We start from the raw sequence: 57671 nt of genomic DNA, 5'->3' as shown, positions 1-57671 counted from the left end.
AGCTTCTGCCTATGCGAATCGATTTTCAAAAAAGCCTTATCAGCCGCAATTAGAGGATCGTGAGGTCATCGATGGCATTTTATAAAAGACGAACCGTTAGTACGAAGTGATCAATTGGATCCTGGCGACTAACGGTTTTGTTTGCATAAAAAAAGGATTTATCCAGCTTTTATCGAAATAATGCAAGGACTACCTTAGAGAGAGGAGAGCGTGATAAATATGAGCAAAACGTTTATTATAGAGGCTGTTATGTTAGCTGTTCACGGACAATTGATGCTGCCCGGACAGCCCGTTACTTATATAATCCCTTATACCAGTATTCAGGAGCTGTATGAGCTGCAGTCCGGAAGCGAACCCATTATGCTGGAGGAAGAAGACGATGGATTTGTCAAACAAATGATTGGCGAACTGATTGCATTCTTTGAAGAAGCTTTTAACAAGAAAAAAATAGAAAAAGCGCTTTCCATGCCATGGAGAAAAAGCCCGCCGCTTCCTATCAATGAAAATGTGACTTTACTCGTTGTGTTTGCCATTGATAACGAAGCCTATGGAGAACAATTTGACCCCATCGAAACGGAATTAATTCTTACTTCGATCAAGGAGCAGGGAGCGCTTCTAACTGATCAATTAGATTTCATTGAGAGAATCATCCAAGCGGAGATTCCTGTTCAAGCGTTCGATGTAGCAGATTTTGAATTCGCGGTTGAAGATGACAATCAGGTATAGAAGGAGTTGACAGCGATTAATATGAGTTCCAAAGAAAAAGAGGAGCAGTTGGCTGCACTGCCTGCCCATTGGTTCCCAGGTCAAGTGTGGACGATGCGCACAGGCGAAGGTGGAATGAATAATACAACTCGATTTGTTGACGTTGATGGTATTTCCTATGTCCTTAGATTGTATGAGACGCATAGGGACATGGATAAAATTAGGTATGAGCATCGTATTTTGTTGGCCTTAGCAGATCGCAAAAGTCAACTTTCTTATCGATTGCCGGTTCCTATCGAACTGCCGGAAGGGGGGACAATTGTTCAATTAGAAGAGGGAACAGGAAAATTGGCTGCTTTATTTACCTATACGGATGGTTACAATCCGACATGGTCACATCCACAGCAATTAGTCAATTTCGGAAAAGCTGTCGGACAATTGTCTTCTGCTCTTGCTGCGATTTCAGTTGAGCTGGCACCTGTCTATCCTCCTTACTATGAAATCGAGCATATTCATCCCCGTTGTTCACCGGAAGCTGTTCGGGCGTTCTGCCTGCAGCCGCCGGATATATTTGTACCGCAAAATAAAGAGCTTTCCTACATATATGAACGATTTGCCGCATTCTATCAGGCCATTCCCGCACTTCGTCAATTGCCGCATCAGCTTGTTCATGGTGATATTAACGGCTCCAATATGTTAGTTGACGAGGAAGGGAAGATCGCTGCCGTCCTGGATTTTGAGTTTGTGACCCTTGATGTGCGCGTTATGGAATTAGCGGTCTGTTTGTCTGATTTGATTGACCCAAGCCTGCCTGGTTTGGAGTTAAAACGCAATTGCGCGGCTTTCTATGAAGGATATCAATCATTTATCCAACTGGAAGAGGAAGAAATTCGGTTGCTGCCGCTGCTGATAGAGCTGCGAAGATTAGATGTTTTTATCCATTTTCTAGGCAGATATGTGGATGGGGTAGATGCACAAGGCGTGCTGATCGATATCATTCAAAATACGTTTGGCAAAACGAAATGGCTGCAGGAAAATGGCTCTGAACTAGTTCGTTCTTTGCAACCCAAGTAGGGGTGACTAACCTGAAGGTAAGTAAGACACGTTTTTTTCAGTTCTTTTTTTGTTGAGCTAGTTAGCCTATACTAGGACATAAGAACCTTATGAAATAAGTTTCTGAACAAATTCGATGATGCTTACGAGGTAAGCGATCTACGAAAACTCTAAGGAGGACAAACATGGTCTATCAAGCTAGCTCAACACGTTATGCAGAAATGAAATATAATCGTTCGGGGAAATCGGGACTTAAGCTTCCGGCTATCTCCTTAGGCCTATGGCACAATTTTGGCGGCTTGGATGTTCAAGAGAACGGCAAGGCAATGCTGCTTCGCTCTTTTGACTTAGGGATCACACACTTTGATTTGGCAAATAACTACGGTCCACCTCCAGGATCGGCTGAGGAACTGTTCGGTAAAGTATTGAAAAGTGATTTGGGTGCATATCGGGATGAATTGATCATCTCGACCAAAGCTGGCTATCACATGTGGGAAGGGCCGTACGGAGAGTGGGGCTCCAAGAAAAACTTGATCTCCAGCTTGGACCAAAGCTTGAAGCGCATGGGTCTGGAGTATGTTGATATTTTCTATTCCCACAGACCAGATCCGAATACACCATTCGAGGAAACGATGGGCGCATTGGATCAAATCGTTCGTCAAGGCAAGGCTCTCTACGTCGGCCTGTCGAATTACACAGCTGAACAAACGAAAGAAGCGGCAACGATTCTGAAAGGTCTGGGTACGCCGCTGTTAATTCATCAACCATCTTACAGCATGTTGAATCGTTGGATCGAGAATGGGCTGCAAGACGTGCTGGATGAGTTCGGTACTGGCAGCATTGCTTTCTGTCCGCTGGCTCAAGGCTTGTTGACTAACAAGTATGTGAGTGGTGTGCCAAGCGATTCACGTGCGGGCGGGAAAAGCCAATTCCTGAACTCGAAAGATATTACGGAAGAGAAGTTGACGCAAATTACACAATTGAATGAGCTGGCTAGCAGCCGCGGCCAAAGCTTAGCACAGATGGCTCTCGCTTGGGTTCTGCGCGGTGAGCGCGTCACTTCAGCTTTAATCGGTGCAAGCCGTGTTTCTCAAATCGAGGAAAACGTCGCAGCTTTGAAAAATCTTGCGTTCGCTCCGGAAGAGTTAGCCAAAATCGAAGAAATCCTGAAGTAGTCTTCAGGATTCTGCTCTTCGGTCAATCGCTTCGGACATCGTTCTATCTGTCAGATGCGCATAGATTTGTGTTGTTTCAGGTGAAGCGTGCCCCAGCTGTTCTTGTGTTTTGTACAAGTCGTTCTGTAAATAATAGTCTGTGGCGAAAGAATGCCGCAGTTTATGCACGGACAAGAACGGCTTGCCAAAACGTTTGGCATATTTGATCACTAGTTCTTGTATAGCGCGTTTCGTCATGCGCTCGCCTTCTTTTTTGCCATTTGCGATGGCAAGGAAGAGGGCTTTTTCTTTTTTTAGCGGTTTGTACTGCGTGTGTCGAATAGCCATATAGTCCGTTAAAGCTTGGATGGCTTCATTGCGAAAATAGACGGGCGTTTTGAACGTATCATCGTTCTTTCCTTTTCGATAGACGTAGGTCAATTTCTTTTTAAGATCAAAATCGTCCACGTTCATATTAAAAACTTCCGAAACACGGAGTCCTGAATTCAAAATAAGCGTAATGATGCAGGCATCTCGGATTTTGTTCAGTTCATAAGAGTATAGCGCCTGTTTATTGCTAGCTACATCATGCTCGTAGCCATGTTTGACATAATCGATAAACTCGGCGATTTCTTCTTCTTGCAGCAGCTTGCCCTCCAGCTTAGCCGCGCTGTCTTTAGGCCTATGAGATCGTTTGATTTCGACCTTGGCCATGACATTTCGCTTTAGAAGCGGGTAGAAGTTCTCGTCTTCAGCAATTTGACTTAAATAATGAAATAACGATCTTAAGGCGGAAAGCTTGCGATTAATGGTCGTTTTCACATTTGCCTGAACTCTGCGTGTAGCCAGGAACATCCGGAAGTTGTCCACGCTATCCATATGTAATTTCTCCAAGTCCTCCAAGGGAACTTGATTCATTGAAGAGGCTGAACTCAAACCTTCGGCCAAGAGCCAAGACAGGAAAATTTCATAGTCCCTAACATATTCCAATAAGGATGATGGGGATAGATCTGGCAGTTTATAATTAATAAATTTCTCAATATACCAAGGCATGGAAGGGATTCTTTTCTCAAGTTCCTGACGATCTTTTACTTTAATAATATTCATGGATGTCATCACCTCACAAGCTTCTTCATGATGTAAGTATAGCAGTGGGCAAGGCAAATTGGTAGAAGAGGGATGATTTCCGACGGATTTCTTAAGCTATTGATAAAATCACCTAGATATGTATTTTATGATTAGCAGGAAAATTCTAGGACTTATTGAATTGTTGATGTAAGCAATCAATGACGGAGATGGAAATTGTATGGGAGAACAGGAAGGGGATTAAATTTATTGAATGTAGATGAATTTATACAAACATACACATTAAGTAAAGCTGATTTTATTATGTTCAAGTGGAATCGTAAACATGGGAAAGATTTGATTGATGAAAACCTGCACACTAGAAGAGAAATTATTAAATACATAGAATCCGTTAATTTTCAAAACGTACCTGGTGAACTCCTAAGAGACCTTCTAATTGCAGAGGCATATTATTCCAAAGAATCGTGGGGGATTTACCGACACTATCATCGCTTGGCTGAGAATCTTATCAGACAAACAGGAGCAACTTACCTAGATGACTATTTAATATCTGCTTTTTTGAGCTTCGATACGTATTGTTCAACTTTAGTCGCAGACCTATCTGGTGTAGAGATTGATGATTATATTAATGAGATAAATGTAAGAAAAGCAAATGCGACCACAAATGATCAAAGTATGTTGAAGACATATGAAAAGGGAATAGAGTTATTTTTAAGTTATAAAGTCAATCAAAATAGAGAAAATGAATTTGATCGAGAAATAATTATTCCTTCTCAATTAAAGGGATTCAAGAAATTTTTGGGTTTTATTAAAAAAGCTTTTTCAAGAAAAGCGTAATCACTGAAACTGATGATAAATTTAGTGCGATGTAAATCGTACATACTAAGGATGAGATAGATTTGATTAGATGGTTTAAGAAAAAATTGAATTTGGATGAACAGTACCGAAATCTTAAAAATATAAATATTTCACTCATTAATGATGTAAGTCTGCAGCAGATAACCGATTATTCTGGAAACAGAAAATATAAGGATACGCCCTATTTATTATTATTAATAGATATGGGTTCTGAAATTCAGATTCCATCTGGAGAAGTTATATATCCAAGTCATGATATATGGTATCTGGATAGAGAATGTATTGAAGATCACGGAGACTACTGTAAAATTGTTAAAAGAGTAGCAGAGTTAATGAAAGGGGAGGTGGAAATAAACCACATTACTGATTATGTGGACATTGAGAGCGAAATTTGTTGGATTTCTTTTGAAATTAACGGAAAGCATCTAAAATTCGAATTAATAGTCGATGATGATTGGTTAGATTTAAATATTTTCAAGTTATTTTCTGAGTTGTTAGAGGAATTCGAGAGTAAACGCAGGTTTTATTATTCCGACCTCGGACAAGGCATTTTAGTTGGAGCTTATAGAAAAGAGCAATGGATGTCATTAAATCAGCTCATAAATATATTTCTCCCTACATAATTGAAGTGTCTAAAAAGGAACTGAAAGAAACATATAGCAATAAGAATAAAATCAGGCTGATAAACCAAAATTAATCGAGTGAGGAAAATTCAACTGGGGGTATTTCAATGCCACAACAGGAGCAAGAAAATGAGGAACAGCCGCAACAAACGATGGATCAAATCAAAGAGGTAGCGCTGAAAGCAGAGCAAGCGGCGGAACAAACGCTTCAGGCAGCGCAGCAACTCCATTCGCAAGCTACACAGGCAGCTCTTTCTGAGACGGAGCAACAGATTGAAGATTTGCAAGGACAAATCAAGCAAGCTCAGCAAAAATCCGACGAATTGAAACAGGAACTGGAATCATCCGATCAGCAGTCCGATCAGCAATCTAATTAAATGACGAGGATTTTCCCAGAAGCCTACGCGGAAGCGGCAGGCTTTTTTGGGATAAAGCGTACTATGTCAATAAGCTTGCCCGTTATATTTTGGCGTCCACCGCAGCTTTCTTTGCTTCGGCTGTTTTTGGTCTCAAAGTGCATCTAATGAACTGTATGATGCTTATAGAGCGGAAAATGGCTACTTCGGAGATTTAATGAACGGAGTTGGCGCTAACGAGCAATTTATTGGCGGAATCGTGATCATTTATTTGAAATAGAGCATCTGGCATTCATTAGATTTTCAGAATGAGCGATTTGGGTCGAATAAAGGGTATTGAGTTCGTTAAGGGGATTGGGGCTGCAACAAGGTCCATTGACTGGCTGATCTAGCCTGCGGCTAGGTTTTCTCATTGGCGTCCACTGAAGCTTTCTTTGCTACGGCGGTGGTCTCAAAGTGCGTCTAATGAACTGTATGTTGCTTATAGAGCGGAAAATGGCTACTTTGGAGATTTAATGAACGGAGTTGGCGCTATCGAGCAATTTATTGGCGAAATCGTGATCATTTATTTGAAATAGAGCATCTGGCATTCATTAGATTTTCAGAATGGAGCGATTTGGGTCGAATAAAGGGTGTTGAGTTCGTTAAGGTGCTGGGGTTGCAACAAGGTTCATTGACTGGCTGATCTAGCCTGCGGCTAGGTTTTCTCATTGGCGTCCACCGCAGCTTTCTTTGCTTCGGCGGTTTTTGGTCTCAAAGTGCGTCTAATGAACTGTATGGTGCTTATAGAGCGGAAAATGGCTACTTTGGAGATTTAATGAACGGAGTTGGCGCTAACGAGCAATTTATTGGCGGAATCGTGATCATTTATTTGAAATAGAGCATCTGGCATTCATTAGATTTTTAGAATGAACGATTTGGGTCGGATAAAGGGTGTTGAGTTCGTTAGGGGGATTGGGGCTGCAACAAGGTCCATTGACTGGCTGATCTAGCCTGCGGCTAGGTTTTCTCATTGGCGTCCACCGCAGCTTTCTTTGCTTCGGCGGTTTTTGGTCTCAAAGTACATCTAATGAACTGTATGATGCTTATAGAGCGGAAAATGGCTACTTTGGAGATTTAATGAACGGAGTTGGCGCTATCGAGCAATTTATTGGCGGAATCGTGATCATTTATTTGAAATAGAGCATCTGGCATTCATTAGATTTTCAGAATGAGCGATTTGGGTCGAATAAAGGGTGTTGAGTTCGTTAAGGGGCTGGGGTTGCAACAAGGTTCATTGACTGGGTGATCTAGTCTGAGAATGCAATATGTTCGAATGCACCTGTTTGCAAAGAGATCAGCTTTCAGATGCCTGCATTCATCTTCCATGAAAGGGATAACAGGAGTGGAAGTGGCACATGATAATGGGGTGGCAACCAATCCGTACAAACAAAGGAGCCGATGAATTTGTCAAGACGCAGACGCGGTCAACAAATGAATATGCAAGCTCAAAATGTGAATACCATGTGGAGTGGTCAACCGCTGTCAAACAACTCAATGCCTCCTCAAGCAACTCAGGGAAATTATGGTCAACCGATGTCAACCTATCAAGGCGGAATGCCTGTTGCAGGTTCATCTGGCAATCAGAATGCCCCTTATGGATCGCGTAACACGGGCATTAATCATGCCGATGCACGCAATGTCGGGTTCCAGGGCGGATACACAGGTTATGGTCAAAATGGTCAGCCAACTCAATATGGCACTTTCATGCGGGATGGCACTCAATATGGGGCAGGTCCTCATACCATTGATCCCAATAAGGCGATTATACAAGCTGTTCATTATGGAGACGGCGGCATCAGCGCGGTACAGTTTCAGGATGGGCGGGTGGTTGGTATTGACGAAGCCATTTCGATGACAGAAGCTGGCTACATTGAAGATGTGAATACCGGTAGAAATCGGCAAGGGGAGAAGACTTTAAGATCTTATCCAGATGGCGATCCGAGCAATAATTTATCGAATTTACCTCGTTTCTAGATTGAAAAAGCAGTTTGCCGACAGGCAAACTGCTTTTGTACGTAAGGACTCGCTCACAACCAAAAAGCTGACGCAATGAACACCGTCAGCTGAGACTACCAGATGACTGGTAGAATAGTAAACTATGAATGCGATTACAAATTATTTTTTCAAACTAGCCAAATACTTGAGGACAACGCCAAGAGCGCCAACGTAATAAGTGATTAACAAGATCCAGCCTGTTGGATCCAGCGACGTCATATTTGCCAGCAAAAATAAAGGAAATACATAAAATAATAAATCTTGCAGATAAGCCAGGATCAAGGAACTGGAGAATGTGCCTGCTTTGAGTGAGTGATACAAGCCAACAAGGAAGCTAAGTCCCATTAAGCCGAGGACTACCCACATGGAGTAGAGCATTAAACCTGTAAGTTCAAGTGTCATTTCGTTTCACCTCCCCGTAGGAAGATTTACTACTGCTTTATCATATGCCACAGCATGACAAGTCGTACTAGGGTGAAATGCTCTTTTTATGAATATTTAAATTTGTTTCCATATCATTTATTATGTAAACAAATTTAAAGCTGCATTTTATTGCGATAAATAAGAGGCGCATCGCCAACGTATTTTTTAAATAAACGAGAGAAGTAAAACACATCTTTATATCCAAGAGCATCTGCAATTTCTTTAACAGAATTGTTGGTTCTCACCAAAATGTTCTTGGCTTCCGCAATTTTAAGACGATGGATATAGGCATTAAGCGGATAGCCGGTGTATTCACTAACGACTCTGCGAAGGGTAGAAACGGAAATATGGTGACGCTTTGCAATACTTTTGGCATCAAAAGCTTGATATAAAGAATCGCCGAGATCATCCATAAGGCCAATAATTTGCTGCGTTTTTGTTGTTTCTGCGGTCATTTGATTTTTCAATATAAATTCAAAAAGTAAAGTTTCCAGCAGTAATGCAGCGCGATCGATGTTATTCGCCAAACCGCTTTCCATCAGCATGAAGATGCGCTCAATGCGGTTGAATGCAGTGGCATCATCAGATCCGACTTGCTTCGCTAGATCGACATTAGTAAGCCAACTAGATAGCCATTCATCAACACGACTGCCTTCAAATGTAAAATAATACTCGTCCCAATAGCCATTCGCATCAGGACCATAATTATAGATAGCGCCAGGACGCAAAAAGAATAGGCTTCCGCTCTCAACGCGTTGAACAGCACCGTTATTCACTTGATAGGAGCCTTTTCCACCTGCGAGATACATAAACGCCCATTTATCGAAAGTGGCTTTAGTGCGAAACGAGATCCGCCCTGGAAGATGTCCAACGTTAAGGATGATTAAAGATCGCATTTGCAGCTTGCTGGGATCGATAGGAAGCGAGATCATTCTAAGTGGGTAAGGACTGATCAAATAGTCCATGACTTTTGGCATATCGTACATTCCCTCCGAAATAAAGCCGTGATATCGTAGATAAGATATAGTTTAATCACGTTAATTAATTCCTATTGTATATGATTAACCAATCCATGGAAAGTATGTTAACGAATTTGAGGAAAGCTAAGAGAGTGAGAGATCAATGACAACGTCGCTGAAACGCCTATTGCTCATGAATGTAAGTTCAAGTGTTATTTTTAATTACATGGGTATTTTTATCAATCTATTTATTTGGGAAAAAGGGCAATCCATTTTCGATGTCGCATGGTTTAATTTGGTAATGTTCATCGCTTGGGGACTAGCATTTATGTACGGAGCCAAGCTTCTTGCAAGGTTCACTATAGGAAGTGTCATACGCGTTTCGGCCTTATGCGCCGGGGTTACTTTTGTTCTACTGTCTTGGGTACATGTGGAGCCTAAACTGCTGTATCTAACGTTAATTGCACTTCCAGTGGGTATTACAAACGGTTTGTATTCGGCAGCTCAAAATATCGGCATTTCGCTTTTCGGGAAAGGGAAGGAGTTTACAGCGTTCTTTTCCGCTACGAATGTATTCGGGCAACTGATTGCCTTTCTGAATCCCTTGTTATTCGCGCTAATCATCAAATGGATTGGATTCTCGGGGTCATTTTTGGTGATGTTTTTATTTATTGGTGTGATGATTACCGTCTCGTTCTACATTCCCCGTATTTCACTTAAAGAGGCACGGGAGTCTGTCTTTGAAAATTTCTCGATTCGTCATGTGTTTGCGACCCCAAGCTTGAAATGGATGATTCCATCATTGATTGCGGGAGGTTTTTTCATTCAATTTCAAGGCATTTTTTCGCTCATTTTCACTTTCTCAGTGACGAACGATAAATTGACCATAGCGCTGCTGCAAATTATGTATACCGCTTTTACAGTTGCCTGTGTGTTCGTGTATCAACGTTTTAGTCGAACCCACCGAATCAGCGATTCGCACTGGCTTACATTCGGGATGATAGCTGCCGCGGTTGGTTTCTTATTGGTTTTATTTCCTAAGTCGTCCATTCTCATTATATCTAACGTATTAACAACGATCGGACTCTTCTTCTTTTTTACAATTTGGAGCTCACGGCAATTCATGGCCAGTAATCATTTGACCCCTGTCCAGCAGGCGAGGTTCTTGGTTTGGCGTGAACTTATCCTCGTGATATCTCGGATATTGATGCTGGCTCTTATACTGGGAATTACAGATTTCGCTGGTATCGTATTTAAAGCCGTTATGATTTTCAGCTTCTCAAGTGCCTTGTTGATCCCATTCTTTTCAAGTAAAAGTGATGCTACGATGAAGAAAATAATCGATTAATTGCATTTATTATTAATGTCATTAATTATTTATTTGGACATGAAATCTGCTCTAAAAGCCATACTTTTACCTGTAATTTCTTCGCAAAATGGAGAATTGGTGGGGTGTTCGGCAACACGATGCCAAATGATAACGGAACGGTGTTGGTCTGAATAGTAGCTTGAGCAGATTGCAAAGGCCATGGTTCATGATCAATTTCGCCGCGATATAGACTCCCATTATGATCAGAGCAGTAAAGACAATAACGTTCTGTTAACCAGTATTCTAAAGTTTCTGGAACTGCTAATCGAACTTCAGAAGTAGGTTTGTACGCCGCTGTAAACTCAGCGGTTTTTGCGCGTTTGTCATGTCTGATACTTCGATAAATGACAGAATCGTGAGCTCCCAATTTCACATCTATTTTGGCATAAAAGTAAGGAAGATGAAAACTCAAACGAGCGGCTTCCACGGCGAATCGATTATGAGCATCCAAACTGAAGAAATAGACGCCTGGCTTCCCATTGACTTGCTTCTTTGTTACCCTCATCGTAGTGATTTGGCAGCATCTTGTAAAGGTTTTTCACCATGGCAGATCTTAGAATAGGGAACAGCTGCAATTTATGATATAATGAAGCACACTAACTGGAAAGAAAGCAGGAGATTCGACAGCATGAATGGGCAGAATCGGAAAGACGTAACGCCGGGTATTGAAGTCAATATTGTTTTGAAACAGGATCAACGAAGTGGGAAGCTAACGCGGGGGATTGTAAAGGATTTACTTACTAATTCGCCGACACACCCTCATGGAATAAAGGTGCGATTAGTTGATGGACAAGTGGGACGTGTCAAACAAATTTTATCGCCGGCAAGGTGATGTTAGAACACAGGGGGAGCAAGCATGGCGAAAGCAAAAGTAGCAAAGAGACCAACGCGAGATGAGTTTGTGCTGGAAGAGATCGGGAATCAATTATCTGAAGCCAAGATGGAGAATTCTGAGATTGTCCTAACCGTTTGGGGACGTGTGGAAACCGTTCGCGGACTTATTAAGACGATGGACTCCCGTACCGGTCGTGTACATATGGAAACCAAGGATGGGGAATTGGATAAAGTACCTTTCATGGATATTATGAAAGTGGAATATCCCCGAGATTAAAAGCTAATGATGCGGTCAGGCAAGGATGCCGTTCTTACGGGATTGTGCTTTTGGACCGCATTTAGTTGTTACAAAAATTGCACTAAATCTATATTTAACGCAACTTAGATTGAAACGGACGGAGTGAACGTGAGTGGGGCAAGAATATGCTTATGATGATGAGTATTTGGAGCTTTTTGACTCCTGGATGAAGGATCAGGGATTTACGAAACGAACTCAACGGGCTTATCTCGGGGACGTCCGGTTATTTCTTGCTTCCGTGGAGAAATCGTTATCGGCGATTGAGGCTTTAGACATTATGAGGTTTCTAACCAAGATGCGCCAGGGCGGAGCAGGGGATTCAGCAAGGAATCGCTACCTGTCATCCATTCGAACTTTTTTCGCTGCGTTAATTGAACTTCAAATTGTGACTAATAATCCATCGCTTCATGTGAAAAAATCAAAAGTAGAAAAGAACGCAATTCCAACCTTTCTCAGTGAGCAGCTCCTCTCTGTTTTTCTGCAGTCCATTGAAGGGAAGTATCAGATTCGCAATGTTGCGATGTTTCTATTAATGAGCTACGCGGGACTACGGGTCAGTGAATTGCATAGGCTGAATGTGTCCGATTTCAATCGTTCAACGAATTCACTGCAAGTTTTTGGAAAAGGAAGGAAATGGCGAGTCATCCCGTTGCCATCAGAACTTGTTAACGTGCTGAATAAAGCGCTTGTTGAGAGAATTGAATCAAGGAGCTCAGCGGAGCAGCCTTTTTTCGTTTCGCAATTCGGGCGGCGGATTAGCATTCGTATGATTCAGACGCTTGCTGAGAAATATTTTGATGAATTGAAAAAAGAGTATGCCGAATTACAAGGGAAGTCGATTTCAAGCCACAAGCTTCGCCATACTTTTGCAACGATGCAGGTTATAGCGGGGACTGACATCCGTACGTTGCAGGAATTACTTGGCCATGCGAGCATACAGACTACTCAAATCTATACACACGTGGGTGATAAGCAAAAACAGGACGCGATGAACCGGGTTTCAGCGTTTATTCCCGTGGGGATGGGATTATGAATATTAATTACATAACAAATATTATGTAAATAAAAAAATTCAGCGATAATAGAGGATTTATAATCCCTCTAGAACGGTAAGTGGAGTCAACCGTCAGGGATCTTAAGATTTTCCTTGACGGTTTTTTGTTTGCAGGCGGTTACTTCTTGTTTTTTGAGGGAACTGTATGCTGTTTACGGTAGGCAGATGGCGTTTGCCCTATTTCCGTTTTGAACGTGTGAAAGAAATGGGATAAGTCACCAAAACCTACAGCGGAAGCGATTTCAGTTACGGAAAGCGGTGTATCAAGAAGCAGACGCTTAGCTTGATGAAGCCGAAATAAGGTCAAATAACGATTCAAAGGTTGTCCCGTCCACTGTTTGAAATGTTCGTAGAGATGTGAGCGAGAGACATTGAATAACTCATGAAGTCGGCTAACCTCAATAGTTTCCGAGTAATGGGAAGTCATATATTGAAGCACATGCTCAGCCAAGTTAGATGGATTCGGCGGCTCTTGAGAGGTAATGGAGCCCGTTTGTTCCCGGGCTAACAGAACGAACATTTCTGCCAGCAAGTGATGCATCGCAGCCTCGTAGAACGGCGCTTTCTCCTCAATCTCCCGGGAAATTCTGAAAAGAATGTCTCGCATCCTTTCCGTTTTCTTGTTATCTAGCTGCCAATGCAAACAAGGAGTGGACATCTCATCAAAGAGTTTATGAATGCATAATGCAAGAGCTGGCATGCTGTTGCCTAATTCTGCCGCAAACTGCTCTTCCATGGACAAAACAACGCGGTGCAGAGCGTTTGTATTGATAACACGAGACCAGTGAAGCACATGCGGCTTAATCATTAACAAGGACCCTGGATGAAGTGAAAATACACGGTCGCCTACTAGAAATTTGCCTTGTCCTTCTAAGCAAAAGTAGAATTCGTAACCCTTATGGGCATGCATGCTGTTTTGTCCAATCGGCCCGCTGCGGAAGTGGCAGTGGACGGGAAAGTCGTCGAGGAAACGGTCAGTTTCCGTATCCCTATGATAAACTGTGGGGATGTCAGATGAGGACATAAGTATCTTTTCTCCTGTTTGCGTAGTAATATCTCTGTCATTCTATTGTACCATGGCTGCACTTTCCGAAGCAGGTAGACTGGAAAATTCCCCATAATCTATGCACATGCGGCCAAGTTAATAGGCCACCGATCGATTAACTTTAGAAAGAGACCGCCTCAATTACTCTATAAAAGGATGGTATAATTTGACCAAGGAGGGTGTTGCCATGCGTTTCAGTATCTCGGGCAAGGTTATGATCGTTTACAGCTCTATTTTTATAATCGTTATTTTCCTGACTTTTGGCTTGTCCTATGTCGGGACAGTTGGCCGACTGGAACAGGATATGAAGGATACGCACATCGCGCTGCTCAAGCAGCTCGACGATAAGATCAAAATTGTATTCCGCACGACCGAGAAAGATTTACTGAATCTATCTCAAGAGTTGGAATATGTCTATTTCATGTATGACAGCTACGACGATGCTTCACAGAAATATGCCAATTTTTTTGGCTTGTCCAATAAACTCAAAACGTTGGTACATGCGAATGAACAATTTTCCTCTGTATTCGTATATTCGAAGGTAAGCGGGGATGTTTTGACAGACAAGACTTTTATTAAGCAAGATGCCTCTTCAGACAACTGGATTGCCGATTATATTGACATGAAAGGTTATTCCAAATGGATTGGAACCCATAAGGTATGGGACGGCGAGAAAGATCAGGATGTTATCACGCTGATTCGTCCTTATCCACTGATTAGCAGTCCCGGGTTCCGCAAGGGGTTAGTTGCTGTCAACATCAATGAAGATGTTCTTTATCGCATGATCAACGATGTCTACGAAGGGAGCCGTCAGAGCGCGTATACCTTCATTCTTGACGATAAAGGGAATATCGTTACTCATGATGATAAAACAAAGCTCTATCAAAATATGAATGACGTTCCATATATTCAGCGCATGAAAGGAGAGACGGGGAGCGGACATTTTGTTGTTCAATCCAATGGCGCGGAGCAATCCGTCTTCTATACGGTGTCTGATTATACCGGCTGGAAAATCGTCAGCGTCATTCCTGAAACCCAATTGTATCAGCCGTTGGATTCGCTCAGGAAATTTATGATCGCGATTGCTGCGGGGATGATTGTGCTTGCACTGTCGGTTTTGTTCTACGTAAACCGCCGAACTTTCAAGCCGCTGGACCGCTTGGCCGGCAAAATGTCCAAAGCCATGACACCTGCGCAGCAAAGCCAAACGCAAGGTCTGGGATACCTGGAAACGGTATTCGATGAAATGTTCACGGACCGGGAACAGCTCGCTCAGCGGGTGAGGGACTCAAAACCCGTGTTGAAGTGGCGTATCGTTATGGATATGCTGACAGGCTATCGATCCGACTACGGATCCGTGAAGAGGCAGCTGGAATTCACAGGCGTTCGCTTCCTTTCCGAGATGTATATCGTTTGTTCAGCGGAGATAGATAAAGAAGGCGGCATAGCTACTAAGGATGAGACACTTTATACTTATGCCCTGTGCAATGTTGCCGAAGAGTTGATCAATATGGAAAACGCTGGCGTGGCCGTTGATATGGGGGCTGGACATGCGGCTATCATACTCAGTTTCGCGGAAGGAGACGAAGAGCAGAATCATTTAAGAGCGCTTGCTGTTCTGGAACAGGTACTGGACGTCATGAACCGCCAGTTTGGTTTACGTGCGACAATGGGTGTAGGTAGGTGTTATAGGGACATAAAGGATATTCCCAAATCGTATGACGAGTCGCAAAAGGCATTGCAGTACCGGATGGTTATCGGCAATTATACAGTTATCTCTGTTGAGGATTTACTTGGTTCGGACAACTCGGATTATTACCGCATCGTGAAGATGACGGATCGAATCGTTGAAGCTTTGCGTCAGACGGAATATGGTAAAATGCAGGCACATATCTCACTCTTGTTTCAGGAAGCGGTAGGCAGCGGATTGTCGCCAGAGTTAATTCGCCAGCTTTCTTACGAGCTGGTTATGAAGTCGATGCAGGCGATTGCAGCTACAGGCATCGATACGGACGAGATACTAGAGAGCTTCGGCAATCTCCATGAACGCATCAATCGCTGCGCCAACTGGCAGGAGGCGGAATTGATCGTGCAGTCAGCGTTAGAACAAACAGCCAGGAAGCTGGTAGACAAACGTATGCTGCGGGGGAGTAATAAGTCGATAGACAAAATGCTTGCCTATATGGACGAGCACTATGCGCAAAGTGATTTTTCTCTGGATCGGCTGGCTGATCAGTTTGAGCTGAGTCCGACGTACATCAGTAAATTATTTAAAGAACATACGGAAAGGAATTTTATCGACTACTTGATCGAAATCCGAATCAATGCCTCTAAGCGGCTGCTCACTGATAAAAATTTGAAAATCAACGAAGTCTCGGAAGGGGTCGGCTATACGAATACGCGAAGTTTCCTTAGAGCTTTCAAGAAATATACGGGCATGACACCTTCGGAGTACCGGGATTGGGTGCTTGCTGCAGAAACCGCGCCACAGTAAGCTTCCCGGCGTTTTATCGCAAGTAAATGCACCTGTTGCAAGAATTGTAACCTCTTGTTTTGCAAGAAAAGTCACCTAGTGTAGAACGCGTCTCTTTCGCTCAGTCACCACTTCCCCTAGAATCAAACTCGTAAACCATGCAACGAGATTGGCAAGGCAGACAGGGAAAGGGTGAGTGTTATGAGTGGGATGTTCCCGGAAGCGGAGCTCCGAACCGAGACCGGGACGCGAACGGCCAAAGGCGGATCGACGGCGCAGGCAATAAAAAGAAGAATAAAACGTGACAGGCATTTGTATCTGATGCTGCTGCCCGTGATCGCTTTTTATTTGCTGTTCAAGTATGCACCGGTCGTCGGTGAAATCATTGCTTTCAAAAATTACAGGTTTGCGGACGGCATTTTTGGAAGCCAGTGGGTTGGATTAAAGCATTTTCGGATGCTGTTCGCTAGTCCGGATTTCTGGCGGATATTGAGAAATACACTTGTGCTTAATGTGTATAGTCTGGCGTTCGGTTTTCCGGTACCCATTATCTTGGCGCTTCTATTAAATGAGGTTCGCCGGAACTGGTACAAACGAATTGTGCAGAATATGCTCTACATTCCGCATTTTATGTCATGGGCAGTTTTGGGTGGTATCGTTGTTGCCGCGCTGTCGCCAAGCACAGGGGTCGTCAATCTGATTCTCAAGAAATTTACCGGAGGGGACACGATTTATTTCATGGCCGATTCGGTCTGGTGGCCGATCGTTTATACCCTATCTGGCATATGGCGGGAAGCGGGGTGGGGGACGATTCTGTATTTGGCTGCTATGGCTTCTATCGACCCTCAGCTCTATGAGGCAGCGAAGATGGACGGCGCAGCGAAGATGAGGCAAATTTGGCATATAACGCTGCCTGGCATTCGAGGCACCATCGCGATTTTGCTCGTTTTGCGAATGGGGCAAATGATGGATGTGGGCCTTGAACAAACGCTTGTTCTGCAAAACAACTCTGTACTCGACGTAGCTGATGTTATCAGTACGTATGTCTATCGGGTAGGCTTGCAAAATATGAGCTACAGTTACACGACAGCCATCGGCTTGTTCCAATCGGTCATTAGTCTCATTCTCGTGCTTGGCGTAAACCGCGTGATTCGGTTTACAGGGGAACGGGGGTTATGGTAGATGAATAAACCAATGAATCGTAGTTCATCGCATGGTGCTGTTAAAGTTGTGGTGTATCTATTGCTTGCCATCGCTTCGCTGGTGACGCTCTTTCCTTTCTGGTATGAGATCGTCGCTTCCTTCAGCAGCAGCAGAGCGATTACATCAGGTGAAGTTTTTATGTGGCCGGTGGAATTCAATGCAATCGCTTACAAAAGGTTGTTTGATGATGGACAATTGTTAATAGCTATTCGGAATACGGTTGTCGTTACGGTGGTGGGCACGGTGCTCAACATGCTTATGACCATTCTCGCGGCTTACCCGCTTTCGAGGCGCAGGCTTGTCGGCCGCAATGGGCTGCTCATATTTATTACGATAACGATGCTGTTCGTGGCCGGCTTGATTCCGAACTTTATTCTGATCAAGTCGCTTGGACTGGTCAATACTTACTGGGCGGTATGGTTGCCAGGTTTGATTAGTACGTACAATATGTTTGTTATGAAAACGTTCATGGAAGGGTTGCCGGAAGAAATTGAAGAATCGGCATCGATGGACGGAGCTGGGGATTGGCGGATACTGCTGCAAATTATGATGCCTTTATGCAAGCCTATACTAGCTGCCTTGTCCTTATTCTATGCAGTGGGCTGGTGGAACAGTTATTTCAACGTTTTGCTGTATATTACGAAAACAAACATGCTGACCGTCATGGTTAAGCTGTATCAGATGGTCAACAAAGTAGATGAAAGCCTGCTGAATAACGTCGGAGGAAACGATGCCTCCGATGCCATTTTGTTAACGCCAGAAGGCATTAAAGCAGCAGCAGTGGTGATCGCGATCATACCTATTTTATGTGTTTACCCGTTCTTGCAGCGGCATTTTGTCAAGGGCGTCTTGATCGGTTCGGTTAAAGGGTGAGACCGGATATCATGGAGCAGTACGCTCTTGATATAGAAGTTATGAAACTTACACAAGGGGATGAACGACATGAGACAACTGAAACATGCCGGGAAAACGGCTCTAGCCGTAACAATGGCGGCAGCGCTGCTGGCAGCATGCAGTACGAACACGAAGGAGGCAGATCAGCCGGGCAGTTCGCCGAGCTCGTCCGCAGCGGCAAGCAAAGGACCGAAAAAAGAGATCAGTATTTCAATATTTGATCGCGGTACGGTGCCGACAGATGAAGGAACCTATGAGAGCAATCGCTGGACGAAATGGATTAATGAGAAAGCGCCGGTTAACGTGAAGTGGGTGCCTGTCGCGCGCAATCAGGCTCAGCCCAAGCTGAATGCTTTGATTGCTTCAGGCGAAGCGCCTGACCTGATTTGGGAATACGACCGCAACTACATTAGCCAGCTCGTGAATCAGGGTGCCGTTCAACCCATTGGCGATTACATCAACAAATATAGTACGACGTACAAAGATTATTTGGAGAAGCATCCGGAACTCAAGCCGTATTTGAACTTTAACGGGCAAATGTATGCTGTAACCTTTGCTCGGGAAACGATCGCAAATCACGGGATATGGATTCGTCAGGACTGGCTGGATAAGCTGAACTTGAAGGCGCCAACGACGGTCGAGGAACTGGTTGAAGTATCGCGCAAATTCAAGGACGGCGATCCGGATGGCAACGGCAAAGCGGACACCGTGCCGATTGCTTTGAGCACCAGCGCAAGCACGATTTACCGCTCTTTATTCTTCACTAGCGAGAATCAGTGGTATGTTGAAGAGGGCAAACTCAAGTTCGGCAGAACGCTTGATCGCTATGCGGATTCGCTAGCTTTCCAAAAACAGTTGTTTGATGAAGGTTTGATCGATAAGGAATACATTACCGACAATAATTTCCAGAGATCGAGTCAACTGTTAACGACAGGCAAGGCAGGCATTTACTTTGGAAATTGGGATATTGAAGCGCTGAATGCCACGATCGTTCAGAATGATCCCAAAGCAAAGATGGTTCCACTTGAATCTGTAAGCACCAAGTATGGCAAGAATGGTTTGTATCAAGAAGCACCACCGAGCATATTCACCGCATTCAATAGCAAAATGAAGGAAGATCAAATCAAATCCTCGATTCAGTTTATTGATTGGATGATGAAGGACGGCTGGATTCCTCTGAAATACGGCGAAGAAAATGTTCATTTCAAAATGGTTGATGGCGTACGTCAGAAAACAGACCCGGATAAAATCAAGAAGGAGCTTGCTTACGCACTCGAATATCCAATCGTGATGGATGCCGTGCTCAAACCGGAACAGTTCCCGGCTATGGCTGCAAAAGATGATGTCTCGCAAAGTTATGCTGTTCAAAAAGGAAAATCACTCAATTTGGTACTTAAAAACAAATACCGCAGAGACATTCCGTTCAATCCTGATTTTCCGGAGCTGACACAGTTGATTGCAACTTTCAATCCGATTGCGCAGCAAATCGAAGCGAAAGTGGTGACTGGCGGCAAAGCGATGACACCGCAGGATGGGCTTAATGAGCTTCGCAAGGAATGGAAACGTCTTGGCGGTGATAATGTGGAGAAACTTGCACAGGATTGGTACGACAAAAACAAGGCGAATTTCAAGTAACCATTAATGAGGTGCAAGAATGACAGCGAGTTTAGCATACCTAAGCGTTCTAGAAGATGAGGCTAAGTGGTTGCCATTGCTGAAGCAAGCCGTTCAGGACAATCATAGGCATTACAACGAGGAAATCAGCATGATCCGCAAACCTTTTACAAGCCCAGGCTATCACACGACAATTAAGCAGGCGGATTATGTGCATCCGATTCGTGATTCACTGGACTATGCCCTAGCTATCTTGGACAGCGGTGATGAGCATTACCTGGAGCGAGCCTGGTCCATACTTGAACAAATTGTATCATTGCAGGATCAAGACCCCTTATCGCCGACCTTTGGGATATGGTCATGGTTCTGGGAGGAGCCGCTGGCGCAGATGGCTCCTCCGGACTGGAACTGGGCCGATTTCATTGGGAAGCGGCTGCTGCTACTGCTAATCCGGCATGGCGCAGATGTGCCAGAGGCGCTTTTTCAACGGACAGAGCAAGCTATCCGCAATAGCTGTGAAGCGATCATCAAGCGAAACGTCGGCCCGGATTATACGAATATTGCGATTATGGGTGCCTTCGTAACGGTTATTGCGGGGGAATGGTTCGATATTCCGTTCTATCGGGAATATGGACTGCAGCGGTTAAAGAAACTATATGACTATTCGATGCAGACGGGAGCTTTTCTGGAGTATAACAGTCCAACATATAGCACAGTAGCCATATTGGAACTCTCCGCACTTGCCACTTATACAAGAAGTGAAGAGGCTCGCTATTGGTCTAAAGGACTGATTGATGTTACGTGGCAGATGATTTCCGAGCGTTTTCATCCAGTGTTCAAACAGTGGTCAGGACCGCAAGCCCGGTCGTATCATACGTTTCTTGCTTCGCATCACTTATCGTTCCTGCACATGGCATGCGATGGGAAACTGCCTTTCGTGAACGAGGATGAGTTCGTCTACGATCCGGAATGGTATGGACATGGACTCAGTTGTCCGGAACGGTTCTATCGACTTTTCACGGATGTCGACATACGGGAGTTGACCAAGGAGCTGCCGCCGTATCAGGAATTCCGCACGCGGACCGCCAGTACCTATATGACGCCATCTTTCACGCTGGGAACTTTCAATCATAACGTCATGTGGAATCAATGCCGAAACCTGCTAGCTTATATGAGGACGGCTGATGGCGATGCAGCCTATATGCGTCTGCGTTTATTGCATGATGGCTATGACTTTTGTTCGGCCGTTTTCAAGAGCGAACAGAAGAACGGCGATGTGTTGTTCGGGATCCAATTCGCGCTGGACGGCGGAGATACCCATGTCAATCTGGACCCAGCCAACGGGAGAATCTCTGCAACTGATTTACGAATTCGTTTCGAGATTGGAACGGTGAGTCCGGCCAGGAAGCCAGAATGGCGGAAACTTGCCGAGGACGCTTTCCAAATGAGCCTGGAAGAGACAACATTGTCGATACGAGCTTTGTATGGCGCTATGAGCGGATTGGATTCGTTCCATTGGGAAATTACCGAGGATGAATCGACGACTAATCTGGATTATGTCCTCTACAATGGGGTTAGGACTGACATTAATTTCCATGCTATGCAAGAGGCCGTATTGCTATTTGCCGTGTCATTTTCAGCCAAGGGAAAAATCTTGCCAGAATCGACGGTAAGAACTTCCTCTGAGACGATACTAGCATCGTTGGATGCGGGGGAGAAGCAACTGCTCATTTCGATTGCCAAAAAGCCGGACTTGAAATCGGTACTGCTGCACAATTAATATCATTCACCAAAGCAAGCCGGAGTTCAAAAGGAGTACAATCCAATCCGGCTTGTTTTCTTCTGTGTTTTGTAAGCGCTTGCTAATGGCGGGCTGAGATTCATTTGTGCGAAAAGGAGGGTTTAATAATGAATCGATCACTAAGCTCAAAAATCTCTTTTCTACTTTGTATGGTATTGATGTTCGCAAGCTGGATAAGTGCATATCCCAATCCTGTATCCGCTGACGTTGGCGGTGGAGCTGCAACTCCAGTAACTGTTCGCGTTTATGCTTCTGATGATGCTTTTGTCAGAGGAGGTGCAAATGCGAACACGAAATTCGGCGCAACCACGCCTGCATCGCTTCAAGTTAAAAATTACGCCGGAACGAATGGGGTTGATAAGCGAGAAGCGTTCATCAAATTTGATTTGAGCAGCATTCCAGGAGTCATTACAGGAGCAAGTTTGAACATCTATGGGGCCGTAACGGATGGGGCTCAGCCCAGCGGCAAGCCGGTTAGTTTGAGTGTGTACGGTGTAGCCAGCGATAGTTGGTCGGGAGCGGAAATAACCTGGAATGCGAGTCCGCTCAAAGATCAAGTCATCGCAGCTCCGATCACCATGTTGAACAACAAACCTGCCAATTGGTATTCGGCCGATGTTTCTTCCTATGCTGCGGGACAGCAGGTGACCGACATGACGGCAAGCATGGCATTGACGGACCTCAGCTTGGCCAATTGCTTGGTTATACTGAACAGTTCGGAAGCTGTTAACAAGCCTTATTTGAGAGTCACTTTTTTACCTGCGAATCCCGGAGACACACAGCCGCCTATCTGGCTGGGAACAGATCAGTTAAGCGTCAGCCTTGACTCTTCAGACAAAGTGCATTTGGAGTGGCCGCAGGCCGAAGATGATTCAGGCATTGCCAGTTACCGGATCTACGCCAATGATAGGCTGATTGGCAGCGTTCCCTCAGCTGTCACGCATTTCACTACCGATAATCTGATCCCAGGCACAATGTATCATTTTCGCGTGGAAGCGGCCGATTTTGCTTGGAATTGGACGCACAACGGACTGCTCAAGGATATTGCTATCCCGCTTTCGGAAATAAGTCTTATACCGTCAGATGACACTTTCGTCAATGGCGGCGCTAAAGTGGATATGAATTACGGCAGCGAAACAACGCTGTTAGTCAAGAAAAATAGTGTCGATTTGACACGGGAAAGTCTTTTGAAATTTGATCATAGTTCTGCGATCGCGGCTGTCGGAACAGCAACTTTGTATCTATTTGCATATTCGTCCGACGGTGGAGGGGCAATCGTCACGAATCAGCTGTACAGTACGAACACCGAGCAGTGGAACGAGGCGGCTGTTACCTGGAATAACAAACCGGCTGCCCAGCACTATTTGCAATCTTTTACCGTGAATCGCACACCTGGGTGGTATGCCATGGATGTCACGTCATATGTGAAAGAACAATTTGCTGCGAATAAATCGGCTAGCTTCCTGATTCGGCAGGAGGTGCAGAATGGACTGAACGTCATCTTAAACAGCAAAGAAAACGCAGTCAACAAGCCGTATCTGAAAATTACGAGCACTAGAGTGCCACCGGGCGCTCCCGTGTGGGGAACTTCTCCGGAAATAGCGGTTACGCATGCTGGAGAGGACGAAATTAGTGTCAGTTGGGCGCAGGTTAGTGGTGCGGATGCATATAGGATTTATGCAAATGGCGTACTCGCGGGAACTGTAAGCGGAAGCGCAATTAACTATACACTAACTAATCTCGAAATTGGCAAGTCGTACACGATTAAGCTGGAAGCGGGTAAGAACGGCGTTTGGAGCACGGACGGCCCGCTTGCAACGGCGAGTACGGTAGAAACGAAATTCGTCCAATCACAGCAGCTTGGCAACGTGTTTCTGAGCAGCGAAACGCCAAACGTCAAAGTTCAAACGGGAAGATCAGCTATCTCTTGGCAAATGACAGACGTTTGGGGAACGGTGGCGGCTACCGGTACCGCAGAGCCAAACAACGGAGAAGCAATCATAACTTTCCCTGCTTCGCTGAGAGGATATTTCTCATTGAAGGTGACGGCGGAGAAGGTAGGCCGCGCGCCGATCGATTTGGAAACGAGCTTAACTGTGCTTGCGCCGTATGATGGAAGTCAAGTCAGCAGCTCACCATTCGGTGTCAACACTCATTTGGCTAGAACAACGACGGGGTGGAGCCCAGACTTGACAGAGCTTATCGACAAAGCTGGAATCAAGAATGTCAGAGATGCTTCGGAATGGGGCAGCGTCGAGAAGCAATTAGGTGTCTATTCGATCCCTTCATCACCTGCGGCTGCAGCGTATATGAACGATTTCCGAAATAAATCGATTGATCAGCTATGGGTACTGGCTTTTACGAATCCGCTCTATGATGCGAACAGTACACCGTATACAGCGGAAGGTCGAGAGGGCTTTGCCAACCACGCCAAGGCCGTTCTCGATGCTTATAACGGCGCAAATGCTAGTGCCCCAGGATATACCCGGTTTTTGAAAGAGGTAGAAGTATACAACGAGTATAATATCGGTTTCGGGGACCGCGGAACCGGACCAGCCGATTCAAAGCCGGAATACTACTACCCGATGCTCAAGAAAACCTACGAAACGGTGAAAGCAGCCCATCCGCAGACAACCGTTGTCGGGATGTCGACGGCAGGTGTTCCGTTGTCTTGGCTGGAATCCGTTATGAAGTTAGGTGGCTTGAGCTATATGGATGCGGTTTCCATTCATCCTTATGTGTATCCTAAAGATCCGGAACAGATGCTGAAATCCATTGACGATATGAATGTACTGATCCGCAAATACAATGGTGGTCAAACGAAGCCGCTCTGGTTCACGGAACTGGGTTGGCCGACCCATAACACCTTATCTGGCGTTAGTGAAAAGAAGTCGGCCGATGATCTGGTTCGCGCTTATGTGCTTTCACTAGCGAAAGGTGTTGAGAAAATATACTGGTACGATTTCATGAATGATGGAACGAATCCGGCAGTCAACGAAGATAACTTCGGTCTCGTACGCAATAAAAACGATAAATTAGGCGCTTATACGCCGAAACCTGCTTACACAGCTTATGCCGTCTTGATTCGTCAACTGTCAGGTGCAATTTTCACTGCCGACGAGTCGATGTCAGGTTCTTACTTCACGTATTTGTTTAAAAAGGAGGGGCAGGATACCCGCGTCCTTTGGTCGGTGCAACCGACTCCGGTTGCTATTCGAACACAAACCCCTGTGCGCGTCGTGGATTATATGGGCAACGAAACCATTTATACGCCAGTTCAAGGTAAGGTCTATCTGACATTAAACAGTGATCCAGTCTATCTGTCAGGAGCGATTGACGGAATGGATGAAGACCGCACTTTCTACTTAAATGGCGAGACTTCCTTGGTCAGAGAAGCAGGCAAACTCAAGCTTACTGTCGACAACAAGACGAGTGAGACTTTAACTGGAATGTTTGAAATGAATGGACAGAGTTATGCGTTCCAAGCTGCTGTCGGTTCCCAGCAAGTACTCGATCTTCAGGTTCCGGGAATGGATCATGAGGGAAGCTTGCCTGTCCGCGGAAAACTTATTTCCTCCGCCGGAAATCCGCTAGGCCATCTCTCGGCGGATATCCCGTTCCATAAACCTTTTACCATCGAGGTGAAGCCTGCCGCTGCGGTTACTTCGGAAGAGGACCCAGCCGTACATATCGTCATCGGCAACCATGCGGCTGAACATGCTCTTCATCTGTCAGGAATCAATTGGTCAATTGGCGGCTTATCCGGGACGATCCCGCCTAAAGTTATCGCTCCAACAACGATGGACGAAGTAACGATTGCACTCCCAGGCTTCGAGGAAGGGAAGTCATACCCGTTGGACATCACCGTACGTTTAGATGGATATGATCCCATTCGTACCGTCAGCTCCATTGATTTCAATAAAGTTGCCTATAGAGGTGATGTGACAGAGCCAGTCCTTATTGATCTGAGCACGGGGACGAACAAAATCAAAGCGGAGAGCTATACCGGGAAAGAGGATTTAAGCGGAAACTTCCACCTTTCCTGGGACGAAACGAATTTCTACTTGGATGCTGATGTCGTGGATGATGTTTTCCAGTATCCGTTTACGGGCCAGGAGTTATATAAAAACGACAGTATCCAGTTCGGTATAGCGGCGGGCATCCCTGGATTGGTTTCTTTCAATTATGAAATTGGCCTTTCGATGACACCGGAGGGATCTAAGATTTATTTCTATAATGCGCCACAGGGTATTCCGCTCGGAATTCATGATAATGGTGATATGATCTTGAAGGTGACCCGAGATGAGGCAACGCATGTAACGAGCTACCGCTTGGCAATGCCTTGGCGGGAATTAGAACCCACTGCGGCTGTGGCAGGGAATACGATCAGCTTCTCGCTGCTCGTGAATGAGAACGATAACGGAAGTCGGGACGGCTATATCGAATGGGGATCTGGCATTGGCAGCGCGAAGGATGCGACCCTGTTCAGGTCCGCACAGTTAATGGCTCCAGCGGCTAGCGATCATACGCCGCCGACGGCAGTCGTTGCCTACAGTACAACAGCCTCAACAAATGCTCCTGTCATTGCGACAATAACGCCGAGCGAGCCTGTGACGATCACGAATAATGGCGGTTCCAACCAATATACCTTCCTTGCAAACGGCAGTTTCACATTTGAATTTGTTGATAGCGCAGGAAATAGCGGAACAGCGACAGCCACGGTCGGTAATATCGCTTCGGACAGCACGGGCGCACCCGGAAAGCCAGTTATCTCCGACGATAATGGGTATGATACGGGCATTAAGGATGGCAGCTATAAGGTGACGATGAACCTCTGGTGGGGGAATAATGGCATGATTTATAAATTGTACGAGAATGACGTTCTGATCGATACCCAAATGCTGGGTGATCATACGCCGAATGTCCAATCTGCGGTTACGGACGTTACCAACAAACCGAACGGTACTTATCGCTACGTTGCAGAACTGACGAATGCCTTAGGAACGACTCGAAGCGATCCTCTTACGGTGCAAGTTAACGGAGCTGCGCCAGCGAAGCCTGAGCTTTCAAGCGATAACTGGGCCGGAGCCGACGCCTACACGATTGCGATGAACATGTGGTGGGGGACGAATGGAACACGTTACCGTCTGTATGAAAATGGTGTGTTGATCGATACATTAACACTGAACGCCAATTCTCCGAAGGCTCAGTCAACTATGACCGTATTTCGTGACAAGCCTCGAGGCACTTATGAATATTGGTGCGAGCTTGCGAATGATGCAGGAGTCAGCTCAAGTGAAAAGTTGATTGTGCAGGTCAATTAAAGTCGATGACTATAAAGGAAGAGGTGGATGAATTGTTTAAGAAAAGACAGACGAAAACAGCTGTTCGTATTATCGCTTCAACTCTGGCGGCATTATGCATCCATACACTTGTTGTGCCTGTTGTTCCTGGCTATGACAAGAGGATGACCGTGATGGCGGAAACTATTCCAGCAAATCCGATTCAACTAAGCCCAGTTGAGGATACCTATGTGAACGGAGGCGCAAATGTTGGTAAAAATTATGGGACAGCGACAACGTTGCTGGTCAAGAATTATGATATCGACAGCAATTTAAACCGCCAAACGTATATGAAATATGATTTGAGTTCGATTAGCGGAGAGATCGGCACTGCCAAATTGAAAGTGTATGCGGTGGATACCGAAAATTCAACAATCGGAATGCAAGTGTATGGCATGGAAGATGATTCATGGAAAGAAACGGCTGCTACATGGACGAATAAGCCAGCATTCGAGCACTATATCGCTAATCTTAATGTTGGCAAAACAGCAAGTTGGTACGAAATTAATGTAACGGCTTTCGTGAAAAGCCAGCTCGCGCTGGATCGCAAAGCCAGCTTCGCATTTGTCCAGCAGGCTGCCAAAGGGCAGGTAGTAAGCATGAACAGTAGAGAAAATGTGGCAAATACCCCATATCTCGAAATCTCTACGGACCGTTTGAACGCAAGTGCACCCAGCTGGCCCAACAATAGTACGGTCCAGGTAGCCAGCGCGAGCGGCACGAGCTTGCAATTGTCCTGGACTTCAGCCGCTGCTCTGCCAGCCAGCTATACCATCTATCAAAATGGAACTGCAATTGGGACGGTTGGCGGAGGGACAACGTCGTATTCGGTGACAGGCCTTCAAACGAACCAGAAATACACGTTCAAAATTGAAGCGGGCAGCAGTTCGAATCAATGGAGCAATGACGGTCCTTATGTGACCTTCACGGTACCGACATCCAATGGGACAATTCTCACGCCTGTGGAAGATTCTTATGTTCAAGCCGGGGGAAATGCTGGCAATAATTACGGAACAGCTGCCACTTTAGTCGTGAAAAATTATGATGCCGATTTGAATTTGAGAAGGCAAGCCTATTTGAAATTCGATCTGCATGCCTATACTGGAGAAATCGGTACAGCCAAGCTCAAGGTTTATGCGGTCGATGGGGAGAATTCGAACATCGACGTACAGGCGTATGGCATGGAAAACGATACATGGAAGGAAAGTACGGTAACGTGGAACAATAAGCCAGACATCGATCATTATCTCGCAAGTGTCAATATGGGGAAGACAGCAGGCTGGTATGAATACGATGTCACAGCCTACATCAAGCAGCAATTGGCGCTGGACGCAGTAGCTAGCATCGCGTTGACCGAGCAGGCTGCGCAAGGTCATGCCGTGGTGGTCAACAGCAAGGAAAACGCGGTTAATCGTCCTTATTTGGAACTATCCGCCAGCAAAAGCAATGCGTCCGCTCCCGTATGGCCCGGAGGAGGCACACTCGGTTTATCGAATTTGAGCGAAACGGGCTTGCAGTTGAACTGGTCATCTGCGACCGATCCTGCAGGCGTAACGGGATATAAGGTTTATAAGAATGGAACTATGATAGCTAATGTGGGAGGAAACGTCACTTCTTTTGCCGTGACTGGACTCAAAACCGAACAGCACAACACGTTCAAAGTCGAGGCTGGGAATGCATTGAACCAGTGGAGCAATGACGGGCCCTTCAACACGGCAGTGACGCCTTCAACGAAATTGGTACAGCTTCGTGCGGGTAATGTGTTTGTAGATCAAGAGCCTGTGGGATTCAAGGTGTTAACAACCAGACCATCTGTCACTTGGACGGTTTATGATTATGAAGGTTCGATGGCAGCTGGCGGGAGTGCTGCAGCAACATCACAAACAGAAGCGCTAATCTCAGTACCTTCTATGAAGTACGGGTATTTCATGCTGCAGGTGAGAGCCGAACTAGCGGGGAGTGATCCCGTTACGATCAAAACGCCATTCGCCGTGCTGCCGCCACTAGGCACAGCGGGCAGCGAGAATTCTCCGTTCGGTATGGCGACGCATTTGCATCGGTATCCGCAAACGATGACGGCAGACATCTTAAACCTCATGAAATCAGCTGGGATGCGTTTAATTAGAGACGGATTCGAGTGGCCGGGCATTGAGAAGCAGCAGGGCATCTATTCGTTCGGGCCGCAGCCTGATTATTACATGAATATGCTGGATCCGGCCCAGTTCGACTTCCTGTTCGTCTCTGGTTTTACGAATCCTTTCTACGATAACAACAGTACGCCTTATACGGCTGCGGGCCGTGAAGGGTTCGCCAATTATATGAAAGCTTATGTAGATCACTATGACGGCAAGCTTGATGCTGTGGAAGTATACAACGAGTTTTATGGCAGTTTCGGGGATCGTGGTAACGGACCGGCTGATTCCAAACCGGAATACTACTATCCATTATTGAAGAAATCGTATGAAACGATCAAGGCTGCGCATCCCAACATGCCGGTTCTGGGTACATCTACCGTAGGAAACCTGACTTGGATTGAGGATGTGCTCAAGCTTGGCGGTATGGCCTACATGGATGGATTCTCCATTCATCCCTACTTGTACCCCGGTGCTCCAGAGGGCTATGATACCCAGATCGATAACTTGAAAACGTTGATACGAACTTATAATAACGGCAATCTTAAGCCGATCTGGATCAATGAAACAGGCTGGCCGACCGAGTTGGATACACGGGGCGTTGATGAGAAGACACAAGCAAATTATCTTGTAAGAGCTTATGTCGTCGCAATAGCCAATGGGGTGGAGAAAGTTGTTTGGTACGACGCGATCAATGATGGAATATCCAATGTGAACGAAGATAATTTCGGAATCATTCGCAATCCGAGCGACTCGTTGGGTAGTTTGACTCCGAAACCTGCGTACGCGTCCTATGCAGTTATGACCCGTATGCTGGTAGATGCACAATTCGTCAAGCGCGACACGACGGATAGTGATATTCGCAGCTATGATTTTAATAAAAATGGTGAACATGTACGTACCATTTGGGCACCAGGCAAGTCAATTCCGGTTGTTCTTCAGTCAGCGGAACCACTTGAGATCACGGATATGATGGGAAATTCAAATGTGTATACGCCTTTCAATGGGAAAATTTATGTAACGTTAAACGATGAGCCGATCTTCGTGAACGGCGTTGTTAATGCGGTTGCGCGCGACAATTCCTTCACTTTGCAAGGGGAAGCCGCACGTATCGGTGACGCCATGTCGTTCATGCTAACAGCTCAAAACACAACAAATCAAGCTTTCGCGCTAAGTCTGAAAATTGGCGCCGATGCGTTCCCGGTAACGACCGGAGCTGGGGGGCAAACGGTTCAAACGATTCAAGTACCGAATGCCGGGGAGCCTGGCGCTCGTCTCCTCTCAGGCGTGATGATGCATAACAATGATCGGATCGGCCTATTGCGAAGCTCTGCCTCAGCGCTTCCACCTTATGAGGTGCAGGTACGCCCTGTTATCACGAATTCGGAAACGATGAGCAAATCGCTGCAAATTCGGGTTCGCAATGAGTCTCACTCCAAACCGCTGCAGGCTCGGAAGATTGAGTGGCAGTTTGGCACACAATCGGGTACGTTTGACTGGCAGACAGCTATTGCAGCGGATTCTGACGGAGTCGCCGAATTTCCGTTAACGGGATTCGGGTTAAGTGCAAGCAGTGCAATCAAGGTAAAGGTATATTTTGACGGTTTCGACCCTTATACGTACTCAGGTGCAGCTGAATTCAATCCAATTTTCCAAAGGGCAGTCGCTATTGATGGCAGTGTTGATCCGGAAACGGCAGCTGCCGCACCTACGATCGATTTATCCAAAGGCAGCGTTAAGATGACGGGTTACCAAGGCGCTGCTGATCTGAGCGGACAGATATGGCTGAACTTCGATGCCAGCCATCTGTATCTTACAGCTAAGATCAAGGACGATAGCGAGTCCTCTTTATCATCAGGAGCGGATATTTGGAACAATGACAGCATTCAATTCGCTATCAGCGACGGGCTGCCTGGAGAAAATCCTTATTGGCACGAATTTGGCATTTCGCAAACACCGGCAGGTCCGCAAATCTATCGCTGGCTCGCACCTCCTGGCACTGCCAAAGGAGCGGTGACGAAAGGGAACCTCGCTGTTACGAGAGATGAGGCGCAAAAACTCACCGTGTATGAATTGGCGCTGCCGTTGTCGGAAGTTACGCCGATCTTGCCCCAGAAGAACGGAGTCATCAGCTTCTCCATACTGGTCAACGACAATGACGGCAGCGGCAGAAAAGGGTATATCGAGTGGGGTGGGGGGATCGGTGACAGCAAGTTGGCTGCAAAGTTCCGCTCCATGCAGTGGTTAGTATCGGATTTGACGGCACCGACCGCTTCAGTTGCCTATAGTACAACGTCTTCAACGGCTGCACCTGTCATAGCGACTATAACGCCGAGCGAGCCTGTGACGATCACGAATAATGGCGGTTCCAACCAATATACCTTCCTTGCAAACGGCAGTTTCACATTTGAATTTGTTGATAGTGCAGGGAATAGCGGGAAGGCAACAGCCACGGTCGCCAATATCGTTTCAGGCAGCACAGGTGTGCCCGGGAAGCCTGTTCTCTCTGACAACAACGGGTATGACACGGGTATTAAGGATGGCAACTACCAAGTGACGATGAACCTATGGTGGGGAAACAACGGATCTATTTACAAATTGTTTGAAAATGACACCTTAATCGACACGCAAATGCTGGCCGACCATGCACCGAATGCCCAGTCTGCGGTGACGGACGTGACTTACAAAGCCAATGGTACCTACCGCTACGTTGCAGAGCTAACGAATGCGTACGGCACAACACGAAGCGATCCTTTAACGGTGCAAGTGACTGGAGCCGCTCCAGCAAAGCCTGAGCTTTCAAGCGATAATTGGGACGGCGATGGCGTCTACAAGATTACGATGAACATGTGGTGGGGGACGAATGGGACGCAGTTCCGTCTCTATGAGAACGGCGTACTGATCGATACAAAAGTGTTAAGCGCTAATTCTCCGCAAGCTCAGTCTGCTGTTATTGCAATCCGCGATAAAGCAAAGGGGAGTTACTCGTACAGAGCAGAGCTTGTAAATGACGCTGGTACAACATCGAGTGAAATTCTTTCGGTAGTAGTCAAATAAATAAGTCGAAAATCGTCGGTCCACAATTTTTGTGGCTGGCGATTTTTTTCGTTTAGATAATACTTACTTATTAGTATACATAATATTTATTATGTAAACATAAATAAGGACTTTACATTTTGTAAAATGAGAAGAGCAAATTAAACACACTTTGACTAATGCAAAAATTCGAATAAGTTATATAATATAACATATATAGTCATCATAACTAACATCAATAAAATATTATTTTACAGCTGCGCCTTGGGATGTCTCTCCCTTTTTTAACATAGAAATAAGATAGGAGAGAACGCGCGGCATGGAAGGGGAACGTGGAACGGAACTGTCTGCGCTCCTTTTTTTTATCAAAAGGGAGGCTGGAATATGAGCTCACAGAGCACAGAAGATCCGATAACGAAAGAGCAACTGCTGGAGAACGATCGCAAATATGTTTGGCACCATATGAGTGCGCATAACGAGAATCCAATGATTATCGCCTCCGGGGAAGGCAGTTGGGTGCAAGACGTGGATGGCAATCGCTACCTGGACGGTATGTCAGGTCTATGGTGTGTGAATGTGGGACACGGGCGGCAAGAAATTGCGCAGGCAGCGGCGGAACAAATGATGAAAATTGCTTATGCCACCCTTGTGCAATCCCACATTCCAGCAATTACGCTTGCCGCCAAATTAAATGAATGGCTGAATGGCGAATATCGCATTTTTTACTCCAATTCGGGGTCGGATGCTAATGAAGTGGCTTTCAAAATTGCCAGACAATATCACCACCAGAATGGGAAGCCGTCGAAGCATAAGTTTATTTCACGGCATCGCGCTTATCACGGAAACTCAATGGGAGCTTTAGGTGCAACAGGGCAAGCGCAGCGCAAACTCAAATATGAACCGCTAGGCGTAGGCTTCCAGCATGTGCCGCCGCCCTATTGTTATCGCTGTCCTTTCGGTCAAACGAAGGGGACTTGCCAATTGCAATGCGCCAAAGCGATTGAGGATGCTATCGTCTGGGAAGGAGCGGATTCCGTTGCGGCTGTGATCATGGAGCCTGTGATTACTGGTGGCGGAATGATTGTGCCGCCGGACGAGTATTTGCCGATGATTCGCAGCATATGTGATAAGTATGAGGTTTTGCTGATTATCGATGAAGTGATCTGCGGCTTCGGACGTTCCGGCAAGCAATTCGGTCATACAAATTACGGTGTGAAGCCCGACATTGTGACCATGGCCAAGGGGCTAACCAGTGCGTACTCGCCGCTGTCAGCCACAGCCGTTTCGGCTGAGTTGTATGAATCGTTTAAGGGGCAAGAGGCGACAAGTCATTTGAGGCATATCAATACGTTCGGAGGGAACCCGGTCTCTTGTCAGGTAGCGCTGAAAAATATCGAGATTTTGGAAAAAGAAAACTTAGTAGCTCGTTCTGCATGGATGGGGAAGCAGTTTAAAAAAAGATTAAAACCTTTGCTGCTGCATCCAAATGTGGGTGAAATCCGTCGATTTGGCTCCGCTTTGGGAATTGAATTGGTGGAGGATCGAGTGAGTAAAGTGCCAGCGACGGCGGAGCGCGTACTTGCCTTTATCACGGCCTGTAAAGTAAAGGGACTGTTGATTGGGAAAAATGGCGATACCGTCCCTGGATTTGCAAACATTCTGACATTGAGCCCGCCGCTATCATCCACAGATGAAGATGTTGATTTTATCGTAGATACTTTACTCGCTGTTTTTAAAAACGATCAGAAGAAAGGATGAAGCTCATTGCCAATCATGCCTCCTCTACAAATTAATGCCACCCGATTAAACGAACGTATACAGGCACTTGCCCAAATCGGTAAAATTGGCGAAACAGGCGTTTGCCGACTCGCCTTGTCTCCGGAAGATCGTGCAGGTGTTGAACTCGTGAAGACGTGGATGGAAGAAGCGGGAATGGAAGCTAGTATCGACCCTTTTGCCAATCTGATTGGCGTGAAATATGGCAAGGACCCAGCAGCTCCCATCTTGATGCTAGGCTCGCATGTAGATTCACAGCCTTATGGCGGCCGTTATGATGGAGCGATCGGCGTGCTTGGCGCTATTGAGGTTGTTCAACGCTTAACGGAAGAAGGGGTGCTGCCTGCGTGCAATATTGAAGTTGTAGCTTTCTGCGATGAAGAAGGCTGTCGATTCAATAAAGGGTTGTTTGGGGTTAGAGGAATGACGGGTCGATTAGAAACAGACGACTTGGAGCGAACGGATAAAAACGGTGTGACTCGCAGAGAAGCGCTGCTGCAATTTGGATGTGATCCTGCTGATATCGCAGATTACGTGTTTCAGGAAGGTCGGGTAGGCGCGTTTCTGGAGCTGCACATCGAGCAAGGACCTATTCTCGAATCCATGGATGAACCTATCGGAATCGTTAGCGGAATCTCTGGCCCCTTATGGCTCACGGTTGAAATGACCGGCTTCGCGGGGCACGCCGGCTCTGTCCCGATGTCGATGCGTCACGATGCACTACTGGGCTGCGCCAAAATCATCGTAGCCCTGAATGAGCTCGCTCAACAAGACCCAGGGGCATCCACGGTTGGCACTGTTGGCTCCCTAGCGGTTTTCCCGGATTCTCGCAATATTATCCCGGAAAAAGTAACGTTTACGATCGATTTGCGAGATATCGATTTAGCGCGCCGGCATGCACTTGAAGCGCAGTTGCTTCAGGTCATCGACAACGTATCCAGCGAACATGGCCTTGCTTACACGATCCGCGAGGACACGAACAGTGAACCCAGATATTGTGCGAATTGGATTAAGGAAACGCTGCATGAAGAAGCGAATGTGATGGGCCTGAAGCCGCCTGAACTTATGAGCGGACCCTTTCATGATTCGTTAGCGATGTCTCATGTCTGCGACTACGGGATGATATTCGTAAGATGTCTCGAAGGCATCAGCCACAATCCCAAAGAATTTGCGAGTATTGAGGACATCGCCTTAGGGACAGAGCTGTTATATCGAGTGGCACGCCGGATGACTTCTGGAGGTGAAGGGAGATGAGCGCAGCATTTATCTCATTAACGGATCTGAAACGCAATTTCGCTGAAGTAAAGGCTGGGATGAAGCCGAAAGAAGCGATGGAAGAGTCGAATCGTTGTCTGTTTTGTTATGATGCCCCCTGTGTTCGTGCCTGTCCGACGGGGATCGAGATTCCTTCATTTATCAAGAAGATTGCCTCTGGCAATCTCAAAGGGTCGGCCCGCACGATCATGGAAGCCAATCCGGTGGGGGCGACCTGTTCAAGAGTATGTCCAACCGAGGAATTATGCGAAGGAGCTTGTGTACTTAATCATTCGTCCAAGCCTATTCTCATCGGGCAATTGCAGCGGTATGCGACAGATTGGGCGATTCGAAATGAGCAAATCTTATTCGAAGCGGGAACCAGCAACGGAAAGTCCGCAGCGGTCATCGGAAGCGGGCCAGCCGGACTATCCGCAGCTCGGGAACTGGCTCGCTTAGGTTTTAAGGTAACCGTCTATGAAGCCAAAGCGCAGGCTGGAGGCTTGGATACGTACGGAATCGTTTCCTTTCGATTGCCACAGGAAATATCTCTCTGGGAAGTCGACCAGATTGAGCAGTTGGGCGTAGACTTTCGTATGAATACGAGAGTGGGCACGGATATAAGCGTGGAAGAGATTATGCAAAGCTATGATGCGATTGTACTAGCTGTAGGGATGTCGAAAGTTCCGAATCTCGGCATCGCAGGCGAAGACTTTACTGGCGTGTATGATGCAATTGCATTTGTAGAGTCGACCAAAGGCCAGACAGAGCTGGATACCTCGCTTATCGGCAAGCGAGTGGCTGTCATTGGAGCTGGCAATACCGCGATCGATGCGGCAACCTGCTCGGTCAGGCTTGGCGCCCAAGCGGTTCAAATCGTATATCGCCGTACGCAGGAAGAGATGACGGCCTACGATTTTGAGTTTGATTTCGCCAAACAGGACGGCGTGGTTTTCAGATGGCTGACGGCACCCACTCGCATCATTGGAGATCAGAATGGGCAAGTCATTGCAATTGAATGCTTGCAAATGGAGCTCGTGGACGTGGACGCGGGGCGCAAACGACCGGTCCCCATCGAAGGATCGGAGTTTACGATTCCGGTAGATGCGGTCATCAAAGCGATTGGGCAAACGCGTCATCTGCCTTTAATTGAACAATTCGGACTTGTTCATACTCGCGGAACGGTGATGGTGGACCCGAAGACTGGGCAGACCTCGAATCCGCGTATTTATGCAGCCGGGGATTTTATTTTTGGCGAAGGTCAAGGAGAGGCCATGGTCGTCTCAGCCGCGCAGCAAGGGAAGCTTGTCGCTTATGCCATCTATAACCAACACTTAACTGGAGGGATTCAACATGGCTGATTTGCGTATCAATCTTGCTGGTATTGTCTCGCCAAACCCTTTCTGGTTGGCTTCGGCGCCACCGACGAACACCGGTTACCAGGTACAGCGAGCTTTCGAAGCGGGATGGGGCGGAGCGGTTTGGAAAACACTTGGAGACCCGATTATTAATACATCCTCGCGTTTTGCTGCTGTTCATTTTAATGGTCAACGGGTTGCCGGTTTTAATAATATTGAGCTGATTACGGACCGTCCGCTTGAGGTGAATCTCAAAGAGATTTATGAAACGAAGAAAAAGTTTCCGAATCATGCAATTATCGTCTCTTTGATGGTGGAGCCGAAACAGGAGAAGTGGCATGAAATTGTCAAGAAGGTCGAAGCTGTCGGCGTTGACGGTTTAGAACTGAATTTTGGTTGTCCGCACGGGATGGCCGAACGCGGGATGGGGGCGGCTTCGGGACAGCAGCCGGATCTCGTCGAAGCACAAACGATGTGGGCGAAGGAGGCGGCGACAACACCGGTTATCGTCAAGCTGACGCCGAACATAACAGATATTACGAGCACTGCGAAGGCGGCGGTGCGAGGCGGCGCGGATGCGATATCGTTAATTAATACGATTAACTCTTTGGCTGGAGTCGACATCGACACATGGCATACGATTCCTCATGTAGGAGGAAAGGGCTCCCATGGCGGTTACTGTGGACCGGCTGTGAAACCAATCGCACTTCATATGGTTGCTGACTGTGCTAGAAATCTTGATGTTGGTGTACCCATATCCGGTATAGGTGGGATCTCCAATTGGCGGGATGCGGTCGAGTTCATGTTAATGGGGGCGACAGGCGTACAGGTGTGTACAGCGGCGATGCATCACGGATTTCGGATTGTTGAAGATATGATTGATGGGTTGAATAATTATTTGGACGAGAAAGGCTTGGCTAGCGTCAGTGATATAGTCGGGAAATCCGTTCCGCGCTACTCGGACTGGGGCAACCTTGATTTGAATTATGCGGTTGTCGCCCAAATAGATACTGAAACGTGTATCAGCTGCAACAAATGTCATATTGCTTGTGAAGATACCTCGCATCAATGCATTGACCGGTTAACCGATGAGAATGGCGCAACTTATCTGAAGGTTCGCGAAGAAGATTGTGTCGGCTGCAATCTGTGCGCGATTGTTTGTCCGGTAGAAGGCGTCATTTCGATGGTTGAAGTCGCAGGAACCGATGCCCCGCTAACTTGGAATGAACGGCAGGCGGCGATCGCCAAGCTAACGGATGGCAAGGATTCCAACAAGAAGGAGGCTGTCTAACTATGGCCAAACTCATTCAGAATGGCACGATCGTTACCGCTGTGGATCAATATCAAGCAGATATTCTTATTGAGGGTGGCATTATCACACAAATTGGACGAAATGTCGTGCGGGAAGGCGCGGAAATTATTGACGCTGCAGGGCATTATGTGTTTCCTGGCGGAATTGATCCGCATACGCATTTGGATATGCCTTTTGGCGGCACGGTGACGGCAGATGACTTCGAGACCGGCACGAGAGCAGCCGCTTTCGGCGGAACGACGACAGTGATTGACTTTTGCCTCACGAATAAAGGCGTTCCTCTGAGTCAATCCGTTCAAACGTGGCATCACAAAGCGGCAGGCAAAGCTGTGATTGATTACAGTTTTCATCTGATGATTGCCGAAATCACGGATGATGTATTGGCAGAGCTCCCGAAAATGATTCATGAAGAAGGCATTACGTCGCTTAAGGTCTTCATGGCTTACAAAAATGTGTTCCAAGCCGACGACGGGACCTTGTATCGAACACTGCTGGAGGCAAAACGCCACGGCGCTTTGGTGATGGTTCATGCCGAAAATGGCGATGTGATCGAGTATTTGATCAAGGAAGCGCTGGAAGCCGGGAATACGGATCCGATCTATCATGCCTTGACGCGGCCATCTTTGATTGAAGGCGAAGCGACGGGGCGTGCGGCCAAGCTTACGGAACTAGCTGGATCCCAGCTATATGTTGTTCATGTTACTTGCGAAGAAGCTGTACAGCAAATTACCGCTGCGAGAAATAAAGGGGTGGACATATGGGGAGAAACGTGCCCGCAGTATTTGGTGCTGGATCAGACTTATCTAGAGCAGCCGAACTTCGAGGGTGCCAAATATGTGTGGTCGCCGCCGCTTAGACCAAAGTTTCATCAAGAGGCGTTATGGACCGCTCTGAGAACAGGTCAACTGCAGACGCTAGGTTCTGACCAGTGTTCCTTTAACTTTGTAGGGCAAAAGGATTTGGGTCTTGATGATTTCAGCAAAATACCTAATGGAGGGCCTTGTATAGAGGATCGCTTCTCCATCCTTTATTCCGAAGGCGTAGCCAAGGGAAGAATTACGCTCAATCAATTCGTAGACATCGTCTCAACACGAAGCGCGAAGCTGTTTGGTTTATATCCGAAAAAGGGGACGATCGCCGTCGGTTGCGATGCGGATATCGTGATTTTTGATCCCTATATATCTCGGGTCATTTCCGCTGACACGCATCATATGAACGTTGACTACAATCCGTTTGAGGGACTGGAAATCAAGGGTGAGCCAGTGACGGTCCTTTCACGCGGGGAATTCGTCATTCGCGATAAAAAATTCGCAGGCACACCGGGTTCGGGTCAGTTCATTAAACGGGAGACTTACCAGGCAGCTTCGGCAGATCTGAAGCTATTGAAGGAAGCTGCCGAAGATAAGGGGGCTGCCCATGTCTGACTTTGAGCAGGTTCAATCAGAAAAACAAAAGCTTGATGACTTCATTTCGCAGAAATTTAGAATCGTTCATGTGAAAGAAGATCTTAGCGGCGCTTGGCTCGATATGCAGCATCCTGGCGGGGAAACCGCTACGCTTCATCTGACTACAGCCAATGCGCGGAAATATGCCGCTGTGATCCTTATTGCTCAAGAAGTGGACCAGACTTAATCCATCATGCCGTTGAGATATTCATAGCCGTGCAAGGCAAGCTCAATCGTTATTCGTTTGTGCGGCTGCATGTAATCTGAGCCCAGCAGCGCAGCTATTTTATCAAGCCGATGGTATAGTGTTTGTCTGACGATAAACAGCGCTTTGGCTGTTTCTTGTTTGGATCCGTTCAGAGCGAGGTACACTTTCAATGTTTTTAAAAGCTGGCTGTTTCTCTCGCGATCCATACTTAGCAGGCTTCCGATGTAATCCTCTATCAAAGGACCCAACTCACCGGATTGTTTCAAATGATGGAGAATCTTATAGATATGCAGTTCTTGATAAAAAGGCCTACGGAGTGGTCCTACTTCTCTTTGAATCGCTATCGTTTCTAAGGCAGATTCGTAGCTGCTCTGCAGGAGTGTGAAGTTCGTTATTGGTTTCCCGATTCCGAATAAGGAGGAGAACACAGTGGGATCTTGATTCATCTCTGTTTTCGGCAGTCGTTGGATGACTTTAAGGATTCGCTCCTGTATTGGTGATGTTGGCAATTGATCGATTAAAATCAGCACCATTTGATGATGAAGGACGGTTGGCAGCAGGTAGAATCCCTCATTTTCAAATAGGGCCATTGCCGTCATTTGTTTGTGAATGATAGAAGTATCGTGATTTTTGAGGCTTTGCAAGGTGGATTTGCTGTCAAATACACAGACGATGGCTTGATTCAGTTTTAACGTCGATTTAAGCGTATGTAAATAATTTCGAATTTCGACTTGTGAGTGTTGGGCGCTTAACCAATCAGCCAGCCAAATTTCCTGCTTAAGACGCAGTTTTTCTTCCAAAAACGGAGTAGGGGATTGTGTCGTTTGATACAGTTCGGAGACCATTTTGTGATGTTGGTGGATAAAGTAAGCGTGCAGATCCTGCGTGATGTCGATATACCTGACTTGCTCGTGGAAAAAGATGAGAGGGAAATTGGCGCATTGAGCTAATTGCTTCATACGTTCGATCGGTTGTTTCGTGTACGTGCCTAATTCGATGCACAAGCCGGAGGCGCCACTGTCGATGAGCTGCTGCAAGAAAGAGAGGCTGAGTTCTTCGTCATCATGCCAGCCAATGCCTGTGTTGAGTATCAATTCATTGCCATTGAGCAAATGTCCGACTTGCGTAACTTCCATAATATGAACCCAATGAACGGTGCGATTCAAAGCTTCTTCACTGGCGATCGCTTCGGCTTTTTGAAATAAGGGACGCTGCAAAATATCTCGAACGGTTAATTGAAGAATCGTTTGAACCATCTGGATTCACCTCATTTATGTTAATTAATATGACATTGAATTAGGTGTTTTGTAATTTTACTTATTATACAATGTGTCCAATGATTTGTGGAGAAATTTTCATTCAGCCAGGAGATGAACGAATATGAAGGTGTTGCAGAATCTCATTAACGGGGTATGGATCGATTCAACAAGCACAATGACGAGTGATGTTATTAATCCGGCCACAGGAGAAGTCATAGCAAGCGTTCCCTTATCAACGGTTCAAGATGTTGAAGGAGCAGTGGCTGCCGCTCAGGAAGTTTATGGAACATGGAGTAAAACGCCGGTGCCCAAACGAGCAAGAGTCTTATTCCGTTATTGGCAGTTATTGCAAGATCACGAGTCAGAACTGGCTGAACTGATCACAGCTGAGAACGGCAAGAGTTACAAAGAAGCGCTTGGTGAAGTTCTGCGAGGAATAGAATGTGTTGAATTTGCTGCAGGCGCACCTTCACATATGATGGGGGCAACATTAGCCAATATTTCCGCAGAGATGGATTCAGAGTTGTTTCGTGTGCCATTGGGGGTTGTTGGCGGAATTACGCCATTTAACTTTCCTATGATGGTGCCATGCTGGATGTTTCCATTAGCTATCGCATGCGGGAACACATTCGTCTTGAAACCGTCGGAGCGTACACCTTTAACGGCTACGAAGTTGGCAGAGTTATTCCAGGAAGCGGGACTTCCGGATGGAGTGTTGAATGTTGTTCATGGCGCACAGGATGTCGTGAATACTTTAACTACAACGCCATATGTGAAGGCAATTTCCTTCGTAGGTTCTCAGCCCATTGCCAAATATGTGTATGAGAAAGCCTCATCTGCGGGTAAACGAGTGCAAGCGCTAGCAGGCGCTAAGAACTATCATATTGTCATGCCGGATGCGCATATTGAGAAATCGGTCGAAAATATTATCATGTCATCCTTCGGAAGTGCAGGGGAGCGATGCATGGCCTGCTCAGCAGTAGTGGTTGTTGGCGATGGCCGAGCATTCGTAGAATCGCTGCAACAATCTGCGGCTAATATGGTGATCGGCAATGGGGTAGAGGACGCGGTGACTTTGACACCGGTCATTCGCGATGAACAGAGAACCCGAATTGAGAGCTATATTGACAAAGGGATGGAAGAAGGCGCGAAACTTCTGCTAGATGGGCGTTTGGTTCGGGAACGAGCAGGAGAAGGGTATTTTCTTGGGGCGACGATATTTGATCATGTTCAACCGCAGATGACGATTGCTAAGGAAGAGATTTTCGGCCCCGTCTTATCGATACTTCGCGCAGCAGATTTGGACGAAGCACTGACGCTTGTGAATCAATCGCGATTTGGCAACTCGGCCGTCATTTATACGGAGAATGCTAAAGCGGTAAGGAAATTTCGTGAAGAGGTCGACGCGGGAATGCTGGGCGTGAATGTTGGTGTTCCAGCGCCGATGGCATTTTTCCCATTCTCAGGCTGGAAAGATTCTTTCTATGGAGATCTTCATGCGAACGGTAAGGATGGCGTTGAATTTTATACGAAGAAAAAGATGATTACTTCTCGTTATTTCTAAAAATTGGGGTGAGCGAAGCTCACCCCAATTTTATTGACAATCACCGCAGATAGCTTTGCTATGGAGGCTTTCGGTCTCAAGGGGCATTAATGAACTGTATGATGCTTATTGACCGGAAAATGGATACTTTGGAGATATAATGAACTGTATGATGCTTATTGACCGGAAAATGGCTACTTTGGAGATTTAATGAACTGTATGATGCTTATTGATCGGAAAATGGCTACTTTGGAGATCTAATGAACTGGATGATGCTTATTGATCGAAAAATGGCTACTTTGGAGATCTAATGAACTGGATTGGCGTTATCGAGCAGATTTTAGGTGGAAAGGTGGTTGTATTCTTCAAATAGCGCATCTGGCATTCGTTAGATTTTCAGAATGAGCGATTTTGGCCGAATAAAGGGTTTTGAGTTCGTAAGGGGAGCTTGGGGTTTGCCTCAAGGTTCATTGATTTTGTTGACCTAGCCGCAGGCTAGGTCTTTTGTGCGCCTCACAGTCGCACAATCTAGGTGGTTCAAATCCACCCGGTAACTTTACCCTTTAAAGTGCCGTAGCCGAAGTAGAGGTCCTAACCCGTGAGGGAAGGATTGACAAGGTGTCCTCTGTGAAGGGGAATCTGAAGGGTCTGCAGGCAAAGTCCAGAAACACTTATTTGTTTGAGTGGCTGCTGGTTTGGAGGTATAAACAAGCTATTTGGCAGAATGAGATCCTCTAGCGCAGCTATCGCGCAGAGATAAGGGAACGACAAGCCGCGATATGAGAAAAAAGTGTCAGAATAGCGAGTTTGAGGGAACTACAGTGCGTTATAATTCTGAAAACCGCTATATTTCAAGCCAAAGGGAACTACGGTCCGCTATTTCACCATTTTCGGGTTAGGATCAGCAATTTCCGCTTAAATAGCGGATCTCAGTTCCCTTTCATGCTACGTTTACCCCAATTCCCGCCTTATAGAGGATCATAGTTCCTTTTCACTTTCATTGCACAGCCCAAAGGGAACTAGGATCTGCTAAATTGCTGAAAACCGCTATAAAGACGCTCGTCTCTTAGGACGGCAAAGCCGCTTTTCATACGATTAATTAAGTATATGTAAATCCTACATTGTCGGCGGAGTAGCAATTTAGTATCATTGACTGTACGGTTGGAAAAGGAGGAAGAAAAATGGAAGGGAATTTTAATTAATCATATAAATAATTAATGTCATAAAATATTTATGGAGGACCTTGCAGAATGAGTAAACAACCTAGAAAAAAGAATTCGATGGGACAATATTCGGAACTGTTAAGCCGTTATTTGTTCCCTCAGAAGGGGACACTTGCTGTATTAACGCTGCTTCTATTTGCTTCTATCGGCTTACAGCTTATTAATCCGCAAATTATTCGCTTTTTTATCGATACTGCGCAGTCGCAAAGTTCATTGCAGCCGCTAGTTACAGCAGCGATTCTGTTTATCGGCTTTTCCTTAATCCAACAGTTGGTCTCTGTCATCGCTACTTATTTTAGTGAAAATGTTGGTTGGAAAACAACGAATAAATTGCGTGTCGATCTTGCCGCACATTGTTTGTCGTTGGATATGTCTTTCCACAAATCACACACCTCTGGTTCGTTAATTGAACGCGTGGATGGAGATGTCAATGCGCTTGCTAATTTCTTTTCGAGTATGATTATTCATTTAGTTGGCAATGTGCTGCTGATGGCTGGCATTATCATTTTATTGTTTCGGGAGAATTGGTTAATTGGGTTAGGGATGGCCTTTTTCGTCGTTTTTGCAGTCTTTATGATCCAATGGATTCGCAAATTTGCTGTACCTGTTTGGGCAAGTTGGAGGCAGGCCAATGCTGAATTTTATGGTTTTATTGGGGAACATTTGGAAGGGACGGAAGATATTCGTGCTAATGGCGCTGTAGGTTTCGTGATGAATCGTTTCTATACGATGCTGCGGGTGATGCTGCCGCTTAGGGTCAAAGCTTTCCTAGGATTTTGCGCCATGTGGAATATGTCAATTCTCGTCTTCGCATTAGGGAATGCGATGGCTTTCGGAATAAGCGCTTACTTGTGGCAAACGCAACATATCTCGATGGGAACTGTCTACTTGATTTTCTTCTATACAGAGTTATTGGCAAAGCCAATCGAAAAAATTCGTACGCAAATGGAAGATCTGCAGAAGGCAGATGCCAGTATTTCACGAATACGCGAGCTTTTCGCCACACAATCCGCAATTAAGGATGGACCTGGCGCTATCATTCCCGATGGGCCGTTAAGCGTTGAGTTTCGTGACGTTACTTTCAGTTATGACGGAGATCAGCCTACGTTAAAAGGTGTGCAGTTTTCATTGAAACCAGGTGAAGTTCTTGGGTTGCTTGGACGCACAGGCAGCGGCAAATCGACAATGGCCCGTTTGTTGCTTCGTTTCTACGACCCGCAAGAGGGCATCATTGCTCTGGGGGGGACCGATATAAGTGACGCAAAACTGGCTGATCTGCGTAAGCGAGTCGCATTAGTCACGCAAAATATTGAAATTATGCAAGGGACCATCCGCGATAATCTGACTTTTTATGATGAATCGATCTCGGATCAAGCGATTATTGACGTGCTGAGTGAACTCGGACTCAGTTCTTGGTACGGGGCAATGCCCGAGGGATTGGATACGAATTTAGCTTCCGGAGGGGGAAGCTTGTCTGCGGGTGAGGCGCAGTTGCTCGCTTTTGCCCGCGTTTTTCTGACAAATCCTGGCCTCGTTATTATGGATGAAGCTTCTTCACGCCTGGATCCTTTAACCGAGCAGCGGATTGAGAAGGCGGTTTCCAAGCTCTTAACGGAGCGTTCTTGCATCATGATTGCACATCGACTGGCTACCGTGCAACGGGCCGATCATATTGTGATATTGGATAATGGAGCCATTCTGGAATCAGGCAGAAGAGAAAGTTTGGCGGCCGATCCGAATTCCCGCTTCAGTCAATTACTGGCCACCGGGCTTGAGGAGGTATTGGTATGAATACGTATCAATATTTGTGGCGGCTGATTATGTATCGTCCTATGCGTTATTTCATAAATGCAATCGCTTGGACGGTCATTTATCTGGCGCCGATTGCAGCGGGCTTGGTAACGAAAGAATTCTTCGATTCCTTAACAGGCAACTCCAAGCTTGGCTATAGTGTTTGGGGGCTGATTGCCCTCTTGATGGCTGCGGCACTCGGTAGAATTATTTTGATCGTCATCGGTTTTATTACAGACGTGAATTTCCGTTTCCGCATGGGGATGCTGCTTAGAAGGAATCTGCTCGAACATGTGCTCAAACAGCCCGGAGCGCAGGCAATTCCGGTATCGCCAGGCGAAGCAATCAGTCATTTCCGTGATGATGTCGATCAGTCGGAAGAGGCGGCGAGTTGGTCAGTTGATGTTTTTGGGATGACTTGTTTTGCGCTTGTGTCCGGCTATATATTAATTCGGATTGATGCTCAAATGACGCTTCTTGTCTTTATGCCGATTGTACTTGTAATCACCGCCGCACAGCTAGCAACCGTACGGCTGCAGAAATATCGCGCAGCAAGTCGGGAGGCAACTTCCAAAGTGACTGGCGAAATAAGTGAAATGTTCGGCAACGTGCAAGCGATTCAAGTCGCAGGTGCTGAAAAACGTGTTATTGACAGATTCCGCAGCTTCGGCGACAGTCGAAGGAAAGCCATGCTGAAAGATCGGTTGATGACCGAACTGTTGGATTCGGTATTTTCCAACTCAGTTAACCTTGGAACAGGATTGATTCTGCTGTTAGCAGGGACCAAAATGCGTGCAGGCACTTTTACAGTCGGAGACTTTGCCTTATTCGTGTATTACTTAACTTTTGTTACGCAGTTTATATCCAATGTAGGCAAGTTTATCACTTACTTTAAACAAATGAGTGTTTCTCTAGAAAGATTAACCTTTCTGCTGCAAGGTGCATCAGCGAAAGTTCTGACGATGGTTAATTCCTTGCATTTGACAAAAGGCAGCCCGCTCCCAGTCATGAATGAGGGAATAGATAAGCTTGGCGGCAAGCTTGAGCGGCTAGATGTGAATGGGCTGAGCTATGCGTATGCTGATACGGGCAGAGGGATCTCGGACATTCACTTCAGCTTGCAAAAAGGTTCGTTCACCGTCGTCACGGGGACGATTGGGTCAGGCAAAACCACGCTCGTGCGTTCGCTCCTTGGGCTGCTGCCTAAGGGAGAAGGAACGATTGCGTGGAATGGCGTGCCCGTCGATGATCCGGGCACCTTCTTTACGCCGTCGCGGAGCGCCTACACCGCGCAGGTGCCGCGGTTGTACAGCGATACGCTGCGCAATAATATTTTGCTCGGGCAAGCGGAGCAAAACGACAGCTTGCCGCAGGCGCTGCACGCGGCGGTGATGGAGTTCGACGTCGCGCAGCTGCCAGGCGGGCTGGACACCGTCATCGGCCCGCGCGGGGTGAAGCTCTCCGGCGGCCAAGCGCAGCGGACGGCCGCAGCGCGCATGCTCGTGCGCAACGCCGAGCTGTACGTGTTCGACGACTTGTCGAGCGCGCTCGATGTCGAGACGGAGCAGAAGCTCTGGGAGCGCATGTTCCAGCGGCGTGCAGATGCGACTTGTCTGGTCGTGTCGCACCGCAAAACGGCGCTAACCCGTGCCGACCACATCATCGTGATGAAGGACGGCCGCATCGAAGCCGAGGGAACCTCGGCGGAGCTGCTGCTGCGAAGCGAGACGTTCCAGCAGCTCTGGTACGGGGATGAGCGGAAAGCGGAGTGAGGCGAAACTTTCACCACGTTGGTGGGGGCGGGGTTTGACAGCCGCCATGCGCAGATAAGGGAAAATGCATCATAGCAAATTTTAGGGAACTATAGTTCGCTATTTTAGCGAAAAGTGCCATTTTAGCGAGGGTGAAGGAACTACAGTGCGCTATTTTGCTGTTTGGCGGAAAATTCAGCGCCTTTCGTGGAAATAAGACCCTGTAGTTCCGCTATTACACTTGAATCGCATCTGTTCGACTAAATAGAGCCCCACAGTTCCCTTAATAGGTTTCGTCGCTTGTAAGAGGCTCATCTCTTAGGGCGGCGAAGCCTTTTTTTATACGGCCTGTAAAGTACACGCTCCTAGTTCTTATTTAATAGAAAATTAAGCCAAACTTTTAAAGGGAATTTCTGGGTTCTTCTAGAAAGAATTAATAAAGGCTGTTCCAATGCATGAATTTGATAGAGGGGGCAAGAGGATGGGTTCAAATAAAGCGGTAGGTCAAACGGCTGAAGCAGGTTTTCAAATTGGTGTCAGAAGGACACTACCTTTATATCAGGAGGAGGCTTGGGAGCTGCTCATTTCCCCATCAGGAAGAAAACTCTGGCTCGGTGAAGTGGCGGATCTGTCATTCACCAAGGGGCAAGCTTATCAAACCGTAGATGGATGTTCAGGAGAAATTCGTGTGGTGAAGCCGCTCGAGCAGCTTCGTTTGACTTGGCAGCCGGCAGGTTGGGAGCATGCTTCTACGCTGCAAATTCGGCTGCTTCCTACAGCAAATCCCGGCCGGACAACGATCAGTTTTCATCAAGAAAAGCTGGAAAATGAGGAGCGTAGAGAAGAGATGAAAGCGCGCTGGGAAGCCGTTATTGCTGACCTTCAGTCCATAGGGGAACACGGAGCCGTTCAATGACAGGGACACTTGTTATAGTTTTCGTGTTAACGATGATTATACATACAGCTGAAACGTTGTCTTATTCAATTCGATACGCTGGCGTGCAGGTGAACAAGCTGGCTGTGGCACTTTCTTTAGTCGGAATCGTCGTGCTCGTTTCAAGAACTGCGAATTTAATTCAAGCACCTATGACGGCGAACTTCGTGGATTTTGCCAAGGTGGAACCGACTTTTGATTTGGAAAAATACCTGCGTATCAGCCTTTTCGCCTCGTCTATCGGCACGTTGATCGCGATCGCCTTGTTTCCTTCATTTATCAATTTCAGTGTGCGTATTATTGCTCGATTGGAAGTTGCAGGATCGTTACCCAAATTAATTACAAGTGTTACCGTAGAGCAGCTGAAGAATTCGAAATCCTACTGGAAGAAGCCCAAAGTAAAGTTGAGTCAATTTCGCTATTTGGGTGTACCTAAGCGCTTATTATTGATCAATATTGTGGTGACGGCTTTCTATTCGGTAGGGGTGCTCGCTTCGTTATATGCCGCTCATCTGGTTCCTGAATCTGCAACGACAGCTTCTCAGGCTTCTGGACTGATTAACGGGATCGCGACAATACTTTTGACCATTTTCATAGATCCACAGCTTGGTCTCATTACAGATAAGGCGCTGCATGATGAGTCGCAAAAAAGGCAGTTAGGCAAGATTTATGCGCTGCTCATGACTTCTCGCTTTCTTGGAACATTGCTTGCTCAGTTGTTTCTGATTCCGTCTGCCCATTTCATCGGATGGATTGTCCAAACGATTTTCTAATTTCTCCATGACCTTTCTTTCATAGTGACAGCTTGCTATAATAGCTAATATCATAGTAGCGCAGCTAGAAATGGAGCAAAGAATGAAGAAGTTTAAGAAGTTTTATATTGAGATTACAAGTGTATGCAACTTGGCCTGCACGTTCTGTCCACAAACGAAACGTCAAGCCAATTTTATTAAAATAGATACGTTTACGAATATCCTTGATCAAATTAAGCCCCATACCGATCATATTTACCTTCATGTCAAAGGAGAGCCTTTGCTGCATCCTAAGATTGATGAATTGCTGGATTTGAGCCACGAGAAGGGCTTTAAGGTCAATATCACAACGAACGGCACGTTGATTAACAAAAACAGACACAAGCTGCTGGATAAACCGGCGCTTAGACAAATGAATTTCTCTTTGCACAGTTTCGACGGACATGAAGGGTCTGAGGATAAGGAAGGCTATGTGACGAGTATTCTGCGTTTTGCCAAAGAAATCGTGGCGAAATCCAATGTGATTATTTCGTTCCGGCTCTGGAATCTGGATACCGATAATCAGACCAATCTGGAGCGTCAGCGCAACCGTGAGGTGCTGGAGCTGCTCGAGCAAGAATTCAATCTTGATTTCAAAATCGATGAGAAATTCGTGCGCGGAACGGGCGTCAAGTTAGCGGATCGCGTCTATCTGAATCAGGATCATGAGTTCCAGTGGCCAGATCTCAAAGCAGAGGAAATTGCTGGACCTGGTTTCTGTCACGCGCTGCGCAATCAAGCCGGTATTCTAGTTGATGGCACTGTAATCCCCTGTTGTCTAGATGGGGAAGGAGTTATCAATTTGGGCAATATCAACGATACGCATTTCTCGGATATTGTAGAGGGCGAGCGGGCGAACCGTTTGTTTGAAGGATTTTCCAGACGCGAAGTGGTCGAGGAATTATGCCGCAAATGCGGGTACCGCGAACGTTTTAGTATGTAAGATTGAGAAAGCTACTTGAAGCAGCCAGTTGGCTGTTCGAGGAGCTTTTTTTTTGCTTTTACTTTTGATTCATGAGATAATATAAGTTTGATTCAATTCTATTCGTTGGGGGCACATAACGTGGGAAGTTATCCATTTGCATATGATCATTCACAGCCATACATGCAGCAAGTCTCGGACTGGATTGCCGATATCTTTTATGAAATTTTGCCTGAAGCTGGCTTCGAGGTCCGTGATGAACAAATTTATATGGCTTTTCAATTGGAGCGTGCTTTTGCGGAGAAGCAGACGATTTTTGCTGAAGCTGGAGTGGGAACGGGGAAGACGCTAGTTTACTTGTTATATGCGATCTGTTATGCGCGTTTAACGAAGAAACCGGCGATTATTGCCTGTGCGGACGAGTCCTTAATTGAACAGTTGGTCAAGCCGGGTGGTGATATAGAGAAAATCACACGGCATTTGGATCTTGCTATTGATGCTCGGTTGGCGAAATCGCCGGACAAGTATGTTTGTCTGGTCAAGCTGGACGAAGCGCGTTTCGGACATGAAGATACGGGCTTGTACCGCGAACTATATGAAGGTTTGCCGGAATTCGTGCATACGCGCGAAGCGATGCAGTCCTTTTATGCCTATGGAGATCGCAAAAATTATCCTCATTTGAACAACGAACAATGGGACAAGGTCAGCTGGGATGCCTTCCAGGACTGTTTTGTTTGCGATAAACGCCATCGCTGCGGCCAAACGCTTTCGCGTGATTCGTATCGCCGTTCGACAGATCTGATCATTTGCTCGCACGATTTCTATATGGAGCATGTCTGGACATATGAAGGTAGAAAACGCGAAGGACAGCGGCCTTTGCTGCCGGAGCATTGTACGGTTGTTTTTGATGAAGGCCATCTCATGGAGTCAGCGGCTCAGAAAGCATTGACTTATAAGCTCAAGCATATCGTCTTCGAGGAATTGGTCGTTCGTTTATTAAAAGGTGAAGTGCGCGAAACGTTAGCGGTCTGTATTGATCAGGCAATTGAACAGAGCGAATTGATGTTTGATATTTTGGAAAGCTGCTGCCAGCCGATTCCGGGTTCTGACCGCAAGCAGATCGTCATGAACGACAGATTGCTGAGAGAGATTCATCGTCTTTGCGACATTTTATCGCAGATAGAGGAAGAGCTTGTGTTTGAAAGCGAGATGTTCACGTTAAACGATTATCAGCTCAAAATTGTCGAAGAGCATCTGGAAATGATGCAAAAAGCGTTAGCTTTGTTTCGCAATGATCAAGCTTTTATTTGCTGGGCAACAGAGAGCATTACGGGGTTAAGTCTCGTTATTATGCCTAGAACAGTGAAAGAAGTCTTGAAGGAGCAAGTGTTCTCTTCCAAAATGCCGATTGTCTTCTCATCTGCGACACTTTCGGTTGAAGGCTCGTTCGACTATGTGGCCGACAGTTTGGGGCTGGACAAGTATTTGTCCTTTTCTGTTGCGTCTCCCTATGATTACGCTGAGCGTATGGAAGTGATTGCACCTACTTGGTCTAGTGGCGGAACGTTCGAAGAGAAGCTGGAGACAGCGGTTCAATTGTTGAAACGAACGGAAGGACGGGCCTTGATCCTGTTCCCCACGTTCGAAGAACTGCGGAAGTTCAAGAGGGAAATTCAAAGCCGTTCCGACTGTGCGGATCTGCACTTTTTATTCGAGGGCGATCAAGAAATAAGCCATCTCATTGCTTCTTTTCAGGGAGACGAACATACGGTACTTGGTGCTGTAAGTTTATGGGAAGGACTTGATGTGCCAGGCCCTTCGTTGTCTAATGTCATTGTTTGGGCACTGCCGTTTCCTCCGCAAGATCCCGTATTCATGGCCAAAAGACAAGCAGCTGCTTCACCTTATGAAGAGGTTGATATTCCGTATATGCTGCTTAGACTTAGACAAGGCATAGGTCGCTTAATCCGAACCCGCGAAGATAGCGGTTTGATTGCGATCTTTAGTGAGGAACTTCACCATAATGAGCAATTGCGGGAACATATAGTCCGTATTTTACCAGTTGGTGTTTCCTTAAAAGCTGGCGTTTAATCTAGGTAAACCAGATATCGCGAAATCGCACCCAACCGAGCGAGTCCAGAGAGATGCCGCGGATGGAAGGGTGGTAAGCTGTTTTGAGATGCTTACGATATAGAAATAGCAGGCTATGGCGCTGCTTGAGCTGTGATTCCAACTGCTCAAGCAGCGCTTTTCGACGTCCAGCATCTGGCTCTAGGCGCAGTTGGAATAAGTTGTCATCGAGCAATGCTTGGACATCTTGGTCTGCATGCTGACGCATACTTTTGTACATATCATAGAGACGCAGTTCACGATGCTCATCTAACATAATTGCAAACAGCACGAGGTCGGCGCTCATGCGCTGCTCTCCTTTGAACTCTTCGGCAGGAATCAGCATAATGTCCAGCATAATACCGGACTTGGCGTACATGCGCTGCAAATGTAAGGCATCATGCTCATACTGTGGGATAGTAGCTAGCGTGAGATGTTCTCCCTGATAACTAGCTGTACAGTAATTTTCGACAATCCCGGTCGTAGGGGCAGTAGAGACAATCGAATTCGGTACATCAGATTGTGTGTATGGGAAAAAGCTGTTCGCAGTCTCAATAACATCCCCCGAAAGTTGTTCCAGCAAAAAAGTGCGATCCAAGGCGTTGCTTAGCACTTGGCGATTCTGCGGGTTCTTCAAGGGGCCATCTTTCAACGCATTAACGGTTAGAAATTTGGTTGTCATGCCAGATTGCCTGACTTGCTGCCAACGTTCTGCATCCATGTCGGAAATTCGTACATTGTGCATGATTTGATAGGGACGCAGCTGATCAGACAGATCGGTCTGCTCCTGCTCTGGCAGTGTCCACACTTCAACCCGATCCAGAAACCCTCGTCCCTGAAAATAAAAGGGGAATGCCTCCAAAATCCAGATACCTTGTTCTTGTCCTGTTAAACGAAAAGGTCCAGTCCCGACAGGACTGGCGTTCATACCGTCCACATGATTCACATAGACGTCAGCGGGAACAATCGAAGCGCGGTTCGTCGTTAAGAAGCCCAGAAATAGTTCATTTCTTTCCTTTAATTGAATACGAACGGTTGTTTCGTCCGGCGTCGTTATCTCGCAAATGTTCGCATAAGCCCAGCTGTACAGACCGCGCGGCGCGAGCCGTTGGAGCCGTTCGAGCGAATATTTCACATCGCTGGCCAGCATTTCGCGGCCGTGATGGAACTGAACGCCTTTGCGCAGATAGAAGGTCCAAAGGGTGCGAGCATCATCCGTTTCCCAAGCATGGGCGAGATGCGGCAAAATCTGGTCTCCTTTCGCATCCATGCGCACGAGACCGTCGAACAACTGATTCACCAGATGCGATTCCCCCGCATAATGGATAGCGGCTGGGTCTAAGGTGTGAATTGTTTGGGTGAGAGGAAAGCGCAACACGTCGGTTCTGCGCTGATTCTGCACTTCAGAGCGGAAGCCGAATTGTCCAGAGAGCCAATCCTGAAATTGCTCTCTTAGGGAGAGGGCTTCTTCGGAAGCTTGCAGCAGCTCCAATGCCGAATGCAAATCTTGTCTGGCGACCAACTCCTTGGCTTCCTCCAGGAGTATGGATTCTTTTTTTGCGTGAAAGAACAGGCTGGAGCGGTTGCTGCGTCCTTTTTTGGGCAGCCAAGTCAGCCAGCCTTCCTGCTGCATGCGCTTCAAAACCAGTACCATGTTGCGATGTGTACAATCCAAACAAGAGGCTAATTCTTCGAGTGTAATCTCAATGGGAGACTCTTCCTGGATATGGGGGAAAGCGCGGCGCAATGTCAAATAATGCTTGCGAATTTTCACTTGCATGCCTCCATCATAAAATATGAAATTATGAAATTTAAAGTTACACTTTTTGTTCTTGTTTTAAAGGTTACAATAAAAGGCAGGAAATAACAATGTCTAGCAGCGCCCTAACCATTAGCTTTACAAAGGAGAGTATGTTGAATGAGAGATCCCGCTCCATGGCAAAAGAAATACGGCATGATGCTGATGTATGCTTGTTTATTCGGTTTGGCCTTTCAATATTTATTCGTTGGCCGCACAGCCGGCGTGTCTGTATTGATCGTTGTGGCTGGCTTCTATAGTTTGTACTTTTATGCCATTAAAGGACGATTGGGCGGCTTCGAGCCATGGGAAGGCCAGAGCAAAGCGGGTTGGCTCCTGCTGGTTCCTAGTGTGCTTTTGGCACTTACATACGGATTATTTGCGAATCGCTTGTTTCATACGCTGAATGGTTTAGCATTGCCCTTGCTCATAGTAATGCAAACGATTGTGTTGTCTCGCAATAGCAAGCATGCGTGGTACCATGCGTCTTTCTTACAGGATATATTGCGGCATGTTATGGGAAGACCGCTGGCTCATATATCCGTTCCACTAGGGATGATTAAGTCATGGCTGCCTGCCAAAGAAAATGAGCGTGAGGCGAGCAGAGGGAAATTTGCTAAAATAGGAGTAGGTTTGCTTTTGGCTGTACCAATCTTATTTGTCATTATTAGTTTACTTGCTTCCGCTGATCGCATTTTCCTGTCTTGGCTCGAACACATTCCGAATTGGTTCGATGGGGGATCTACGTTCGAAGTTATTTTTCGTATACTCTTAGCGATTTGCGTCACGATCTACATTTTTTGCTACCTGCTTGGCCTGCTTTTGCCCAAAAATGCTGAGGTGGATTCGATTCCGAAGGTTGAGGAAATTGAATTGCTTGAGAAGAATAGGAAGATTCAATTAGATCCCCTTACTGCGGGGACTTTGCTAATCTGTGTGAATTTTGTTTATGTGCTATTTGCGATAATCCAATTCTCCTATTTGTTTGGAGCCGCTGACGGGTTGCTGCCGGACGGTGTAGCTTATGCAGAATATGCGCGGAGAGGGTTTGCTGAGCTTGTCTTTGTTGCTTTAATCAATGTTGCGTTATTGTTTCCTGGCTTGCATTGGATTCGAAAATCGGCTCAAACCGGGGAATTAATACGTAAAGTGCTATTAAGTCTACTAGTTGTATGTACACTTGTCATGTTAAGTTCAGCATATAGCAGGCTTGCTTTGTATGAAGAAGCTTATGGTTTTACACAGACGAGATTGCTGGTTCATGGTTTTATGATATTTCTTGGCGTGTTATTTATCATTGCGCTTTATCGTATTTGGGTGGAGAAGATGTCATTGTCCAGAGCGTATATCACTTCGGCAATTTTGGCTTACCTGGTTATGAATTACATCAATATTGATGAGCGGATTGCAGTGAACAATACAGCTCGATATGAACGAACAGGAGTTATTGATCTTGCCTATCTGGGAGACTTATCCACGGATGTGGTTCCAGCGCTAAGAGATTTACAAATTCGTCATCCAGAATTAGTGGAATTGGAACTCACGATAAACCGCGTCATATCTGGGATTGACAGCGATTCGTGGCCTTCCTGGAATCTGTCTAACTACCGCGCCAAGAGGTAAATGATCGATCCATTTTCAAAAAAAAAAATAGTCTTGAGTTTCGAACTCCAAATTGCTGGGTATAAATTCCTATCCATACATAACCCAACTTTTAGGAGGAAACAAACTATGAAAAAAACACTTACAGTCGCACTTACTTCTGCAATGGCATTATCCATGTTCTCATCCGTCGCATTCGGGAAATCATCTTCTGATTACACCGATTTAAGCCAACTGGACACCGCAACGAAAGCCAAATTCGATGCGATGATCAGCGCCGGCATTGTCGACGGAATAACAGAAACGACTTTCGGTTTGAAAAGTCAAATGAATCGCGCCCAGTTCGCCAAAGTAGCCGCATTGCTTTTGAAACTACCTGTTAATGCAGGGCTTCGCGTATCCTCATATACGGATGTAAGTACATACGATCAAGCCAATGGCTATGCACTTCCTTATATTGAAGCTTTGAAAACAGCAGGAATTACAGAGGGCACGAGTGAGTGGACCTACAGTCCCGCAGCTCAAGTGACCAAACAAGAACTGGCTGCGTTCTTCATTCGAATTTTAGGTAAGGAAGCACAAGCAGAAGCCTTGACACTTACAGACGGATCTGTATCGGATTGGGCGAAAGGGTATGTAGCACTTGCTACAAGCTTAAAGATACTGCCTGAAAGTGTTGGAGCTTTCGAAGGTCTACAGCCTGCAACTCGCGAGCTGCTGGTGACAGGTGCCTATGAAACCAAACAGCAATATGTTCCTGACAAAGTATCACTCATCGGTGCTCAAGCGATAGGTGCAAGCACGGTAAAAGTGTGGGTAAACGACACGGTTGATACGAAAAAAGCGACTTTTATGCTGAGCAAAGGAAGTATGAGTGTGCCTGTGACAGCAACGTGGTCCGATGATCATAAATGGGCAACGTTAGTGTCCGCTTCACCATTAAGTGAAGGCGACTACACAGTTGAAATTTCGGGCATTGATTCCTCTTCTGTATTAAGAAAAGATGTTAATTTCAGAGTGCAAAAGGAACAAGTAACCGAACTGAAGTTCGTAAATCCAAGCGATACGATTGCGAATAGTGCTTCTGCTTCTATTAAAGTGAAAGCTTTAAATCAATATGGGGAAGTAGCTTCTGTGGAAGCATCAGCTTTCACAGCTACAGTAGCAGGAGCAGCTCCCACGGATATTAGCAAAGACGAGTGGGGGAATCTGGTCATTATTGCGGATGTTAAAGCAACAAATGCTGCACAATTGAACGACTTTATCCCAGTTACCGTCTACTTGAAAAATCAAAACCTCAATGTTTCGAGAAGCTTCAAAGTAGGAAATGCACCTATTCTCAGTGTGATTGAGCCGAATAAATTAACTTATTCCAATGGTAAAACGAGATTTCTGAACGTTGGCGAAACAGCTACGATTACCTTAAATCTGTACGACCAATACGGAAATCCGGTTACCAAAAAACAATGGGATAATGGGGAGGTAACGACCAAAACGTTGCTGCCTGACATAAATCCAGATAATCCGCATCTTGAAGTTGTAAAAGCCGGAGCTTCCCTGAGTGCGAGCGATCTCTTCGATACGAATGGCATCGCCCGCCTAGAAGTGAAGCTGACAGCGAAGCCTGAGCAAGCGACGACTCATCAAATTACGATTTATAGCGAAAATGCTTACGCGACGGTGAGTGTGGATATTAACTAAACTTTCGATTGAATTCGGTGCTCATTCTCTAGCGATAGAGGATGAGCTTTTTTTTATATGTTTTGAAGTGAACGCGGAGTTACTGCAGTTGCCTTGCGCAGAGGGAGGGGAACTACAGGGCGCTATTTTAAGCCCAAAGTGTAAAACCGAGAGGTGGAGGGAACTATAGGACGCTATTTTGCTGTTTGCTGGGAAATTTAGCTGAATTCGTGGAAATAAGACCCTGTAGTTCCGCTATGACCCGCTCATCCCTGCTTTTTCCCTAAATAGCGTCCTCTAGTTCCCTTACAGGTTTTGCCGCTAAGAAGAGGCTGATCGCTCAGGGCGATGCAGCTGTTTTACTTAACTAGAATTTATATGTTTTGGGGTTTGGGATGAGTGAGCTTACCTCATATGTATTGGCTTCACCATAGCCTCTTTGGTTGGAGGGTTGCGGTCGTAAAGGGCAGCTAATGAACGGTAGGATGCTTATAGACGAGAAATTGGCGATTTAGGAGATTTAATGAATGGAGTTGACGCTACCGAGCAAATTTTAGGCGGAAAGG

At 46.2% G+C, this 57671-nt stretch carries 41 protein-coding genes (1 of these 41 only partly in view); 34 read left to right on the top strand and 7 right to left on the bottom strand.

Annotation, left to right across the window (positions count from 1 at the left end):
* From LOZ80_RS13025 to mgrA, 4 genes are all read left to right on the top strand, one after another.
* Positions 1-85: the 3' portion of a ribonuclease H-like YkuK family protein gene (locus tag LOZ80_RS13025; RefSeq protein ID WP_238171836.1), read on the top strand. Its footprint begins 509 nt before the window's first position; 85 of the gene's 594 nt are visible here — the last part of the coding sequence; the start codon falls outside the window, past its left edge; it ends in the stop codon at positions 83-85.
* 134 nt (positions 86-219) lie between these two features.
* Complete coding sequence (locus LOZ80_RS13020; protein WP_189013043.1) at positions 220-726, top strand: ADP-heptose synthase; 507 nt, start codon at positions 220-222, stop codon at positions 724-726.
* 21 nt (positions 727-747) lie between these two features.
* Positions 748-1779, top strand: a complete 1032-nt coding sequence (locus tag LOZ80_RS13015; protein ID WP_238171835.1) for a phosphotransferase — start codon at positions 748-750, stop codon at positions 1777-1779.
* A 164-nt stretch (positions 1780-1943) separates the two neighbouring features.
* Positions 1944-2933, top strand: a complete 990-nt coding sequence (gene mgrA, locus LOZ80_RS13010; RefSeq protein ID WP_238171834.1) for an L-glyceraldehyde 3-phosphate reductase — start codon at positions 1944-1946, stop codon at positions 2931-2933.
* A 3-nt stretch (positions 2934-2936) separates the two neighbouring features.
* On the opposite strand, the gene xerS is transcribed toward mgrA, so the two are convergent.
* The gene (xerS, locus tag LOZ80_RS13005; protein ID WP_238171833.1) at positions 2937-4019 is read right to left on the bottom strand and encodes a tyrosine recombinase XerS; all 1083 of its coding nucleotides are present in this window, start codon (positions 4017-4019) and stop codon (positions 2937-2939) included.
* 228 nt (positions 4020-4247) lie between these two features.
* Here xerS and LOZ80_RS13000 point away from each other — a divergent pair, with 228 nt between their 5' ends.
* The 4 genes from LOZ80_RS13000 to LOZ80_RS12985 all read left to right on the top strand — a co-directional run bounded on the left by LOZ80_RS13000 (position 4248) and on the right by LOZ80_RS12985 (position 7851).
* Complete coding sequence (locus LOZ80_RS13000) at positions 4248-4835, top strand: hypothetical protein (RefSeq protein WP_238171832.1); 588 nt, start codon at positions 4248-4250, stop codon at positions 4833-4835.
* 62 nt (positions 4836-4897) lie between these two features.
* Positions 4898-5479: a hypothetical protein gene (locus LOZ80_RS12995; RefSeq protein WP_238171831.1), complete on the top strand. Its 582-nt coding sequence runs from the start codon at positions 4898-4900 to the stop codon at positions 5477-5479.
* 107 nt (positions 5480-5586) lie between these two features.
* Positions 5587-5856 (top strand): hypothetical protein, encoded by a 270-nt coding sequence (locus LOZ80_RS12990; protein WP_238171830.1) that lies wholly within the window; start codon positions 5587-5589, stop codon positions 5854-5856.
* A gap of 1425 nt (positions 5857-7281) precedes the next feature.
* The gene (locus tag LOZ80_RS12985) at positions 7282-7851 is read left to right on the top strand and encodes a DUF3892 domain-containing protein (RefSeq protein ID WP_238171829.1); all 570 of its coding nucleotides are present in this window, start codon (positions 7282-7284) and stop codon (positions 7849-7851) included.
* Positions 7852-7992: 141 nt separating this feature from the next.
* Here the strand turns inward: LOZ80_RS12985 and LOZ80_RS12980 are convergent, their stop codons facing one another.
* Both LOZ80_RS12980 and LOZ80_RS12975 read right to left on the bottom strand, forming a co-directional pair.
* Positions 7993-8274 (bottom strand): hypothetical protein, encoded by a 282-nt coding sequence (locus LOZ80_RS12980; protein WP_238171828.1) that lies wholly within the window; start codon positions 8272-8274, stop codon positions 7993-7995.
* A gap of 134 nt (positions 8275-8408) precedes the next feature.
* Positions 8409-9272: an AraC family transcriptional regulator gene (locus LOZ80_RS12975; protein ID WP_238171827.1), complete on the bottom strand. Its 864-nt coding sequence runs from the start codon at positions 9270-9272 to the stop codon at positions 8409-8411.
* Between the two features lie 145 nt (positions 9273-9417).
* Here LOZ80_RS12975 and LOZ80_RS12970 point away from each other — a divergent pair, with 145 nt between their 5' ends.
* On the top strand, positions 9418-10602 hold the full coding sequence (locus LOZ80_RS12970; RefSeq protein WP_238171826.1) for an MFS transporter: 1185 nt from the start codon (positions 9418-9420) through the stop codon (positions 10600-10602).
* Positions 10603-10627: 25 nt separating this feature from the next.
* Here LOZ80_RS12970 and LOZ80_RS12965 read toward each other — a convergent pair whose 3' ends face one another.
* Entirely contained in the window at positions 10628-11128 is a 501-nt protein-coding gene (locus LOZ80_RS12965) for a YqjF family protein (RefSeq protein WP_238171825.1), read from the bottom strand.
* A gap of 123 nt (positions 11129-11251) precedes the next feature.
* Here LOZ80_RS12965 and LOZ80_RS12960 point away from each other — a divergent pair, with 123 nt between their 5' ends.
* The 3 genes from LOZ80_RS12960 to LOZ80_RS12950 all read left to right on the top strand — a co-directional run bounded on the left by LOZ80_RS12960 (position 11252) and on the right by LOZ80_RS12950 (position 12788).
* A complete protein-coding gene (locus tag LOZ80_RS12960) occupies positions 11252-11455 on the top strand; it encodes a YwbE family protein (protein WP_189020383.1) in 204 nt (67 codons plus the stop codon).
* Between the two features lie 24 nt (positions 11456-11479).
* Positions 11480-11734 carry a YolD-like family protein gene (locus LOZ80_RS12955; RefSeq protein ID WP_189020385.1) on the top strand — a complete coding sequence of 85 codons (255 nt, stop codon included), beginning with the start codon at positions 11480-11482 and terminating at the stop codon, positions 11732-11734.
* A 133-nt stretch (positions 11735-11867) separates the two neighbouring features.
* The gene (locus tag LOZ80_RS12950) at positions 11868-12788 is read left to right on the top strand and encodes a tyrosine-type recombinase/integrase (protein ID WP_238171824.1); all 921 of its coding nucleotides are present in this window, start codon (positions 11868-11870) and stop codon (positions 12786-12788) included.
* A 139-nt stretch (positions 12789-12927) separates the two neighbouring features.
* On the opposite strand, the gene LOZ80_RS12945 is transcribed toward LOZ80_RS12950, so the two are convergent.
* Positions 12928-13833, bottom strand: a complete 906-nt coding sequence (locus LOZ80_RS12945) for an AraC family transcriptional regulator (protein WP_238171823.1) — start codon at positions 13831-13833, stop codon at positions 12928-12930.
* A gap of 208 nt (positions 13834-14041) precedes the next feature.
* Between LOZ80_RS12945 and LOZ80_RS12940 the strand changes: the two genes are divergently transcribed.
* The 13 genes from LOZ80_RS12940 (at position 14042) to LOZ80_RS12880 (ending at position 39681) form a co-directional block, all read left to right on the top strand.
* Positions 14042-16348, top strand: a complete 2307-nt coding sequence (locus LOZ80_RS12940; protein ID WP_238171822.1) for a helix-turn-helix domain-containing protein — start codon at positions 14042-14044, stop codon at positions 16346-16348.
* Between the two features lie 180 nt (positions 16349-16528).
* On the top strand, positions 16529-17509 hold the full coding sequence (locus LOZ80_RS12935) for an ABC transporter permease (protein WP_337951018.1): 981 nt from the start codon (positions 16529-16531) through the stop codon (positions 17507-17509).
* Positions 17510-18403, top strand: coding sequence for a carbohydrate ABC transporter permease (locus tag LOZ80_RS12930; protein ID WP_238171821.1), 894 nt, complete (start codon positions 17510-17512; stop codon positions 18401-18403).
* Positions 18404-18472: 69 nt separating this feature from the next.
* Complete coding sequence (locus LOZ80_RS12925; protein ID WP_238171820.1) at positions 18473-20059, top strand: extracellular solute-binding protein; 1587 nt, start codon at positions 18473-18475, stop codon at positions 20057-20059.
* Positions 20060-20078: 19 nt separating this feature from the next.
* Entirely contained in the window at positions 20079-21818 is a 1740-nt protein-coding gene (locus LOZ80_RS12920) for a DUF8769 domain-containing protein (protein WP_238171819.1), read from the top strand.
* A 128-nt stretch (positions 21819-21946) separates the two neighbouring features.
* Positions 21947-27163, top strand: coding sequence for a CBM96 family carbohydrate-binding protein (locus LOZ80_RS12915; protein ID WP_238171818.1), 5217 nt, complete (start codon positions 21947-21949; stop codon positions 27161-27163).
* 32 nt (positions 27164-27195) lie between these two features.
* Positions 27196-32370, top strand: coding sequence for a CBM96 family carbohydrate-binding protein (locus LOZ80_RS12910; protein ID WP_238171817.1), 5175 nt, complete (start codon positions 27196-27198; stop codon positions 32368-32370).
* 363 nt (positions 32371-32733) lie between these two features.
* A complete protein-coding gene (locus LOZ80_RS12905; protein WP_238171816.1) occupies positions 32734-34107 on the top strand; it encodes an aspartate aminotransferase family protein in 1374 nt (457 codons plus the stop codon).
* A gap of 15 nt (positions 34108-34122) precedes the next feature.
* The gene (locus tag LOZ80_RS12900; protein ID WP_238172974.1) at positions 34123-35379 is read left to right on the top strand and encodes a M20 family metallo-hydrolase; all 1257 of its coding nucleotides are present in this window, start codon (positions 34123-34125) and stop codon (positions 35377-35379) included.
* Positions 35376-36740, top strand: coding sequence for an NAD(P)-dependent oxidoreductase (locus tag LOZ80_RS12895; protein WP_238171815.1), 1365 nt, complete (start codon positions 35376-35378; stop codon positions 36738-36740). The genes LOZ80_RS12900 and LOZ80_RS12895 overlap by 4 nt, the downstream gene beginning before the upstream one ends.
* On the top strand, positions 36733-38028 hold the full coding sequence (preA, locus tag LOZ80_RS12890) for an NAD-dependent dihydropyrimidine dehydrogenase subunit PreA (RefSeq protein WP_238171814.1): 1296 nt from the start codon (positions 36733-36735) through the stop codon (positions 38026-38028). The genes LOZ80_RS12895 and preA overlap by 8 nt, the downstream gene beginning before the upstream one ends.
* A 2-nt stretch (positions 38029-38030) precedes the next feature.
* The gene (gene hydA / locus LOZ80_RS12885) at positions 38031-39473 is read left to right on the top strand and encodes a dihydropyrimidinase (RefSeq protein WP_238171813.1); all 1443 of its coding nucleotides are present in this window, start codon (positions 38031-38033) and stop codon (positions 39471-39473) included.
* A complete protein-coding gene (locus tag LOZ80_RS12880) occupies positions 39466-39681 on the top strand; it encodes a hypothetical protein (RefSeq protein WP_238171812.1) in 216 nt (71 codons plus the stop codon). Before hydA ends, LOZ80_RS12880 begins: the two co-directional genes overlap by 8 nt.
* Here LOZ80_RS12880 and LOZ80_RS12875 read toward each other — a convergent pair.
* Complete coding sequence (locus LOZ80_RS12875) at positions 39678-40958, bottom strand: PucR family transcriptional regulator (RefSeq protein ID WP_238171811.1); 1281 nt, start codon at positions 40956-40958, stop codon at positions 39678-39680. The two genes, LOZ80_RS12880 and LOZ80_RS12875, sit on opposite strands and share 4 nt — an antisense overlap.
* Before the next feature lie 124 nt (positions 40959-41082).
* Between LOZ80_RS12875 and LOZ80_RS12870 the strand changes: the two genes are divergently transcribed.
* From LOZ80_RS12870 to LOZ80_RS12840, 7 genes are all read left to right on the top strand, one after another.
* Complete coding sequence (locus LOZ80_RS12870; protein ID WP_238171810.1) at positions 41083-42525, top strand: CoA-acylating methylmalonate-semialdehyde dehydrogenase; 1443 nt, start codon at positions 41083-41085, stop codon at positions 42523-42525.
* A 1229-nt stretch (positions 42526-43754) separates the two neighbouring features.
* Positions 43755-45518 (top strand): ABC transporter ATP-binding protein, encoded by a 1764-nt coding sequence (locus LOZ80_RS12865; RefSeq protein ID WP_238171809.1) that lies wholly within the window; start codon positions 43755-43757, stop codon positions 45516-45518.
* Positions 45515-47290 (top strand): ABC transporter ATP-binding protein, encoded by a 1776-nt coding sequence (locus tag LOZ80_RS12860; RefSeq protein ID WP_238171808.1) that lies wholly within the window; start codon positions 45515-45517, stop codon positions 47288-47290. The genes LOZ80_RS12865 and LOZ80_RS12860 overlap by 4 nt, the downstream gene beginning before the upstream one ends.
* 460 nt (positions 47291-47750) lie before the next feature.
* On the top strand, positions 47751-48185 hold the full coding sequence (locus LOZ80_RS12855; protein WP_238171807.1) for an SRPBCC family protein: 435 nt from the start codon (positions 47751-47753) through the stop codon (positions 48183-48185).
* Positions 48182-48976: a lipid II flippase Amj family protein gene (locus LOZ80_RS12850; RefSeq protein WP_238171806.1), complete on the top strand. Its 795-nt coding sequence runs from the start codon at positions 48182-48184 to the stop codon at positions 48974-48976. Before LOZ80_RS12855 ends, LOZ80_RS12850 begins: the two co-directional genes overlap by 4 nt.
* 82 nt (positions 48977-49058) lie before the next feature.
* A complete protein-coding gene (locus LOZ80_RS12845; RefSeq protein WP_238171805.1) occupies positions 49059-49937 on the top strand; it encodes a radical SAM/SPASM domain-containing protein in 879 nt (292 codons plus the stop codon).
* A gap of 120 nt (positions 49938-50057) precedes the next feature.
* A complete protein-coding gene (locus tag LOZ80_RS12840) occupies positions 50058-52007 on the top strand; it encodes an ATP-dependent DNA helicase (RefSeq protein ID WP_238171804.1) in 1950 nt (649 codons plus the stop codon).
* A 1-nt stretch (position 52008) separates the two neighbouring features.
* On the opposite strand, the gene LOZ80_RS12835 is transcribed toward LOZ80_RS12840, so the two are convergent.
* A complete protein-coding gene (locus LOZ80_RS12835; protein ID WP_238171803.1) occupies positions 52009-53799 on the bottom strand; it encodes an ABC transporter substrate-binding protein in 1791 nt (596 codons plus the stop codon).
* 144 nt (positions 53800-53943) lie between these two features.
* On the opposite strand from LOZ80_RS12835, the gene LOZ80_RS12830 reads away from it, so the two are divergent.
* Positions 53944-55446, top strand: coding sequence for a DUF4153 domain-containing protein (locus LOZ80_RS12830; protein WP_238171802.1), 1503 nt, complete (start codon positions 53944-53946; stop codon positions 55444-55446).
* Positions 55447-55554: 108 nt separating this feature from the next.
* On the top strand, positions 55555-57126 hold the full coding sequence (locus tag LOZ80_RS12825) for an S-layer homology domain-containing protein (protein WP_238171801.1): 1572 nt from the start codon (positions 55555-55557) through the stop codon (positions 57124-57126).
* Positions 57127-57671: the final 545 nt, after the last annotated feature.

This window comes from Paenibacillus sp. HWE-109 (genome assembly GCF_022163125.1).
In the GTDB taxonomy this organism is placed as follows: domain Bacteria; phylum Bacillota; class Bacilli; order Paenibacillales; family NBRC-103111; genus Paenibacillus_E.
Note: the sequence above shows the minus strand (reverse complement) of the source record. Positions and strands in the feature narration are given on the sequence as shown.

What these genes read in the sequence shown, in the direction of transcription:
- LOZ80_RS12965 (WP_238171825.1), bottom strand. Translation starts at nt 11,128, where the DNA reads ATGAGGGTAACAAAGAAGCAAGTCAATGGGAAGCCAGGCGTCTATTTC.
- LOZ80_RS12975 (WP_238171827.1), bottom strand. Translation starts at nt 9,272, where the DNA reads ATGCCAAAAGTCATGGACTATTTGATCAGTCCTTACCCACTTAGAATG.
- LOZ80_RS12900 (WP_238172974.1), top strand. Translation starts at nt 34,123, where the DNA reads ATGCCTCCTCTACAAATTAATGCCACCCGATTAAACGAACGTATACAG.
- LOZ80_RS12980 (WP_238171828.1), bottom strand. Translation starts at nt 8,274, where the DNA reads ATGACACTTGAACTTACAGGTTTAATGCTCTACTCCATGTGGGTAGTC.
- LOZ80_RS13015 (WP_238171835.1), top strand. Translation starts at nt 748, where the DNA reads ATGAGTTCCAAAGAAAAAGAGGAGCAGTTGGCTGCACTGCCTGCCCAT.
- LOZ80_RS12830 (WP_238171802.1), top strand. Translation starts at nt 53,944, where the DNA reads ATGAGAGATCCCGCTCCATGGCAAAAGAAATACGGCATGATGCTGATG.
- LOZ80_RS12875 (WP_238171811.1), bottom strand. Translation starts at nt 40,958, where the DNA reads ATGGTTCAAACGATTCTTCAATTAACCGTTCGAGATATTTTGCAGCGT.
- LOZ80_RS12825 (WP_238171801.1), top strand. Translation starts at nt 55,555, where the DNA reads ATGAAAAAAACACTTACAGTCGCACTTACTTCTGCAATGGCATTATCC.
- LOZ80_RS12855 (WP_238171807.1), top strand. Translation starts at nt 47,751, where the DNA reads ATGGGTTCAAATAAAGCGGTAGGTCAAACGGCTGAAGCAGGTTTTCAA.
- xerS (WP_238171833.1), bottom strand. Translation starts at nt 4,019, where the DNA reads ATGAATATTATTAAAGTAAAAGATCGTCAGGAACTTGAGAAAAGAATC.
- preA (WP_238171814.1), top strand. Translation starts at nt 36,733, where the DNA reads ATGGCTGATTTGCGTATCAATCTTGCTGGTATTGTCTCGCCAAACCCT.
- LOZ80_RS12850 (WP_238171806.1), top strand. Translation starts at nt 48,182, where the DNA reads ATGACAGGGACACTTGTTATAGTTTTCGTGTTAACGATGATTATACAT.
- LOZ80_RS12915 (WP_238171818.1), top strand. Translation starts at nt 21,947, where the DNA reads ATGAATCGATCACTAAGCTCAAAAATCTCTTTTCTACTTTGTATGGTA.
- LOZ80_RS12990 (WP_238171830.1), top strand. Translation starts at nt 5,587, where the DNA reads ATGCCACAACAGGAGCAAGAAAATGAGGAACAGCCGCAACAAACGATG.
- LOZ80_RS12940 (WP_238171822.1), top strand. Translation starts at nt 14,042, where the DNA reads ATGCGTTTCAGTATCTCGGGCAAGGTTATGATCGTTTACAGCTCTATT.
- LOZ80_RS12970 (WP_238171826.1), top strand. Translation starts at nt 9,418, where the DNA reads ATGACAACGTCGCTGAAACGCCTATTGCTCATGAATGTAAGTTCAAGT.
- LOZ80_RS12925 (WP_238171820.1), top strand. Translation starts at nt 18,473, where the DNA reads ATGAGACAACTGAAACATGCCGGGAAAACGGCTCTAGCCGTAACAATG.
- LOZ80_RS12845 (WP_238171805.1), top strand. Translation starts at nt 49,059, where the DNA reads ATGAAGAAGTTTAAGAAGTTTTATATTGAGATTACAAGTGTATGCAAC.
- LOZ80_RS13020 (WP_189013043.1), top strand. Translation starts at nt 220, where the DNA reads ATGAGCAAAACGTTTATTATAGAGGCTGTTATGTTAGCTGTTCACGGA.
- LOZ80_RS12870 (WP_238171810.1), top strand. Translation starts at nt 41,083, where the DNA reads ATGAAGGTGTTGCAGAATCTCATTAACGGGGTATGGATCGATTCAACA.
- LOZ80_RS12945 (WP_238171823.1), bottom strand. Translation starts at nt 13,833, where the DNA reads ATGTCCTCATCTGACATCCCCACAGTTTATCATAGGGATACGGAAACT.
- hydA (WP_238171813.1), top strand. Translation starts at nt 38,031, where the DNA reads ATGGCCAAACTCATTCAGAATGGCACGATCGTTACCGCTGTGGATCAA.
- LOZ80_RS12860 (WP_238171808.1), top strand. Translation starts at nt 45,515, where the DNA reads ATGAATACGTATCAATATTTGTGGCGGCTGATTATGTATCGTCCTATG.
- LOZ80_RS12930 (WP_238171821.1), top strand. Translation starts at nt 17,510, where the DNA reads ATGAATAAACCAATGAATCGTAGTTCATCGCATGGTGCTGTTAAAGTT.
- LOZ80_RS12880 (WP_238171812.1), top strand. Translation starts at nt 39,466, where the DNA reads ATGTCTGACTTTGAGCAGGTTCAATCAGAAAAACAAAAGCTTGATGAC.
- LOZ80_RS12895 (WP_238171815.1), top strand. Translation starts at nt 35,376, where the DNA reads ATGAGCGCAGCATTTATCTCATTAACGGATCTGAAACGCAATTTCGCT.
- LOZ80_RS12960 (WP_189020383.1), top strand. Translation starts at nt 11,252, where the DNA reads ATGAATGGGCAGAATCGGAAAGACGTAACGCCGGGTATTGAAGTCAAT.
- LOZ80_RS12865 (WP_238171809.1), top strand. Translation starts at nt 43,755, where the DNA reads ATGAGTAAACAACCTAGAAAAAAGAATTCGATGGGACAATATTCGGAA.
- LOZ80_RS12955 (WP_189020385.1), top strand. Translation starts at nt 11,480, where the DNA reads ATGGCGAAAGCAAAAGTAGCAAAGAGACCAACGCGAGATGAGTTTGTG.
- mgrA (WP_238171834.1), top strand. Translation starts at nt 1,944, where the DNA reads ATGGTCTATCAAGCTAGCTCAACACGTTATGCAGAAATGAAATATAAT.
- LOZ80_RS12935 (WP_337951018.1), top strand. Translation starts at nt 16,529, where the DNA reads ATGAGTGGGATGTTCCCGGAAGCGGAGCTCCGAACCGAGACCGGGACG.
- LOZ80_RS12920 (WP_238171819.1), top strand. Translation starts at nt 20,079, where the DNA reads ATGACAGCGAGTTTAGCATACCTAAGCGTTCTAGAAGATGAGGCTAAG.
- LOZ80_RS12905 (WP_238171816.1), top strand. Translation starts at nt 32,734, where the DNA reads ATGAGCTCACAGAGCACAGAAGATCCGATAACGAAAGAGCAACTGCTG.